This is a genomic window from Lelliottia sp. (assembly GCF_045627565.1).
Lineage (GTDB): Bacteria > Pseudomonadota > Gammaproteobacteria > Enterobacterales > Enterobacteriaceae > Enterobacter.
The window spans coordinates 57,672-115,342 of the sequence record NZ_JAZQNX010000005.1 but is presented as its reverse complement, the minus strand read 5'-3'; the positions used below and the strand labels follow the sequence as shown (position 1 = coordinate 115,342).

The window sequence follows — 57,671 nt, the reverse complement described above, 5'->3', positions numbered from 1 at the left end:
GCTCCGGATTTATCTCGTCAAATTGGTGGACCTGATGGTGATGGCTTGCGCCGTCATCATCGCCGCGAATCAGCTGCAGGGTGCGAAAACCTGCCTGTTCAGCTGCGTCCAGCTCTTCATGAATATCCGAGAGGAACAGGATCTGCGAAGGCGATACGCCGATTTGCGCCGCAATGTTCTGATAAGACTGAACGTCGCGCTTGGCACCGACGCGGGTATCAAAGTAGCCGCTGAACAGATGAGTAATATCACCTTCATCGCTGTAGCCAAATAACAGTTTCTGCGCGGCAACAGACCCCGAGGAATAAACATAGAGATCAATGCCTTGTGCTTTCCATTTTTCAAGCGCAGGCAACACGTCCGGATAAAGTTGACCGGTAAAATCGCCGTTTACGTACCCGTCCTGCCAGATAATTCCCTGTAACGCCTTTAATGCCGTGGATTTACGATCTTCATCCATAAAGGTAAACAATGCGTCGACCAGCTCGCCAATAGTGGCGTGTGGTGCCGCGATTTCATCACGCAGGTTGTCCAGAATGGATTTCACCGGCTCGGCGTATTGCTGGGCGGTGACAAACGCCGCCAGTCGCTCACGCGCGTAGGGAAACAACACATTATGCACAAAACGAATATCGCTGGTGGTGCCTTCAATATCCGTCACAATCGCGCGAATCATATTTTCTCCAGTTGTCGTAAACGCATTTCGCATTCAAATAAGAATTCTAAACCTTCCAGATGACGGCGGGCTTCTGCCACATCGCCTCCCCAGCAGGTTAAGCCATGACCGCGCAGAAGAAAACCATAATTAAAGGGGCGTTCTTGCGCGTAATGGGCGATTCGCGATGCGAGCGCATCAATATCCTGATCATTATCGAAAACCGGGATGGTCACCGTGTCCAGATGCGTGCTTTGTCCGGTGAGGGATTTTTGCATTTCAAACCCGCTGATACGCAGCTCTGTCTCTTTCACCAGGCGCGAGAGCACGGTGGCGTTGACGGTGTGAACGTGTAGCACCGCGTTGGCCTCGGGGAACAGGCGATAAATCAGCGTGTGTAACCCGGTTTCCGCCGAGGGTTTACGGCCAGACGGCGCGCGGTTGCTGGCGATGTCCACTTGCAGGAAATCGTCAATCGTCAGGCTGCCTTTGTCTTTGCCCGATTCGCTGAGCCAACAAAAGGCGTCGTTCTGGCGAATAGACATATTTCCGCCGGTCGCGGGTGCCCAGCCTTTTGCGCCGATCCAGCGGCAGGCGTCGACCAGGTGTGTGAGTTGCAGGTTGTCTGTCATTTTCCTTTTCCCTCTGTCGGTCAGGAATATTGATATGATTTAGACGTCTAAGCGTCTTGATTGCCAAAGACTAACATCGTGTTATAGTGTCAGCAACATAAGTATTACACGCAGGCATGACACAATGAGCAATAACCCGTTGATTCCGCAAAGCAAACTTCCCAACCTTGGCACCACAATCTTCACGCAAATGAGTGCGTTGGCGCAGCAGCACAACGCCATTAACTTGTCGCAGGGATTTCCGGATTTTGACGGGCCAAAATATTTGCAGGAACGCCTGGCGTACCACGTAGCACAGGGTGCTAACCAGTATGCACCCATGACGGGCGCACAACCGCTGCGCGAAGCCATTGCCGATAAAACGCAGGAACTGTACGGCTACAAACCGGACGCCAGCAGCGACGTGACCGTCACGGCGGGAGCGACAGAAGCGTTATACGCGGCGATTACGGCATTGGTGAGAGCGGGCGATGAGGTGATTTGCTTTGACCCGAGCTACGACAGCTATGCGCCAGCGATTGAATTATCGGGCGGTGTGGTAAAACGCATTGCGCTCCAGCCGCCGCATTTTCGCCCGGACTGGCAGGCATTTGCGGCGTTACTCAGCGACAAAACCCGGCTGGTGATTCTGAATACGCCGCACAATCCGTCGGCCACGGTCTGGCGAAAAGCCGATTTTGCCGCGCTGTGGGAGGCGATCGCTGAACGCGAAATTTATGTTCTGAGCGATGAAGTGTACGAACATATTTGTTTTGCCGAAGAGGGGCACGCCAGCGTATTGGCGCATCCGCTGCTGCGCGAGCGTGCGATTGCCGTGTCGTCCTTCGGCAAAACCTATCACATGACCGGCTGGAAAGTGGGGTATTGCGTTGCGCCCGCCGCCATCAGCGCGGAACTGCGCAAAGTGCACCAGTATTTGACGTTTGCGGTAAATACTCCGGCGCAGCTGGCGCTGGCGGATATGCTCCGCGCCGAGCCGGAACATTATCGTGAGTTGCCAGAATTTTATCGCGCGCGTCGTGACCTCTTTGTGAACGCGTTAGGTGCTAGTCGTCTGGAGATTTTGCCGTGCGAGGGGACCTACTTTTTGCTGGCGGATTACAGCGCCATTTCCGAGCTGGACGATGTGAGTTTCTGCCAGTGGCTCACCAAAGAGGCAGGCGTGGCTGCTATTCCGTTATCGGTATTTTGCGCCGATCCGTTTCCCCATAAACTGATTCGTCTCTGTTTTGCGAAGCAGGAATCGACGCTGTTAGCTGCGGCAGAGCGTCTGAATACGCTCTGACTATTTAACGGTCCAGACTTCTGAATAACGATATTCGGTCATTCCTATCACAGCCATAGGCACGAATGCCGCTGCTGCGCATTGCCCAACGCCTGCGTGGGTGGTGTAATCACATCGCTGTAACGGATCGGCTAAGGTCCTGTAGAGCGCAACGCATCGCCAGTTCATCTGGCACTGAATCGACCTGCGGGACGTTCAGGTAACAGGGCCGCCCATTGAGGCGGCCTTTTTACGTTTTGCAGACCGAAAAGCAACGTTCAGGCAAGTCATGGTCGGGTTGTAAGGTATCGCTGATTGATTTGATACGGCAAACGCATTGGCCCCATCAGATGAAGTTCGTTACCTTAGCTCTCAACGAAAACACGGAGGAAGTACAGATGTCCTTGATTAACACCAAAATTAAACCATTCAAAAACCAGGCGTTCAAAAACGGCGAATTCATCGAAGTGACCGAGAAAGACACCGAAGGCCGCTGGAGCGTGTTCTTCTTCTATCCGGCTGACTTCACCTTCGTTTGCCCGACCGAACTGGGCGACGTAGCAGATCATTACGACGAACTGCAGAAGCTGGGCGTGGACGTTTACTCTGTTTCCACTGACACCCACTTCACCCACAAAGCGTGGCACGGCAGCTCCGACACCATCGCGAAAATCAAATACGCGATGATCGGCGACCCGACTGGCGCCCTGACCCGTAACTTCGACAACATGCGTGAAGATGAAGGCCTGGCAGATCGTGCAACCTTCGTTGTTGACCCGCAGGGCATCATCCAGGCAATCGAAGTTACCGCTGAAGGTATCGGCCGTGATGCCTCTGACCTGCTGCGTAAAGTGAAAGCAGCTCAGTACGTTGCGTCTCACCCAGGCGAAGTGTGCCCGGCGAAATGGAAAGAGGGTGATGCGACCTTGGCTCCGTCTCTCGACTTGGTCGGCAAAATCTAATTTCCCGTCGTCTTTCGCGCCATAGCGGCGTTGGCGTTACCTGTTCACCCCGGTCACTGACCTGTGTCAGCTCCCGGGGATTCTCAGGCTAGCCGCCTTGCTCTGGTGCGAAATACTTAGGGAAATACATTTTCTTCGTTTTTTGCGCCATAGCGGCGTTGGCGTCACCTGTTCACCCCGGTCACTGACCTGTGTCAGCTCCCGGGGATTCTCAGGCTAGCCGCTTTGCTCTGGCGCGAAATACTTAGGGAAATACATTTTTCGGGTGCAAAATTTTGCACCCGATTTTCAAATTTCATTACGCAATCTCATTTAAGCCGCATCGCGGCGGTCGCCAATAAGAGGCGGCTTAAATGAGGAAGCGTAAAGCAGGAGATTAACGATGCTCGACACCAACATGAAAACCCAGCTCAAGGCCTACCTTGAGAAACTGACCAAACCTGTTGAGTTGATTGCCACGCTGGATGACAGCGCCAGATCGGCAGAAATCAAGGAACTGCTGGCGGAAATCGCCGAACTGTCACCAAAAGTGACCTTTAAAGAAGACAACAGCCTGGCGGTGCGTAAGCCGTCATTCCTGATTACCAATCCAGGTTCTGACCAGGGCCCGCGCTTTGCTGGTTCTCCGTTGGGGCACGAATTTACATCGCTGGTGCTGGCGCTGCTGTGGACCGGTGGTCATCCATCGAAAGAAGCGCAGACGTTGCTGGAGCAAATCCGCGATATCGACGGCGATTTCGAGTTTGAAACGTACTACTCGCTCTCATGCCACAACTGCCCGGACGTCGTGCAGGCACTGAACCTGATGGCCGTGCTGAACCCGCGTATTAAGCACACCGCGATTGACGGCGGCGTGTTCCAGAATGAAATCACCGAACGTAATGTGATGGGCGTTCCGGCGGTGTTCGTGAACGGGAAAGAGTTTGGTCAGGGTCGTATGACGCTGACCGAAATCGTGGCCAAAATTGATACCGGTGCGGAAAAACGCGCGGCGGAAGAGCTCAACAAGCGTGATGTTTACGACGTGCTGATTGTCGGTTCCGGTCCAGCGGGTGCTGCGGCAGCGGTTTATTCTGCGCGTAAAGGTATTCGTACCGGGCTGATGGGCGAGCGCTTTGGCGGCCAGGTTCTGGATACCGTGGATATCGAAAACTACATTTCCGTACCAAAAACCGAAGGCCAAAAGCTGGCGGGCGCACTGAAAGCGCACGTCGATGATTATGATGTCGATGTGATCGACAGCCAAAGCGCCAGCAAACTGGTTCCGGCTGTGACAGAAGGCGGTTTGCATCAGATTGAAACGGCTTCCGGTGCGGTGCTAAAGGCGCGCAGCGTGATCATCGCGACGGGTGCGAAATGGCGCAACATGAACGTGCCGGGCGAAGATCAGTATCGCACCAAAGGCGTCACCTACTGTCCGCACTGCGACGGCCCGCTGTTTAAAGGCAAACGCGTGGCGGTGATCGGCGGCGGTAACTCCGGTGTGGAAGCGGCCATTGATCTGGCGGGACTCGTTGAGCACGTCACGCTGCTGGAATTTGCCCCTGAAATGAAAGCGGACCAGGTATTGCAGGATAAAGTCCGCAGCCTGAAAAACGTCGATATCGTCCTGAATGCTCAGACCACGGAAGTGAAAGGCGATGGCAGTAAAGTGACCGGTCTGGAATACCGTGACCGCGTGAGCGGTGATGTGCACAACGTGGCGCTGTCAGGCATTTTCGTGCAGATCGGTTTGCTGCCTAACACCACCTGGCTGGAAGGGGCGATTGAGCGCAACCGCATGGGCGAAATCATGATTGATGCCAAATGCGAAACCAGCGTGAAAGGCGTCTTTGCAGCGGGCGACTGTACGACCGTGCCGTACAAACAGATTATTATCGCGACGGGCGAAGGGGCGAAAGCGTCACTCAGCGCGTTTGATTACCTGATTCGCACCAAAACAGCATAATAAAAGAAAGTAAGGCTTCACCTGCAAAAATAAAAACCCCGCGTAAGCGGGGTTTTTTATGTGCGTTATCTGACGACCAGCACCGGAATATGCGTGTGGCGGATGACGCTGGAGGCATTCGAACCCAGCAGGTGGGTGGAGATAGAAGGATTGCGCGAACCGATCACCACCACGTCGGCGTTGAGTTCATTCGCCATTTCGTTCACCGCGTCGCGAACGCTGCCAAACCGCACATGGGTTCTAATCCGCGCGGGATCGATGCTGAAATGCCCCACCATGGTTTGCAGGCGGGTTTCTGCTTCGCGTTGCAGATGCTCCTCAAAGCGGCGCACGTCAGCGGCGAAGCGATGCAAACTCAGGCTGGCAGAGCCTGGCAAGACGTGTAAAAGATGAATGATGCCGTCCTGCTGCGCCAGGAATTCTGCGTGGCGCACGGCTTTGTCGCTCAGCTCCATTTCAAAAACATCAACCGGCATAATGATTGTCTGATACATACCCGTTTCTCCTTGTTTATAAACGCTGAAAACATTCAAGCATAAAATATTATCTGTTTCTGATATCTGTCAGGCAGTTTTTCACGTTTTGGCGTTTATTGACTTAACTTTGCGGAGAAATGAGAGGAAGGCGGTCTACCAATGGCGTTCAAGATACAGCACGGCCGTGACGATAATCGCCAAAAAAATGAAATATACCAGCATTATGCCCAATATCTCATTCATGACCGTCCCCGCGGCACTGAAACGGATTAAGCCTGGATTAAGGGGATTTTGCGCGCTGTAGGACAAATGGGTGATTTTGCGGAAAGAGGATGCAGACGCATCCTCTGGGCAAAGCGGTTAACGCTTATTCAGATGGGATTAACGCAGGTAATCGCCGGCAGCTTCTGGCTGGTAGAGCAGTTCCAGCACTTCAAGGTGTGCAGAGGCGCCACCTGGCAGTTCCCAGTGAATGGTATCACCCGTGCGCAGGCCAAGGAGCGCGGCGCCGACGGGGGCCAGAACAGAGAGCTGGGTGCTGCTGTCGGTCATCTGCGCAGGATAAACCAGCGTGCGGGTGTGCTCTTCACCGGATGTGAGATCGCGGAATCTCACTTGGCTGTTCATGGTGACGACGTCATGCGGCATCGACTCGGCTGTACACATCTGCGCGCGGTCCAGTTCATCGTTCAGCGCATCGGCAATGGGCAGCGACGCGAACGCGGGTTTCTCCAGCAGACGGTCGATACGTTCTGCATCAAGTTCATTGATAATGATGGTGGGTCTGGACATTTATTACTCCATGTCTTTAGTGCTGCGTGTTGCGCAGAAACCAATCCAAAAGAAAACCCTCGCCGTATGGCAGCGAGGGTTTTATCTCTCCTGATGATACTGGCTGAACACCGAAGTTTGAAGTGATGAATGTCACATTCATCACGCAGATGAATTTTTGGCGAAAAACGTGATCGTTCTCAGATTTGCAGTATGCTTTTTAAGCGCCCTTTTACGGGCGACGATCTGCACACGGTGTTCCATTCAGGAGATCTCATGAGCGATTACGACAAACTTACCTTGAAAGACGGCAGTTATTTGCATTTCAAAGACTGGGGCAGCGGGCAGCCCATTGTCTTTAGTCATGGGTGGCCGTTAACGGCTGATGCCTTTGAAGATCAAATGTTGTATCTGGGGTCGAAAGGATTTCGCGTGATCGCACACGATCGGCGTGGGCACGGGCGTTCTGCCCAGACCTGGGACGGGAACCATATGGATCAGTATGCTGACGATCTGGCGGAACTGACCGCGCATCTGAATCTTCAGGATGCGGTGCATGTGGGCCATTCCACCGGGGGCGGCGAAGTGGCGCGCTATATTGGTCGGCACGGAACCGAACGTGTCGCAAAAGCCGTGCTGATTAGCGCGGTGACGCCGATTATGATCAAAACCGATTTCAACCCCAATGGGGTGCCGAAAGAGGTGTTTGATGGTATTCGGGAAGGCGTGGTTAACGACCGCGCAGCGTTCTTTTATGAACTGACTGCGGCCTTTTATGGCTATAACCGCACGGGCGCGAAAGAGTCTAATGCGGTTCGTGAAAGCTTTGTCGAGCAAGGGCTTCAGGGATCGATTAAAGGGTTATATGACTGCATCAAAGCATTTTCGGAAACCGACCTGCGGGAAGATCTGAAAAAGATGACCATCCCGACGCTTGTGATCCATGGCGATGACGATCAAATCGTGCCGTTTGAAACCTGCGGAAAAGTGGCAGCGGAGATCCTGCCGGATTCCCAGCTCAAGGTGTACGAGGGCGGTTCGCACGGGATTTGCACCACGCATAAACACCAGATCAATGAAGACTTACTGAAATTTATTCAGTCATAATTTTTAACGGATTGCGCTACGCTGATTGTCCTGAATCAGGGGAATGAGCGAAGCGTAATTCGTGCCTGTTAAATTTCACGCAGAGAGTGCCATGTATTTCTATCAACCATCTCAGGGACACGGCCTGCCACACGATCCCTTAAATGCCATTGTCGGCCCCCGTCCTATCGGCTGGATTTCAAGCCAGGACAGTGAAGGGCGACTCAATCTTGCCCCGTACAGCTTTTTTAATTGCTTCAACTATCGGCCGCCGATCATTGGTTTTTCCAGCAATGGCTGGAAAGACAGCGTGCAAAATATCGTTCAGACCGGTGAGTTCGTCTGGAATCTGGCCACGGTTGAACTGGCGCAGGCGATGAATGAAACCTCCGCCACGCTCCCGCATGAGGAAGACGAATTTTCCTTTTCCGGCTTAACGCCCGTCGCCAGCCAGCGGGTGAAAGCGCCGCGCGTGGCGGAAAGCCCGGTGAACTTTGAATGTTGTTTGTCGCAGTGTATTCAGCTTACTGGCGCAGACGGTACGCCGATTGAAACCTGGCTGGTGCTGGGCGAAGTCGTCGGGGTTCATATCCGCGAAACGCTGCTGGAGGAGGGAATTTATCAGACCGCCAAAGCGAATCCGATTCTGCGCGCGGGTGGCCCAACCGCGTATTACTCGATAAGCGAAGCGCAGCGGTTTGACCTGGTGCGCCCGGATGCACGCAGCAGAGGCTGATTTTTTAACCCGGCACAGCGCTTGGGCCGGGTCAATTATCAGTAACCGACTTTATCGATGATGAACTGTTTGCCGCAGTTGCCGGGATGCGGTTGCTCGGCAAACGACGCGGCAGACAGCGGAGCGTTAATGGTCGCGGCGTTAAGGGAAACTTGTATCTCAGTCAGATAAGCGGGATTGCCGCTGCAGGTCAACTTAACGGCTTTGACTGACGCGTTGCCCCAGCTTTTCGCGATGGCGCGATCAACGGTTTTACGGCTGACCGTTTTGCCGTAGTTATCTGCCAGCACTTTGCCCAACTCGCTGGCTTTCACTTCCTGATTCATGCGCACCATGGTGCCAAAATAGGCATCCGGGTCAAAACCAAAGCACACGCCGTGCTTGGCGTATTCGTAGCGTTCCAGACAAGAGTTTCCGCCCGCGCCGGGCATCACGCCACTCAGTTTTGCCGCAGATTCCAACGACAGGCCGGTTTCGGCGGCTGCACATTTGCGGTTACCTCTGGCCTCGGGCATGTTAGGAAGAGGGCGTGTGGCGCAGCCGAAGCGCATCCAGCGGCGGTCGTCTACGCCGCGTGCAGAGATGGATTTTGGCAGGCTCGGCCAGAGGCCGTGAACCGTCAGGAAATCGGTTTTGGTTTTGCTCTCTTTTTGCAGACGACACTCATCAGGCTCGTTGCGATCGCGCTCGTGCATGCTCTGGCAAAATCCTGTTTGCCAAGACAGGGCAAGAACATAGCGATTAAAATCGGCGTACTGGGTGGCCTGAAGCGGGGCTGATTCTACGGAGAACGCGCACAGTGCGAGGGCCGCCGCACTGAATCGACTAACGATATCCTTCCTGAACATGTGAATTCCTGACGATTTAACGCAAATTAATTCCAGGAACTTATTAAAGCACAAAAAGCGCCCGTAGGCGCTTTTGAGAAGTGTGACGCTCAGCCTGCGATCGTGGCGGGAACCAGAATTTCGGTCGCGACAATCACAATCACCAGCCCCACAAGAACAGGGACGGAGGTGCGTTTCACGACTTCGAACGGGGAGATTTTCGCCATTCCCGCGACTGCCACAACCACCCCTGAAACCGGTGAAATAGTACGGCCCAGGTTAGACGCCTGCAGCATTGGGATAGAAAGGTACGCCGGGTTGATGCCGGAAGAGTGCGCCAGTTTTGGAATCATCTCCACGAACGCATAGAACGGGGCGTTACCGGACCCGGTGGTCATCGCCGCCAGCATGGTGAGGATCACCAGCACCAGCATCAGAATGATGCTTGCGGAACCGAACGAGGTGGCGATAGAGATCAGGCTCTGAATAAAGCCGATGGTGCTCAGACCTTGGGCGAATACGCCCGCCGCAACCAGCAGCATCACCACGCTGGCAAAGGCATCCGCCATGCCGCGATACGCCACTTCCAGACCGGAATAGACCTTTTGCGTGTTAAACCCGCGCACGAATTCCAGTACTGCGGCCAGCAACATACAGATCACCAGAATGGTAATGATGTGCAGCTGCGGGCCCCATTTGCCGTCAAAAATCAGTACGCCCACAATAGGGGTGAACGGCAGGATGGCGTAAAACGACGGGGCGGTGGTGGTGATTTCGCTGACATCCAGCATCTCGTGGCTGATGTTTTCTTTTTTATCGAGATACTTCTGCCAGAAATAGTGAGCAACTGCCATGCCGATAATCGCGGCAATGGAGATCGGCAGCGTGGTTTTAAAGGCGAAATCAATCAGCGGCATTTCCGCGGCTTTAGCGGCCAGGACCACGTCACCTGATGTTGGGGAGAGAATAATGGCAGCGGGAGAGGCACAAATGGCCGCAGCGGCACCACGGCTAATCCCGACGTTCACCATAACCGGGAACAGGGTGGCCATCAGCAATACGCCCAGACCGGTCGCCGACGACACCGCCAGAGACATCAGGCAGGCAACGAAATAAGCGGCAATCATCAGGATGTACGGGGAATTAATATATTGCAGCGGTTTGGAGGCTAGCTTCACCACCATATCGTTGGCGCCAATATGTGTCATATAGGCCGCGAAACCACACAGCATCATAATCATCATGCCGAGATCGCCACCGCGGCTCATCAGCAGGATTTTAATATATTCCACAATATCCGTAGCGGAATAACCGGTGCTCTCTGCGCTGGCGGGTAATACTTTATGGCCCATTAGCGCGCTAACAATCAGCAGTATCAAGCCACCGACAAAGAGAACTCCGGTCGCGGAATAGCCTTTAATGATGTAGCGGGCGACGCCAACAATGACGACAACTCCCATGAGGAGTTCGAGAAAGGTAAGCATGGTTTCCCCTGTTATTGCGCTCCCCAGAGAGCACGGAAAATCAAAAAAATGAAGGGTGAGAATGTGCCGAATTAATGGTCAGTCATTGATGACTAAAATCAATAAAACGACTACTAAAGGAGTAATCAGCGATATTTTGCCATTAGTGTGTCATTTATGTCATCACAGTATTGACCGAATCAATCATTAACGTATGTCATCGGATTGATAATATATTGTTGAGGTTATTCGGTGCTTTTGCCGCGCAACTGATTAAGAACGTAAAATTGATTAAAATAACTTTAATTTCTGCGAAAGCTGTTCCTATACTCGCATTCCTTTTATGACCCGACGACGCAAATATGCACGCCAGCTGGACCTATCGCCTGCGCTTTCTTAAAAAACATCTTCTGATGTTTTTGTGCGCGTTTGGCTGGCTGGTGATCCAGAGTCAGGTGGCAATTGCTTCGCATGATTGTTCGCTGGATCCGCGCGGTGCTACCGCCACAATCCAGCATATGGACATGACGGCAGAACCGCTTTCCCACGATGTCGTCAGTGCCTCCCCACTGTGTGAAAAACATTGCGTGCCGGATCAGGGACAAAAAGATCCTGCGCAGCCGCATCTGGTGGCCTTACCCGCCGTCATGACGCTCGCCATTACCACGCCACAATGCAGCGAAATAGCGCATTCTGCGTGGTCACTCACCCCTCCCGCTGTGGGGCCACCGGCAACGATCCGTTTTTGCCGGTTCCGGGAGTAGAAACCTGTTCATTCGTTGAATTGATTTTTTAATTTACGTTTAACAGGAGTTTTATCATGCGAGCTTTATTTATTTCCGCGCTGATGGGCGCGTTGTTTTCCCTTTCTTCTTTTTCCGTTCAGGCAACTGAACCGTCTGTCGCCGCACAGCGCTGGCAGGGGCAGGGCCGTGTACTGGAAATCTCACCACCCAAAATCATCCTTGAGCATCAAGCCATTCCTGAACTGAAATGGCCCGCGATGACCATGCCTTTCACCCTCGCGAAAACCGCTGAGACGTCCTTAGTGAAGCCCGGCGATCGCGTCACCTTCACGCTTGAGCGGGCGGGCGATGGCTTTCAGATAATCTCTCTGACGCCACTGCACTAAGCGAGGACACCATGAAAAAAATGACACTGAGCATCTGGCTCGGTGGGGTGCTGCTCGGCTTGTTAAGCTCCGCCGCTCAGGCGGAGCCATGGACGCTGGCGCAAACCCTTTCCGTGGCCCAGCGCTATTCAGCCGAACTTTCCGCCAGCCGCAATGAAGCGCAGGCGCTGGATGCGATGGCGGAATCCGCCACCCAACTTCCCGATCCCAAACTGAAGTTCGGCATCGAAAATGTGCCGGTTCAGGGCAGTAACGACCAGCGCTTTACCCGCGAAGGCATGACCATGCAGCGGGTTGGCATCATGCAGAGTTACGTGAGTGCCGAAAAGCGCGAGCGTAAATCGCAGACCTTGCAGGCGCAGGCCCGCGGTGTGGTAGCGAAGTCAGAGACCATCCGCGCCGCGCTTCAGCGAGACACCGCGCAGGCGTGGCTCGATTTAGCGCTTGCTCAGCAGGCGCTGACAATCGCTCACCAACGCGTGAGCGAAACAGAGCGCCAGCAGGGCGTGCAGAAGGCGAGCGTGGCGGCAGGCAGCACCACGCCTGATAGCGTGTTGTCGCTCCAGATGACGCTTAGCGCGATGCGCGACAGCGTGACGCTGGCGAACCGGGATGTGCAACTGGCGCAAAGCCGTCTGTTTCAGTTGACCGGCAAGGCGATAACCGAGGTACAAGGCCCGCTGCCACGCTATCAGCGGTTACCGGCGGATGAAAAAACGCTGGCCGACGCGATAGTCCGACATCCCGAAGTCGAGGCGGCGCAGCGCGAATCAGAAACGGCGAAAGCCCGCTCGGCGCAGTCGGCCGTTGCAGCGATTCCTGACGTGGATGTGGAAGTGTTCTATTCCCATCGCGCTGAAGGGTACGACGATATGGCTGGGGTGATGTTTACGGTCGATCTGCCGCTGTTTCAGTCGCGCCGACAGGATAAAGAGTATGCCGCTGAGGTGTCGCGCTCGATGCAGGCGGTGGATCAGTTGACGCTGATTCAACGCGAACATCTGGCGCAGGTGCAGTCGCTGGTGGCGCAGTATCAGGCCGCGCAAACGCTGTGGCAACGCCAGCGCGATGACATTTTACCGTTGCAGTACGCGCGGCTGAATGTGCTCGCCGCGCAGTATCGCTCCGGGCAGTCGGCGCTGCCCGCATTGCTTGAGGCGCGTCGCAGCGTGCTGGATACCGAACTGACCGTAAATCAGACCGAGCGCGAAATGGCGCGTACCTGGGCCGCGATTCAATGGCTGACCCCACAGGAAATCACACAATGAAAACAACAACGTTAACCGCTGTGGCGCTCGCCGTACTGCTGGCTGCTGGCGGGGGATATTTCCTTGGACAGCGCCAGTCGCATGCCGCACCTGAAGTTATGAAAACGGCGGGACGCAACGTGCTCTACTGGTACGATCCGATGATGCCCGGACAGCGTTTTGATAAGCCGGGCAAATCACCGTTTATGGACATGGAGTTGGTGGCGCGTTATGCCGACGAAGAGAAAGCAGCGACGGGCGTGGGAGTGAGCGCTCAACAGCAGCAAAACCTCGGGATGAAGACCGCCAAAGTGCAGATGCGTCAGCTTACGCAGCCGTTTACGGCCTTTGCGACCGTGACGATCAACGAGCGGATGCTGACCACGATCCCTGCGCCTACCGCGGGCGTGATTTCAAAACTGTACGTGCGCGCCGAGCAACAGCAGGTCAAGGCCGGTGAGGCGCTGGCAGAGATCTGGGTTCCGCAGTGGACGACCGCGCAGCAGGAATATCTGGCCGTCCGTCAGCTTGGCGATGCGATGTTAACCCGCGCCGCACGCGATAGGCTGGCGCTCCAGTTTATGCCAGAAGAGACGATCCGCGCGCTGGAGCGCAGTGGAAAACCGCAAACCCGATTAACCCTGCGGTCGGAACAAGCTGGGTATGTGACAAAGCTGAACGTCCGGGAGGGCGCGCAGGTGGTGGCCACCGCACCGGTGTTTGATATGGCGTCGCTGGACAGCGTATGGCTGGTGGTCGATTACCCGCAAAATCAGGCACAAGCGCTCACGGTGGGCAGCGAAATGATTGCGACGTCGGAAAGCTTTCCGGGCCAGCGCTTTCACGGCACCGTCAGCGAGCTGCTGCCGCAGATGGATACCGCCACGCGAACCCTCAAGGCACGCGTTGTGATGGACAATCCGAAACACACGCTTAAGCCGGGGATGTTCCTTAACGTCGTTCGCGCAGGGCAAAAACAGGGGGCATCGGTGCTGGCGGTACCGGAGGAGTCGGTGATCAATAGCGGGGCATCGCAGCGTGTGCTGCTGGCAACCGGCGAAGGCTTTTTCCATCCGGTGAACGTTACTACGGGTGTGAGCGCCGATGGCTGGACGGAGATTCTCACAGGGGTGCAGGCGGGCGACACTGTGGTGACGTCGGGGCAATTCCTGATCGACTCTGAAGCCAGTCTGCGTAGCGCATTGCCGGAGGTGACGAAATGATCGCTGCCGTGATTCGCGCGTCGTTACGTAACCGTCTGCTGGTTATTCTGGCGGCCTGTGTGATGGCGGGCTGGGGCTGGTGGGCGGTGCAACGCGCACCGCTGGATGCGTTGCCCGACCTGTCGGATGTGCAGGTTATCGTCAAAGCCAGTTATCCGGGTAAAGCGCCGCAGGTGATTGAGGATCAGGTGACCTGGCTGCTGACGACGTCAATGCTGTCAGTGCCCGGCGCTAAAACTGTGCGCGGTTTTTCGATGTTTGGCGATGCCTATGTGTATGTGTTGTTTGAAGATGGCACCGATCTCTACTGGGCGCGCTCACGGGTGCTGGAGTATTTAAGCCAGGTGCAGTCGCAGTTACCGGCGGGAGTAAAAGCCTCTCTGGGACCGGATGCGACGGGCGTGGGCTGGATCTACGAGTACGCGCTCGTCGATCGCACGGGTAAGCACAGCCTGGCCGATTTACGCGCACTTCAGGACTGGACGCTCAAGTTTGAGCTGAAAACGGTACCGAATGTGTCGGAAGTGGCGAGCATCGGCGGGATGGTGCGTCAGTATCAGATTGTGGTCGCCCCCGAGAAAATGCGCGCGCTCAATATCACCCACGGGCAGATTGTGAGCGCGGTACAGGCGGCAAACAAGGAGAGCGGCGGCGCGTTACTGGAGAGCGGCGAAGCGGAATACATGGTGCGTACCACCGGTTATCTGCGCACGCTGGATGATTTCAGGTACGTGGTGATCGCCGTGCGCGACGGGATCCCTGTATTGCTAAAAGACGTGGCGACGGTCGGCCAGGGGCCGGAGATCCGTCGGGGGGTGGCGGAGCTGAACGGCGAGGGCGAAGTCGCGGGCGGCGTGGTGGTGATGCGTTACGGCCAGAACGCGCTTGAAACGCTTCATGCTGTGAAAGAGAAGCTCAGCGCGCTGCAAAAAACGCTGCCAGAAGGGGTTGAGATTGTTCCAGTGTACGACCGATCGAAGCTGATTGAGGAATCGGTCAAAACGCTGACGCACAAACTGCTGGAGGAGTTCTCCGTCGTCGTTCTGGTGTGTGTGCTATTCCTGTTTCACTTCCGTTCCGCGCTGGTGGCGATTGTTTCGCTGCCGCTGGGGATTTTGGGCGCGTTTGTGGTGATGCACTATCAGGGTATCAACGCCAATATTATGTCGCTGGGCGGGATTGCCATTGCCATCGGGGCGATGGTGGATGCCGCGATCGTGATGATCGAGAACATGCACAAAGTGCTGGAGCAGTGGCGGCACGATCATCCTGATGAAGAACCGGCATCGGCGGACTACTGGCGTATGGCGGAGCGTGCCGCGGTGGAAGTGGGACCTGCGCTGTTTTGCAGCCTGCTGATCATTACGCTGTCGTTTATTCCGGTATTTTCCCTTGAGGCGCAGGAAGGGCGCATGTTTTCGCCGCTGGCCTTTACCAAAACCTGGGCGATGGCCATGGCCGCGGGGCTGGGCATCACCCTCATTCCGGTGCTGATGGGCTATTTTATTCGCGGCAAAATTCCTGACGAAAAAGCCAACCCGATTAACCGCTTTTTGATTCGGATTTATGAACCGCTGCTCGATAAAGTTCTGGCGTTTCCCAAAACGACGCTGGCGCTGGCATTGCTGCTTTTACTGGTGACGCTGTGGCCGCTGAGTCGTCTTGGCAGTGAGTTTATGCCCCCGCTGGACGAAGGCGATCTGCTGTATATGCCGTCTACGCTGCCGGGAATTTCGGCGCGCGAAGCCAGCCGTTTGCTGCAACAAACGGATCGGTTAATTAAAAGCGTGCCGGAAGTGGCGAGCGTGTTTGGTAAGGCTGGACGGGCGGACACCGCGACCGATCCCGCGCCGCTCACGATGCTGGAAACAACGATCCACTTTATCCCGCGTGACCAATGGCGACCGGGCATGACGCCCGCGAAATTGGTCGAAGAACTGGACAAAATCGTCTCAATACCAGGTATCGCGAACGTGTGGGTGCCGCCGATTCGCAATCGCCTTGATATGCTGGCGACGGGCATCAAAAGCCCGGTGGGGATTAAGGTGAACGGCAGCAATATTGCCGATATTGAACGTGTCGCCGCTCAGATTGAGCAGATTGTGAAACAGGTGCCGGGGGTGACGTCTGCGCTGGCCGAGCGGCTGGCGGGTGGGCGCTACGTGGATATCCGTATCGACAGGCAAAAAGCCGCACGGTATGGCGTGTCGGTTGACGAGTTGCAGGGGATGGTCTCCGCCTTGGTTGGCGGTGACAATATCGGTGAAGTGCTTCAGGGCCGAGAACGTTATCCCATCAATGTGCGCTACCCCCGTGACGTTCGTGATAGCGTTGAAAAGCTCCGAATGTTACCCGTTATCACCACGAATGGGAGCCAGATTGCACTGGGTGAACTGGCGGATATCGTCGTCACCGAAGGCCCGCCAATGCTGAAAAGTGAGAATGCGCGGCTCTCGAACTGGATTTATGTGGATCTGCGCGGACGAGATTTGAAGTCGGCGGTGACCGAAATGCAGCAGCGGGTTGCGGAGAAGATCGCACTTCCACAGGGGGTATCGCTGTCATGGTCCGGACAATTTGAATATCTGGAGCGTGCCACAGAGAAATTGAAAATCGTTCTCCCAATAACCTTAATGATTATCTTTATTCTTTTGTGGCTGACCTTTAAACGCATTTCTGATGTCTTATTAATAATGGGGACATTACCCTTTGCGCTTATCGGCGGGGTGTGGTTGCTTTGGCTGCTGGGATATAATCTTTCCGTTGCGGGTGCCGTCGGATTTATAGCGCTTGCCGGTGTTGCTGCTGAGTTTGGCGTTATTATGGTGCTGTATCTCAATCAGGCGCTTGATAAATATCGTCAGCGAGATCCTGAGGGTGGAAACAGGATGATAATGCGTGCGATCCATGAAGGCGCAGTCCTTCGCGTGCGGCCAAAAGTGATGACCGTCGCGACGATTATGGCGGGCTTACTGCCGATTATGTGGGGCGGAGGCAGCGGTTCCGAGGTCATGCAGCGCATCGCCGCGCCGATGATAGGGGGAATGGTCACCGCGCCTTTGTTGTCGATGTTAGTTATTCCCGCACTGTATAAATTGTTGCATAAACGTTAGGTGGCGTAAGCGCCTTGCTTATTTCAAGGCGCATCGTCACGTTCTGTAGGATTATTCCCGTTTTGTAACTTAATAATTCGGACTTTCACCGATGTCGTTATGGTTTCATTCAATTAAAGTTTGTTAAAATTGTGCCGAATGCTAAAAATGGTAATTGTATTGTGACGGTAAAAAATAATATTTATTTGTTTGTGTTGTTTATTTTTGCACAGCTTACGCTTTCAACATCGGCAGTCGCGGATGAGACAACATCGCAAAAAGGGTGGTTCTCGACGTTCACCGACAACGTGACGCAGACATGGAATGAGCCAGAGCATTACGATCTGTATGTGCCGGCTATAACGTGGCATGCGCGTTTTGCGTACGACAAAGAGAAAACGGACCGTTACAACGAGCGCCCATGGGGTGCGGGTTTTGGTCAGTCACGCTGGGATGACGAAGGCAACTGGCACGGTTTGTATCTGATGGCGTTTAAAGATTCCTATAACAAATGGGAACCTATCGGCGGCTATGGTTGGGAGAAAACCTGGCGTCCGCTGGCAGATGATAATTTCCATTTGGGTCTGGGGTACACGGCAGGCTTTACGGCGCGTGATAACTGGAAATACATCCCCATTCCGGTGTTGTTACCGCTGGCGTCAATCGGCTACGGTCCGGCGACCTTCCAGATGACCTACATTCCTGGAACTTATAACAACGGAAACGTGTACTTCGCCTGGATGCGCTTCCAGTTTTAACTGAAAATTGTCCACAAATTAGTGTAAAAACAGACCTGTTTTGCGTGGGTTAAGGACAAATCGCCAGTCGATAAAATTAACGCGACTTTTGTCACTTTTTAACAAAGAACCTCTGGACAAAACGCGCCACAATTGTTGTACTGATACTCGACACAGCATTTGTGTCCATTTTTCATGCAAAGGTAATTTTGATGTCTAAGATTAAAGGTAACGTTAAGTGGTTTAATGAGTCCAAAGGATTCGGTTTCATTACTCCGGAAGATGGCAGCAAAGATGTGTTCGTTCACTTCTCTGCAATCCAGACTAATGGTTTCAAAACCCTGGCTGAAGGCCAGCGCGTTGAGTTCGAAATCACTAACGGTGCCAAAGGTCCTTCTGCTGCTAACGTAACTGCTCTGTAATTCAGACAGGTCAGCAAGAACTTCAAAACCCGCTCAATGAGCGGGTTTTTTTTGGCGTATCATCAGCTAAATAAATATAATCTTAGAAAACTGGCGACGATCAACACGCTCAGTAATACCATTCCCGCGCTCATCAAATTTTCTTTCATGCCATCACCCTCAATCAATATTGCGACAAGTGTGACAGAGAAAAATTAAGCCAACATTAATGCGATTGTGTTTAGTGCGCGCTTGCGGCGGAAAATAACCAAAATGCGAGCGCCGTCATCGCAAACGAACCCAGCATATTGACGGCAATGTTTGCCAGCGCCCAGTTTATGCGACCATCCTGCAACAAAAAAACCACTTCGGCAGAGAAGGTTGAAAAGGTCGTCAGGCCTCCGCAGAATCCGGTGGTGATCAGCAGCTTCCACATCGGGTCGATATGGGTCATTCGATTAAACCAGGCCAGCCCCATTCCAATGATAAAGGCGCCTATCAGGTTTGCCGTAAGCGTCCCCAATGGAATGGCCTGATGCATAGGGTTAAAGCGCATGCTGAGAAACCATCGCGCTACGCTACCTGTCCCACCACCAATAAAAACCGCTAAAAGGAGTTGTAACACGGTCAGTTCCTGCTATTTGATGTAGTAAGGGCCAAGTGTAGCGCTAATTAACTTAGGGGATAAATATGATTGTTGCAGTTGGGCAGTTCGCTGTAACGGCAGACTGGCATGAAAATGCGCGTCTCTGTGTCGCATTGATGGCGCAGTCGGCAAGCCAGGGCGCTGCATTGCTGGTGCTGCCTGAAGCCCTTTTGGCGCGTGATGATAACGATCCTGATCTCTCCGTTAAGTCTGCGCAGCGGCTGGACGGTGCTTTTTTGACGCTGTTGCTGGCGGAGAGCAAAAGTAACAGACTCACCACGATTTTAACGGTCCACGTTCCGACGACTCAGGGCAGAGCTGAGAACACGCTTGTCGTTTTGCGTGAAGGGAAAATCATTGCGCACTATGCAAAAATCCATCTCTATGATGCGTTCAATATTCAGGAATCCCGACTGGTTGACCCCGGGAATCAAATGCCGCCGCTGATTGAGATCGACGGCATCCGATTTGGATTGATGACTTGCTACGATTTACGTTTCCCGGAGATGGCGTTGAATCTTGCCCTGGCAGGGGCTGACGCATTGGTTCTGCCTGCGGCATGGGTGAAAGGCCCGCTTAAAGAGCATCATTGGGCAACATTGCTCACCGCGCGGGCGCTGGATACAACCTGCTATGTGGTGGCGTCTGGAGAGTGCGGCAATAAGAACATCGGGCAAAGCCGTGTGGTTGATCCGCTCGGGGTGACTATCGCGGCGGCAGGCGAGGCACCCGCGCTTGTGATGGCGGAGATTGACCGCGAGCGAATCGCACTCGCGCGTCGACAATTACCGGTGCTACGCAACAGACGGTTTGCGCCACCGCAATTATTATGACGTTTTTTTCATCAGTGCTTGATTCACCTTGTTACAGATTGCTATTGTGTCCGCGCGTCGAATGTCCGTTAATTAGATCAGGTTTTTTGGCGCAGTATGCAGCCTGTTTTCAGTGAAAGAAGGTATCTATGGGTGAGATTAGTATTACCAAACTGCTGGTGGTCGCGGCGCTGGTTGTTCTGCTGTTTGGTACCAAGAAGTTACGTACGCTGGGCGGAGACCTGGGTACGGCCATTAAAGGCTTCAAAAAAGCGATGAATGATGACGATGCTAATGCGAAGAAAACCGCAGATGGCGACGTTACGGCGGAAAAGCTCTCGCACAAAGAGTAATGGCAAAATCTTTCCAGGCATTCGGAAAGAAAAAAACCGGCTTAAAAGCCGGTTTTTTTATGGGTGAAGTGTAATAACTTGTTACTTTACTTCTTCGCCTTTCGCCTGCATATCAGCATGGTAAGACGAGCGAACAAACGGGCCGCAGGCTGCGTGGGTAAAGCCCATCGCCATCGCTTCGGCTTTCATCTCATCAAACTCATCAGGGCTAACATAACGCTGAACCGGCAAGTGGTGGCGGCTTGGCTGCAGATATTGGCCCAGGGTCAGCATGGTTACGCCATGGCGACGCAGGTCGCGCATGACTTCGATAATTTCAGCGTTGGTTTCGCCCAAGCCGACCATCAGACCTGATTTGGTCGGAATATGCGGATGTGCTTCTTTAAAGCGCTCCAGCAGCTTCAAGGACCAGTTGTAGTCAGCGCCTGGTCGTACCTGACGATAAACGCGTGGAACGTTTTCCAGGTTGTGGTTAAACACATCTGGTGGCGTCGCGGTGAGAATCTCCAGCGCACGATCCATACGACCACGGAAATCAGGGACCAACGTTTCAATCTTGATGCTTGGACTTTTCTCGCGAATGGCACTGATACAATCTGCAAAGTGCTGCGCGCCACCATCACGGAGATCGTCACGGTCAACGGAGGTAATCACCACGTAGCGAAGCGCCATGTCAGCAATGGTCTGAGCCAGCTTTAGCGGTTCGTTGGCGTCGGGCGCGACTGGACGACCATGCGCCACATCGCAGAACGGGCAGCGACGGGTGCAGATAGCTCCCAGGATCATGAAGGTGGCGGTACCGTGGTTGAAACATTCCGCAAGGTTAGGGCAAGAGGCTTCTTCACATACAGAATGAAGGCCATTCTTACGCATCGCCGCTTTGATACCCTGAATGCGTGAAGAGTCAGCCGGAAGTTTGATTTTCATCCATTCCGGTTTTCTTAACAGCGCTTCGCGCTCCGTAACCACGTTTTTAACCGGGATAAGGGCCATTTTATCGGCGTCGCGGTACTTAACACCGCGTTCCATCACAATGGGTTTACTCATAGCGTGCGTGTTCCAGTTGCGAAATCGAGGGAAAGCGTTTCAATTCAAGGGAATGTTGTATTTATCAACTATTTTTGAACGAACGACAGGCAGTATATCATTGATACGGACGATAAAGCAGCCTGTGAGGTCGCCAAATTGTAAAATAGTTGTTGTTTTGTGCCTTTGCCCCTATTGGGGCAGGCCGTGTGTTGGGCGGATCCTCAAAAAGCCTGGCGGACAATGTTGATAACATTTTCCAGCACCGGATCGCGAAGGCTGAGCTTGTTGTAATGCAGTGAGATCTCGATGGATTCTGCATTTAGAGGCGCGAAAGGAATTTGCTCGAGCGGCCAACAGTGGCGCAGCAGATTGTACAGTCGCGCAGGCATGATGGTAATCAAATCGCTGCTCCCAATCAGCGCGGCAATCGTGAACATATTGTAACTGCTAAAGCTAATCTGGCGATCCGGGAACAGATCGTTAATACGCTGGCGAAGATGGTTTAGATTATGCCCATCATTCATGAATAAAGCGTATTCATAGTCGCGCAAATTGTCCATGGTCGCGGTCTGGCTTAGCGCAGGATGATTTTTGCGGCAAACCAGCAGCAATCCATCGGCATAAAGGACACTGTGAGCCAGGGCGCGCGAGCCGAAAGAGTTGCTGTCGATGATCAGGTCCGTCTGGAACTGAGCAAGCTGCGTTTCGGTGTCATTAACCTGAATATTTCGCAGCAATAATTGCGGCGCTTCACGTTTGACTGCCTGATAAATCGTGGGCAAGACCAGCGCACCTACCGAAGGGGAGGTGCCAATGGTAATGGTCCGTTGCTTATCATAACTTCCGGTCAGATCCAGTGCGCCGAGAATCGACTCCAGCCCCTGGCTAATGTACTCATGCAGGTGAGTGGCATACGCAGTGGGCGTGACTCCCTGACCTTTACGTATAAAAAGAGGGTCAGGAAAAATAGCACGCAATTTTTGGATGGACTGACTAATTGCCGACGGGGTGAGATTAAGAATTTTCGCAGCATTAACGATACCCTTATGGACATATACTGCCTCAAAGATCGTTAATAAATTGAGGTCAATATTGCGTAAAGTCCGAAAAACTTGCGGCTTGTCTTGTCCGCCGGGATCAATCAGTCGTTTAGCTGGTAAATTATTATAATCCACGCTGTCACTCCGTATTCATTCACAATATGAATGATAGTTGAATTTATATATTATGCTTGTAGTGATTTTTAAAGTGTTTTGCGGATTCCACTTGTTTATCAAAATCAATCAGTTGCAGAATTACCGATCAAATGATGACCATTTATTCAGTAAATATTCATTTACTGAATAAAAAATGATGAAATTAGTTCCACTCGTTCAAGCGCTTCGAAAATATAGAATCTGCGGATTATTGTAAAGCTGAAAAGCGGCAAATACGCGATGGCCGACTAAATAAAGAGGCCATCATGTATTATATATTAAGCGGGAATATATTCGTGCGGTGGATTGTTTAGCAGCGCTAAAAGTTTACTCACCAGGAGGGGGCCAATAATACCCGGTGTGGCGGTTTCTACCCACTGACACATTTGGGTCATTTCCATTCCGGCATAACCGCAAGGATTGATGCGCAGGAAGGGGGAGAGATCCATGTTGATATTAAGCGCAAGCCCATGAAATGAGGACCCTTTTCTGATTCGCAAACCCAACGAGCAGATCTTCATCTCACCGACATACACCCCCGGCGCATTGGCACGCGGATGAGCGTCAATACCATACTCAGCCAACGTATCAACCACGGTTTGTTCCAGCAATGTGACCAATTCGCGGACACCCAGCTTACGACGCTTCAGATTCAGGAGAACGTACATGACCTGCTGACCAGGTCCGTGATAGGTCACTTGCCCGCCGCGATCACTTTGGATAACAGGAATGTCACCTGGAACCAATATGTGCTCTGCTTTTCCAGCCTGGCCTTGAGTGAAAACGGGATGATGCTCTACCAGCCAGATTTCGTCTGGCGTGTGGTCATTGCGAGAATCGGTGAAATCATGCATGGCCTGAGAGACAGGCTCATAGGGTTGCAGCCCGAGATAGCGGACAAGAATTTTATCCTGATACAAAACAGCAACTCCGGGGATGTAGCGACAAAAGGGTGTGGGGAGTATATCACAGAGGCTAAAGTGGGTTACCCGGCAAAGCGGGTAACCACGGGGATTACAGCACCATACGTACGATGTCGATATTACCAAGCTCTTCGTACAGCGTCTCAACCTGCTCAATATGCGTGGCAGTAATGGTAATTGAAACGGAATGGTAGTTGCCTTTGCTGCTCGGTTTTACCGTCGGAGAGTAGTCACCTGGCGCATGGCGCTGTACCACTTCAACCACCTGGTCAACCAGCTCCGGCAATGCCTGACCCATTACTTTGTAAGTAAATGAGGTTGGGAATTCAAGCAGTTCGTTAAGTTTGGTTTTCATGTCAGCTCCGGCAGTACATCAAAAATAATAACTCCCACAACGGGTGGGAGTTATCTGGATACCTAGTATATGGGGATGGAAATCACACTTTCAAGTGTTCAATTATTAGCCAAACCAGTGATGGAACATCAATTTAATGTAATCAATGATTTTACCGAAGAAATTGCCTTCAGGAATTTCGTCAAGAACAACCAGAGGGCGCTGATCGATGGTTTTCCCATCCAGCTGGAAGTTGATGGTACCTACAACCTGGTTCTTCTTCAGTGGCGCGTGGAGTTCACTGGTGTTGAGCACGTAGCTGGCTTTCAGGTCTTTCATACGGCCACGAGGGATCGTCAGGTAAAGATCTTTATCAACACCCAGCGATGCGCGGTCGTTGTCGCCAAACCACACTGGCTCAGAGGCAAACTCTTTACCGGCTTTCAGTGGGTTCACGGTTTCGAAGAAACGGAAGCCCCAGGTCAGCAGTTTTTTGCTTTCGGTTTCGCGGCCTTTAAAGGTGCGCCCCCCCATCACGGCGGAGATCAAACGCATCTGACCTTCGGTTGCGGACGCCACCAGGTTGTAACCGGCTTTATCGGTATGGCCTGTTTTGATGCCGTCAACCTTCAGGCTGTTATCCCACAGTAAGCCGTTACGGTTGGTCTGACGGATACCGTTAAAGGTAAATTCTTTTTCTTTATAGATGGTGTATTCGTTGGGAACGTCGCGGATAAGTGCCTGACCAATCAGCGCCATGTCACGCGCAGAACTGTACTGACCTTCAGCATCAAGGCCGTGAACGGTCTGGAAGTGGCTGTTTTTCAGACCCAGCGCGGAAACGTAGCTGTTCATCAAGCCAACGAACGCATCCTGGCTGCCCGCCGCAAAATCGGCCATCGCAACACAGGCATCGTTACCTGATTGGAGGTTGATACCACGGATTAGCTGCGATACGGGAACCTGCATGCCTGGTTTCAGGAACATCAGGGAAGAGCCTTTGAACACCGGGTTACCGGTAGCCCATGCATCGTTACCCACGGTAACCAGATCAGTCTCTTTGAACTTGCCCGCTTTCATGGCCTGACCGATGACATAGCTGGTCATCATCTTGGTGAGGCTAGCCGGGTCACGGCGTGAATCCGCGTTCATTTCAGCCAGCACTTTGCCAGAGTTGTAGTCGATCAGGATGTAAGATTCCGCGTCAATTTGCGGAACGCCAGGGATCATGGTTTTGATATTCAGGTCATCAGCGTGAGCAACTGACAGCGTTGCTGCGCAAAGGGCCGTGGTCAGCGCCATGCGCTGCAAAAAACGAGCGGAGAAAGTGGTCTTCATGGTCAGAACAACGACATCCGTGATGGAATTAAAAAAAGTGCCTTACTATAGCAAAAGCTATACAGGCAGGCATCCGACTTTCAGCACGAGTTTGTGAACGTTGGTTACACAAGCTGACAATTCGGATACCGCCGATTAATTAGTTTGCAACAGCGATAAACGACTGTAGTTGCGCTTCGCTTTGCAGACGTTGCTGTAACGCGCTGGCCTGTGACTTGCTGGCGAATGGGCCCATCTGGATACGCCAGACGGCGCCGTTTTGCACCACACGACCCGGAACGTCGAACTGCTGCGTCAGACGTTGTTGATACTGCTGCGCACGTGCCTGATCGCTCACAGCGCCGACCTGAACCACAAATCCACCTGCGGTAGAGGCTGCGGCTGGGGTAGCCGTATTCTGTGCAGCGACCGGAGCCACGACGGGAGCAGGTTGCGCGGCAGGTGTTGCAACGACGGGTGCTGGCGTGGGTTCACTCCCTTCCAGTACACCAGAAGCGAGCGTGGTCGGTGCCCCCAGGAAACCGCTGCTGTTTACAGGGGCGCCAGTCGTATCGTCACTTTTCAGCGTATCGTTGCTGATCGCGCGCACGTCGCCCTGAGGCTGCATCGGCTCAGGAGCCGAAGAAGCGCTACCCATACCCCCGCTTAAATCCGGGCGTGACGGCAGAGCATACGTCTGTTTGGCGACGGTGGTACACACCGTGCCTGGGCCGGAGAGCGTCCCGTCCTGCGCGACAATAATAGGATCGATACGCACTTTGGTATTGTTCGAGGTATTTAGACGGTCAGCCGCCGCGCGCGACAGCGAAATCACGCGGTCAGTGCCGTACGGTCCGCGGTCGTTAATACGCACCACAATCATGCGACCGTTGGCGAGGTTAGTGACGCGAACATAACTTGGGATAGGTAAGGTCGCATGCGCAGCGGTGATTTGCATGGGATCAAACGCTTCACCGGATGCAGTCTGGTTGCTGCCAGGCTCTGCGTCATAAATCGCCGCAAAGCCGGCCTGGCTGAAACGGGACGGATCCTGAACGATTTTATAACGCTTACCGTCGCGCTCGTAATCCTGATTTGCAGTCGCATTCAGCGGCTCGTAAACCGGATCGGCACCGCTGATTTCAACCACCGGAGCGTTACAAACCGCAGGCTGCGGCGGCGCTATGGTCGCCTGCTGTTGACCATCATCACTTGAACAGGCAGCAAGTAAACTTGCTGCGATGCAGACACCCAGCCACTGCTTGCGCATTGCAATCCCCTTATTTTTATACGCTCTTGGACAACATTTTTCTGTGGGTATGGATAGACATGACTATCCCGAACCCAGCCATCAAGACGATCAGTGCCGAGCCTCCGTAGCTTACCAGCGGGAGCGGCACGCCAACGACGGGCAGAATTCCACTCACCATACCAATATTTACGAAGACATATACGAACAGAATCAACATCAACCCACCGGCCATGACGCGCCCGAATGTGGTTTGCGCATGTGCGGCAATCCACAGGCCACGCATAATCAGCAGCAGGTATAACCCCAGTAAAATCAAAATGCCCACCAGGCCCAACTCTTCAGCCAGAACGGCGAAGATAAAGTCCGTGTGACGCTCCGGCAAGAATTCAAGCTGCGACTGAGTACCGTGTAGCCAGCCTTTACCCCGCAATCCACCGGAACCAATGGCAATCTTTGACTGAATAATATGATAGCCCGCGCCGAGCGGATCGGTTTCCGGATCAAGCAACATCATGACACGCTGTCGCTGATAATCGTGCATCAGGAAGAACCACAGTATCGGTATAAAGGCGGCGATCAACACCACCGCGATCCCAATCAACCGCCAGCTCAACCCGGATAAGAACAGGACGAACAGGCCAGATAATGCGACGAGAATTGATGTCCCCAGGTCTGGCTGCGCTGCCACAAGGAGCGTTGGCAAGAAAATCAGCACCAGCGCGATAGCGGTATTTTTCAGCGAGGGCGGGCAGACGTCGCGGTTGATAAAGCGGGCCACCATCAGCGGTACGGCGATTTTGGCAATTTCAGACGGCTGGAAACGCACAATCCCCAGGTCCAGCCAGCGCTGTGCCCCTTTTGAAATCGCCCCGAACGCATCGACAGCGATCAGCAGAATGATACAGACAAAGTATAGATAGGGCGCCCAGCCTTCGTAAACGCGCGGCGGAATTTGCGCCATTACTACCATGATCACCAGGCCCATCGCGATCTGGCCGATTTTGCGCTCCATCATGCCGATATCCTGACCGCTGGCGCTCCAGATTACCAGGGCGCTATACGTCAGCAATGCCAGCAGGATCAGCAGCATCGCCGGGTCGATGTGGATTTTGTCCCACAGCGATTTTCTGTTCGGATTATCCGTCATGATTATTGGTCCTCCGCTGCGGTGGCGGCTGGGGTTTCAGCAGGTAGCTCGGTGTTGTTATCGCCCAGCATAATATGGTCGAGGATTTGGCGCATGATTGTCCCGACTGCCGGGCCAGCACCGCCGTTCTCGAGAATCATCGCTACCGCAACCTGCGGATTATCATAAGGCGCAAATGCCGTCATGAGCTTATGGTCACGCAGACGTTCAGCGATTTTGTGCGCGTTATACGTTTCATTCGCCTTCAGGCCAAAGACCTGCGCGGTACCTGATTTCGCCGCCACTTTGTACGGTGCGCCTGCGAAGTATTTATGTGCGGTGCCGTTCGGACGATTCGCCACGCCATACATGCCGTCTTTGGCAATTTCCCAGAAACCGGAATGAATATCGCCCACAGGGGCTTCATGCGGTTGCGACCACGGCACTTGCTTCCCGTCTTCGATAGTGCTCATCAGCAGGTGCGGTACTTTCACCACGCCATCGTTAATGAGGATCATCATCGCTTTGCTCATCTGAATGGGCGTAGCGGTCCAGTAACCCTGGCCGATGCCGACCGGAATGGTGTCGCCTTGATACCACGGTTTTTTAAAGCGTTTGAGCTTCCACTCACGTGTCGGCATGTTCCCTGAGCGCTCTTCCGCCAGGTCAATGCCGGTGTAATGACCGTAACCAAATTTGCTCATCCACGCGGAGAGGCGATCGATGCCCAAATCATAGGCCACCTGGTAGAAGAAGGTATCCGCCGACTCTTCCAGCGATTTGGTGATATTGAGATGACCGTGACCCCATTTTTTCCAGTCACGATAACGTTTTTCAGAACCAGGCAACTGCCACCAGCCAGGGTCAAACAGGCTGGTATTGCGGTTGATCACGCCCGCACTCAACGCCGAGACGGCGACGTAAGGCTTAACGGTGGACGCTGGCGGGTAGACGCCTTGCGTTGCACGGTTAATCAGTGGGGTATTCGGATCGTTTAACAAGCCGGAATATTCTTTGCTTGAGATGCCATCAACAAACAGATTGGGATCGTAGCTTGGCATCGAAACCAGAGCCAGAATTCCCCCGCTACGCGGGTCGGTCACGACCACGGCCGCACGGCTGCCGGCCAGTAGCGTTTCAATGTACTGCTGGAGCTTGAGATCGAGCGTCAGGTAGACGTCGTGGCCTGCTTGTGGAGGCACTTCTTTGAGCTGACGGATAACGCGACCGCGGTTGTTAACTTCAACCTCTTCATAGCCCGTCTGCCCGTGCAGCACGTCTTCATAATAGCGTTCGATGCCGAGCTTGCCGATATCGTGGGTTGCGGCGTAGTTTGCCAGCTTGCCGTCTTTATCCAGGCGCTCAACGTCTTTATCGTTAATCTTAGAAACGTAGCCAATGACGTGCGTCAGCGCGGAGCCGTAAGGATAATAGCGACGCTTATAGCCCTTAACCTCAACACCCGGGAAGCGATACTGGTTCACCGCAAAGCGGGCGACCTGGACTTCCGTCAAATTGGTCTTCACCGGAATCGAAGTAAAACGGTGGGAACGTGCGCGCTCTTTCTTGAAGGTGGCGATGTCATCATCGGTGAGGTCGACCACCCCTTTCAGCGCATCCAGCGCGTCCTGCACATTATCCACTTTCTCCGGCATCATCTCGATTTGGTAGATGGTACGGTTTAACGCCAGCGGCGTGCCGTTACGGTCGTAGATAATGCCGCGGCTAGGCGCGATAGGCACCAGCTTAATGCGGTTTTCGTTGGAACGCGTTTGATAGTCGGTAAAGCGGACGATTTGCAGATTATAGAGGTTGGCGATCAGCACACCAGTCAGCAGCAAAATCCCGATAAAGGCGACCAAAGCCCGGCGCACAAACAGCGCGGACTCAGCCGAATAGTCGCGAAAAGAATTCTGTAGTTTCATCCGCTGCTTAATTTGCCCTGGTCAATCATTACTCACGGTGATAAGGGTGGTTGGTAGTAATGCTCCACGCGCGGTAGAGACTTTCCGCCACCAAAACCCGGACAAGCGGGTGGGGCAGCGTAAGCGCGGAGAGGGACCAACTTTGTTCTGCGGCCGCTTTACAGGCTGAGGATAATCCTTCTGGCCCGCCAATCAGCAGGCTGACGTCACGGCCATCCAGCTTCCAGCGCTCCAGTTCTTGCGCCAGCTGCGGCGTATCCCAGGGTTTGCCTGGGATATCAAGGGTCACGATGCGGTTCTTGCCAGCGGCAGCCAGCATCAACTCACCCTCTTTATCGAGAATACGCTTGATATCTGCGTTTTTACCGCGTTTTCCTGCTGGAATTTCCACCAGTTCGAACGGCATGTCTTTAGGAAAACGACGCAGATATTCAGTAAAACCCGTCTGTACCCAGTCTGGCATTTTTGTGCCGACGGCTACCAGTTGCAACTTCACGCATCAACCCCAGAGTTTTTCCAGCTCATACAGACGACGGCTTTCGTCCTGCATGACATGGACAATCACATCGCCGAGGTCAACAACAACCCAGTCAGCAATGGCTTCGCCTTCCACACCCAGTGGCATAAGCCCTGCAGCGCGAGATTCCTGAACAACGTGGTCAGCAATAGAGGCAACGTGGCGAGTGGAAGTACCGGTGCAAATAATCATGCAGTCGGTGATACTGGAACGACCGTGAACGTCGATAGCGATGATGTCCTGACCTTTCAGGTCATCAATTTTGTCTATAACAAAATCCTGGAGTTCTTTACCCTGCAAGTTTTCCCCCTGGGTGAATGAAGTTGAGCAATGAGTGAGTAGCCTGGCAGTATACCTGAACTGACGGCTGTGTCGGGACAAATGTCACCAGACGGAATTTTTAAGGCGGGTATCATCCCATCCTCGGCCTGACAATGCATCGCCATTTTTGTAAAACAATTTCTGTAAAGCTATGACTGGCAGAAGTCAGGCTGCGGAGGATATCAGCCTGGAAGGGGCTGTCAATGGCACGGCCTCGAATTAGCCGATTTTTCGCGCTTAGCCTGATGCATCTGTGCTTTTCTGATACAAACCATGCTGGCGGATGTAGTCAAGCACTGGCGTGGGCAGCAATTCATCGCAGGGAAGTGCATTTTGCAGCCGTTCACGTATCAACGTAGCAGAGATATCAAACCATGGCGTTTCGGCCAGATAAATCTTACCGGCTGGCAAATTATGCAAATCGTCCGCATTGTGCGTCAGATGCGCTTCAAGCCATGACTGATACTGCTCGTCTTTCATCGTGAGCGGATAGCCTGGACGGCGGCAAACGATGAGATGGCTGTTTTGCAGAATGGTTTCATACTGATGCCAGGTGGGGAAGTTCAGCAATGAATCCTGGCCGATGATGAATCCTAATGGCCGGGTTGGGCCTTGTTCCGCGCGCCACTCCATCAGAGTTTGCGAAGTGTACGAAGGCGTATCGCGGCGTAGTTCCCGCTCGTCTAACTGAAAAAGAGGTTTATCCGCGATGGCAAGTTCCAGCATGTGCTTACGCTGTTCACTTGTGGCTTCGGGTTGAGGACGATGCGGCGGAACATTATTCGGCATGATTGTCACGCGCTGCAGGCCAATCAGATTCGCCAGTATTTCAACCGGTTTCAAATGCCCATAATGGACAGGATCGAACGTACCGCCAAAAAGTGCCTGTAAAGAGTTCATCTCAACCATCAATAAACACGTCTGCCAGCGCCTTATGACACAGCAGCAGCGAGAGGCTTTCCAGTTCGGCCCAAACCGACTGACCATAATCCTGTTTCAGCGTCAGCTCCGCGCGCGTCAGAAGTTGTACTGCCTGACGAAGCTGTTCGTGGCTCAGTCGGTTGACCGCTTCGGTGGTCATCGCCCGACGGTTTTGCCAGACACGATGTTTATCAAAAAGCGCGCGTAGCGGGGTGTTAGCCGACTGGCGTTTTAAGGTGTTAAGCAGTAACAATTCGCGCTGGATAGTGCGCAGCAATATGACCGGCTCGCTGCCTTCCAGACGCAGCTGCTGCAAAATGTGCAGCGCGCGTTTACTTTTCGCCGCTAGCAGGGCATCGACCCAATGGAACGGGGTAAAGTGCGCCGCATCGTTCACCGCCTGTTCAACACGAGGTAAGGTGAGTTTGCCATCTGGCCACAGGAGCGACAGCCGATCCAGCGCTTGTGCGAGTGCCAGCAGGTTTCCCTCATAGCAATAACAAAGCAGCTGATTCGCGGCGTCATCCAACTGGAGATTCAGTTGTTTTGCCCGAACCGCAACCCATTTTGGCAGTTGCGCCTGTTCAGGCGTCTGGCAGGTGACTTGAACGGAATAGGTCGCCAACTGGGTAAACCAGGCGGCATTTTCCTGCGCTTTGGTGAGCTTATTGCCGCGAACAATCAACAATAAATCAGGGTGCAGCAGGCTCACCAGCGTCGCGAGCTGCTCGTGAATGGCCGCATTAGGACCATTTTCCGGGAGCTGGATCTGGAGCGTCTGGCGGGATGCAAAAAGGCTCATCGCCTGACAAAGCGAAAAGATCGTCTGCCAGTCGGTGCTGTTATCAAGCTGGAAAGTGTGGTGTTCGTCAAAGCCCTGAGAAACAGCCGCCTGACGCACAGCGTCCTGACTTTCCTGGAGCAAAAGCGGATCATTTCCGAGTAACAGATACGCCGCGCGCAGCCCTTCGTTGAGCTGCGCGCGGAGTTGTTCAGGATACAACCGTAGCATTAGTTACCCAGCGTTCCGGTAACTTGCGGCGTGGTATCCAGTGGAACGGCATGTTCCGTGTCGGTGTCTTTTGACGCGACCTGGATGCTTGGCAGTTTGCGGATCAGCTGTTCCGCAGCCTTGTCGTACATTTCGTTAATGATAATTTGCTGCTCAGCGTCTTTTGCCAGCGCAGTTTGTGGGTTATCAAAGAACGAACGATAGACCTTGGTACTGATCGGGTAAATGTCGCGACCCGGAATCAGCACGGCAGCACTCACCGACATCACCATCTGGTATTCCGCTGTACGGCCATCCTGGAAGATGGACGCGGTATCTTTGCTCAGTGAAGAGCTTAATACACGGAATGATGGAATATCCTGGCGCAGCGTTCCCTTCTCAATCAGCTCAACGCCATTGAGACGCAGCTGGTTACGAATCGCACGGCTCAGTGGACCATTTGGGTCCCCCGAATCGAAGATCATCGTTTTCATTTGTTCAGGCACTGCAGTAGTGTTACGCAGATGCCAGCCACAACCTGCGGTGACAAGCACCGTCAGGGATAAGAGTAATGTTGCCAGTTGTCGCACGTTTCCTCCCGCGCTTAGCCAACGACCAGATTCAGCAGTTTACCGGGTACGTAGATCACTTTACGCACGGTAACGCCCTCAAGGTATTTCGCAACCAGATGTTCCTGGCCTGCGCGTTCACGAACCTGTTCTTCAGTTGCATCGACTGCAACGGTAATTTTACCACGCACTTTACCGTTAACCTGAACCACCACCAGCGTGGTGTTTTCAACCATCGCTGACTCATCAGCAACAGGCCACGGTGCGTTATCGATATCGCCTTCGCCTTTCAGTTCCTGCCACAAGGTAAAGCACGCATGTGGTGTGAACGGGTTCAGCATACGAACGACGGCCAACAGCGCTTCACGCATCAAGGCACGATCCTGCTCGCCTTCCTGCGGTGCTCTCGCCAGCTTGTTCATCAGTTCCATAATAGCCGCAATTGCGGTATTGAAGGTCTGACGACGACCAATATCATCGGTTACTTTTGCGATAGTTTTGTGAACATCGCGACGCAGTGCCTGCTGATCTTCGCTCAGTGCACCGACGTTCAGGTCTGGCGCTTCGCCCTGAGACGTATGCTCGTAGACCAGTTTCCAGACGCGTTTCAGGAAGCGGTTCGCGCCTTCTACGCCAGATTCCTGCCATTCCAGCGTCATATCTGCCGGGGACGCAAACATCATGAACAGACGCACGGTATCTGCACCGTAACGTTCAACCATGACCTGCGGGTCGATGCCGTTGTTTTTGGACTTGGACATCTTGCTCATGCCGGTATAAACCAGCTCATTGCCCGCCGCGTCTTTCGCTTTCACGATACGGCCTTTCTCGTCACGCTCAACGATCGCATCAACCGGGGAGACCCAGTTACGCTCACCGTTCACGCCGACATAGTAGAACGCATCCGCGAGAACCATGCCCTGACACAGCAGCTGTTTTGCTGGTTCGTCAGAGTTAACCAGACCCGCATCACGCATCAACTTGTGGAAGAAGCGGAAGTAGAGCAGGTGCATGATGGCGTGTTCAATACCCCCGATGTAAATATCCACTGGCAGCCAGTAGTTCGCTGCTTTGGAATCCAGCATACCTTCCTGATACTGCGGGCAAGTGTAGCGCGCGTAGTACCAGGATGACTCCATAAAGGTGTCGAACGTATCTGTCTCACGCAGCGCGGGCTGACCGTTAACGGTGGTTTTCGCCCACTCAGGATCGGCTTTAATCGGGCTGCTGATACCGTCCATGACCACATCTTCTGGCAAAATCACCGGCAGTTGGTCTTCTGGCGTTGGCAGCACGGTGCCATCTTCCAGGGTGACCATTGGGATCGGTGCGCCCCAGTAACGCTGACGGGAAACCCCCCAGTCGCGCAGACGATAGTTCACTTTACGCTCACCGACGCCCTTGGTAATAAGTGCATCGGCAATGGAATCAAATGCGGCTTTAAAGGTCAGGCCATCAAATTTTCCTGAATTGTAAGTTTGACCGTCTTTTTCCAGGTACGGCTTATTTAATTCAGCAGCAAGCAATCCAAGAAACTCAACGCGTTGATCGTGAGTTAATGGCTCAAAATCATTAGGATTCTTTGCAGAACCAAGCCCAAATTCAAGTGCATGCTCATAGGCATTTTGTTCTGGAGATTTGATTACGCGCTTAATAGGAAGATCGTATTTGGTCGCAAATTCGTAATCGCGCTGATCGTGGCCCGGAACGGCCATGACTGCACCCGTGCCGTATTCCATCAGCACAAAGTTGGCCGCCCAAACGGGAACCGCTTCACCGGTCAGCGGGTGAATCGCGTTAAACCCGGTCGCAACGCCTTTTTTCTCCATCGTCGCCATATCGGCTTCAGCCACTTTGGTATTGCGGCATTCATCGATGAATGCGGCCAGCGCTGGATTGTTCGCAGCAGCCTGCTGTGCCAACGGATGACCCGCGGCAACGGCCAGGTAAGTCGCACCCATGAAGGTGTCAGGACGCGTGGTATACACCGTGAGCTTCTGATCGCTGTTTTCAACGTTGAAGGTGATTTCTACGCCTTCAGAACGGCCAATCCAGTTGCGCTGCATGGTTTTAACGGTGTCTGGCCAGTGATCCAGATTGTCCAGGTCGCGCAGCAGTTCGTCAGCGTAAGCGGTGATTTTTATGAACCACTGTGGGATCTCTTTGCGCTCAACTTTGGTATCGCAGCGCCAGCAGCAGCCGTCAATAACCTGTTCGTTCGCGAGAACGGTCTGGTCGTTCGGACACCAGTTCACTGCAGAGGTTTTCTTGTACACCAGGCCTTTTTTGTACAGCTCAGTGAAGAATTTTTGCTCCCAGCGATAATATTCTGGGGTGCAGGTCGCCAGCTCGCGGCTCCAGTCATAACCGAAGCCCAGCATTTTGAGCTGGTTTTTCATGTAAGCGATGTTGTCGTAAGTCCACGGCGCAGGGGCCGTGTTGTTTTTCACGGCCGCGCCTTCAGCTGGAAGACCAAACGCATCCCAGCCAATTGGTTGCAGGACGTTTTTACCGAGCATACGCTGGTAGCGCGCGATCACATCACCGATGGTGTAGTTACGCACGTGGCCCATATGTAGTCGACCAGAAGGATAGGGAAGCATCGACAGGCAGTAATACTTCTCTTTGCTCTCGTCTTCAGTGACTTCGAAAGTACGCTTCTCGTCCCAGTGTTGCTGGACTTTTGTTTCTATCTCTTCCGGGCGGTATTGCTCTTGCATGGCAGCCAGTGGTCCTGTTCTCAATACAGCTACAAACGTAGCCAATGGATGGGGAATTTCAGATCCGCCTAGCATAGCCCAAACGTCCGCCTCAAAACAGCCTTTCCCAAAAAACGCGCTTGCAGGAATTTACGCAGAGTGTGGATGACCTGACACAGCGCTTCGCAAATAAGGTCTATCATTAGAGACAGTTACTTACCCGGGAGGCGAAATGATGAACAAGGTTGCTCAATATTACCGCGAACTGGTAGCCACACTGACGGAACGGCTGCGCAACGGAGAACGCGATATCGACGCGCTGGTGGAACAGGCTCGTGCGCGGGTCGTGCAAACGGGTGAATTAACGCGTACCGAAGTCGAAGAGGTGACGCGGGCCGTGCGGCGCGATCTTGAAGAGTTCGCGAGAAGTTACGAAGAGAGTCAGAATGAAATCACTGACAGCGTATTTATGCGCGTCATTAAAGAAAGTCTGTGGCAGGAGCTGGCGGATATTACCGATAAAACCCAGCTGGAATGGCGCGAAGTTTTCCAGGATCTAAATCATCACGGCGTATATCACAGCGGCGAAGTGGTGGGGTTGGGGAATCTGGTGTGCGAAAACTGTCACTTCCATCTGGCGGTGTACACCCCCGACGTGCTGCCACGCTGCCCGAAATGTGGCCACGATCAATTCCAGAGACGGCCGTTTGAGCCGTAGGTAAAAGCAAAACGGCAACTTAGTTGCCGTTTTTTGATGTTTGCTCCCTCTCTTTGTGGGAGAGGGCTGCGGTGAGGGCATCATCGTATACTAAACTGTGCAAGCCGCTCCGCCAGTAAATCCACAAAGCCCTGTCTGTCGATATCGACCATCAGCGTTGTATTCGGTTTGTTACCGGTCAGCGAATAATAATCCACCACCGTCATCCCTTGCGTGTATTTCCCCTGCGTTTCCACACCGACCCAACGATCAACAGTGGTAAACAGTTCTGGTTTTAACAGCCAGGCAATCGTGCACGGATCGTGTAAGGGCGCGCCATGGAATCCCCATTTTTCCGCTTTATGGTATTCCATAAAGAAGTCGAGCAATTCTGCCACGGTGATAGCAACGGGGTTGCCAATCGCGCGGAAACGCTCAACGTCGGCTGACATAATTTGCGCGCGATGGGTGACGTCCAGGCCTGCCATCACAATCGGTAAGCCGGACTGGAACACGATCTCAGCCGCTTCGGGATCGACAAAAATGTTGAATTCGGCGGCAGGCGTCCAGTTTCCTGGCCCCATTGATCCCCCCATGATCACAATACGCGCGATCTTACGGTGCAGCTCTGGGTGACTATTGAGCAGCAGCGCCACGTTCGTTTGCGGGCCGGTTGCCACCAGCGTGACAGGCTCATCGCTTTCGCGCAGCACCTTGGCCATCAGCTCAACCGCCGTACAAGCCTGGGATTTGAAAGTCGGTTCTGGCAGTGCAGGGCCATCAAGGCCGGTCTCTCCATGGACGTTGTCAGCAATAATCAAGTCGCGCATCAGGGGCTTGCGCGCGCCACCCGCCACCGGGATATCGGTACGGTTAAGCAACGTCAACATGCGCAATACGTTACGCAGCGTTTTGTCGGGCGTTTGATTTCCAGCGGAAGAGGTAACGGCTTTGAGTGCTAACTCCGGTGACGCGAGGGCAAGAACAAGTGCGATAGCGTCATCATGACCCGGATCGCAATCGAGAATAATAGGCAGTGCCATAGCGTTCTGTTCTCCATTCTGAGCGTGAGTTTGTGACAAGGTTAACGCCGCGATGTGAAACAGACGAGAAAAAGAGAGGCAAAGCGTGAAGTCGTGCGCAATCCAAAGATTGCGCACGGTATTGATTAATGCAGGATTTTTGCGAGGAAGTCTTTAGCGCGATCGGATTGCGGATTGGCAAAGAAATCTTCTTTCGGAGAATCTTCGACGATCTTGCCTTCATCCATAAAGATCACTCGATTCGCCACTTTACGGGCAAAGCCCATTTCGTGGGTCACCACCATCATGGTCATGCCTTCGTGAGCCAGCTCAACCATGACGTCCAGCACTTCGTTAATCATCTCTGGATCGAGTGCGGAAGTGGGTTCATCGAACAGCATGGCAATCGGATCCATACACAGCGCGCGGGCGATAGCCACGCGTTGCTGCTGGCCGCCGGAAAGCTGCGCCGGGAACTTATTCGCATGGGCAGACAACCCGACACGTTCCAGAAGCTTTAACCCTTTTTCACGCGCGGCTGTTTTGTCGCGCTTGAGCACTTTAATCTGCGCCAGCGTCAGGTTCTCAATGATCGACAGATGCGGGAACAGCTCAAAGTGCTGGAACACCATGCCGACATGCGAACGCAACTTGGCGAGGTCCGTGCTTTTGGCGTTCACTTTAGTGCCATCGACCGTAATCTCACCCTGCTGAACAGGTTCAAGACCGTTAACGGTTTTGATAAGCGTAGATTTACCGGAACCTGACGGCCCGCAAACCACCACCACTTCGCCTTTTTTCACTTCCGTTGAGCAGTCGGTCAGCACCTGAAAGTGCCCATACCATTTTGAAACATTTTTCAGGGAAATCATTGCACTGTCCTTTTCTTCAGCCAGCTGACCAATAGCGATGCACTTAAACTAATTGCAAAATAAACCGCACCTGCGAACAGGATCATCTCCACCTGCGTACCGTCACGCTCACCGATTGTGGAGGCTGTACGGAAGAAGTCCGCGAGGCTCAGCACATACACCAGCGACGTATCCTGAAAGAGGACTATGCCCTGCGTGAGCAGCAGTGGAACCATGGCGCGAAACGCCTGCGGCAGAATAATGAGCTTCATTGACTGCCAGTGAGTCATCCCCAGCGCAAGCGCTGCGCTGGATTGCCCACGCGAAATGCTCTGAATACCTGCGCGAATAATTTCGGAATAATAAGCCGCCTCAAACATCGAGAAAGCGACCATCGCAGAGATCAGGCGGATATCCGCTTTCGGCGAAAGCCCAAGTACGTTTTGCAACAGACCCGGTACGATCAGATAAAACCACAGCAGCACCATTACCAGTGGAATGGAGCGGAAAACGTTGACATAAGCCGTGGCGAACCAGGCGAACGGTTTAAAGCTCGACAGGCGCATGACCGCCAGAATTGTGCCCCAGACAATACCGATAACGATGGCGATGACGGTGATTTTTAAGGTAATCAACAGCCCGTCCAACAGATACGGCATCGATGGGACGATGGAACTCCAGTCAAACTCGTACATTATTTGCCCCCCAGATTGCCCGGTAGGCGAGTTTTACGTTCAACCAGGTTCATCACCAGCATGATGACAGTATTAATCAGCACGTAGGCGAGCGTGATTGCGGTGAAGGATTCCCACGCGTGTGCGGAGTAATCCAAAAGCTTGCCCGCTTGCGCGGCCATATCGACCAGACCGATGGTCGAGGCGATGGCGGAGTTCTTCACCAGGTTCATCATCTCTGAGGTCATGGGTGGCACGATCACGCGATAGGCGTTTGGCAGCAGCACGTAGCGGTAGGCTTGTGGCAGCGTCAGCCCCATCGCCAGCGCGGCATTTTTTTGCCCGCGCGGCAGAGACTGGATGCCCGAACGAACCTGCTCACAGACGCGCGCCGCGGTGAACAATCCAAGGCAGAGCATGGAGGAGACGAAGAACTGAATGTTAGGGTCCAGTTCCGACTTAAACCACATCCCGAGATTTTCAGGTAGCAGTTCAGGAACGACCAGATACCACGTAAAGAACTGCACGATTAACGGAACGTTACGGAACAGTTCAACGTAAAGTGTGCCAAGAGAAGAGAGAAAGCGGTTAGGTACGGTACGCAAAATACCGAACAGTGAGCCGACAAGGAAGGCGATAATCCAGGCCGTTATAGAGAGCGCAACGGTGACCTGAAAGCCGCTCCACAGCCAGCCAAGATAGGTTGTGTTGCCGAACGGGGCTTGTTGCAGAAAAATGCCCCAGTTCCAGTCTATTGACATAATCAACTCCAGAAAAAAAAGGGTAGCAGCGCTACCCTCGAAGATTGGTGAGAAGCTCAATTTTCGCGCTGAGTGGGGAACGACCACTCAGCGTATAGTCTGTCCGCGCTTCCCGACAATCGAGAGGGCAGGAGATCCCGCCCCTATGGTTCTAATTAGTTAAGTGCTTTGTCGTTTGGTTCTTTGAACAGGGCTTTCATGTCGCTAGACAGCTCAAAGTTCATGTTGAGATTTTTTGGTGGAATCGGGTTCTTGAACCACTTATCGAACCATTTTTCCGCTTCGCCAGACGTCTGCGTCTTCGCGATGGTGTCATCGATCAGCTTTTTGAAGTCCGCATCGTCTTTACGCAGCATGCAGCCGTAAGCTTCTTTGGACTGCGCTGTGCCAACGATTTCCCAGTTGTCTGGTTTCTTCGCTTTCGCACGTTCGCCAGCCAGCAGAGCATCATCCATCATGAAGGCTACCGCACGACCGCTTTCAAGCGTACGGAAGGAGTCACCGTGGTCTTTCGCGCTGATGATGCGCATGTCCATTTTCTTCTCTTCATTCAGCTTGTGCAGCAGAACTTCAGAAGTGGTACCCGAGGTCACAACAACCGCTTTGCCTTTCAGGTCTGCGAAGTCTTTGATGTCGCCGCCTTTTTTGGTCAGCAGACGTGTACCCACCACGAAAATGGTGTCGGAGAAGGCCGCTTGTTTTTGACGCTCAAGGTTGTTCGTTGTTGAACCACATTCAAAATCGAAGGTGCCGTTTTGCAGTAGCGGAATACGGTTTTGTGAGGTAATTGGAATCAGCTTCACCTCAAGATCGGGCTTGTTCAGCTTTTTCTTGACGGCTTCAACGATTGCGTTGGAGTAATCCTGAGAGTAACCCACGACTTTTTGCGTGTTGTCGTAGTATGAGAACGGGACGGAAGATTCACGGTGGCCGACCACGATCACGCCATTTTTGGCAATCTTGTCGAGAGTGCTCCCGGCAGCCGGGGCGTCTTCAGCGTGAACGACGCTTGCGGACATTCCCATCACCAGCATTGCTGTGGCCAGTTTACGTAATTGCATACCCAACTCCTTTTATTATCTGCGCCAGAGACGCATCGATACCCATTGTGATGTTGTTATATCTCGCGCTATGCGAGTGCAGTGTTATGCAAGCTTGTTAACATTTAGTCTGGCTTAATGTAAAGATTTTGCTGCGTTATTGTTTATTTTTGCGAAGCGCGCCGCACCATTCAAAGGCAAAAATCTCTCGTTGCACCGTTTCGGTGCTACCGCTGAACTGCGATGGTGCGACTGAGTTGCACGTTAAGCCAAACGACTGAATATGTGATTTAACAAAGCAATAGATGTGCCAGAAATGGCAGATAAGGCAGGATTTGTTTGCCCGGCACACTACGCGTGGCCGGGTTATAGGAAGGGCTTAACGACGACGCTGACGTAAACTCATGAGCAGCGCGCCAAAACCAAACAGCGCAGTCAGGATCCACAGTGGCCAGTTCCCGGTACGAGCGTACGGCGTCATGCCAGTGGTCGGCGTGACTTTCGTGGTTAATACCGCACGGGTAAACTGTGGGATCATTGCCTGGATTTCGCCCTGCGGACCAATCACCGCGGTGATGCCGTTATTGGTGCTGCGCAGTAGCGGTCGGGCCAGTTCCAGCGAACGCATACGCGCCATCTGGAAGTGTTGCCATGGGCCAATCGACTTACCAAACCAGGCATCATTCGAAATGGTCAGCAGATAATCGGTGTTCGGGCGGAAGTTGTCGCGGACCTGTTCGCCAAGAATGATTTCGTAGCAAATGGCAGGAGTCAGCGCTAACCCATGCGCATGCAGTTGTGGCTGAACGTAGGGGCCGCGGCTAAACGACGACATCGGCAAATCGAAGAACGGCGCCAACGGTCGCAGAATCGATTCCAGAGGGACAAATTCGCCAAACGGAACCAGATGGTTTTTATTGTAGCGGTTGGTCGACTCGTAGCTGTACGGATTGTCTTTCCCGAGCGTAATGATGGTGTTGTAGGTGTCGTAACGGTTTTGCTTGTTCAGCCGCGCGTCGACAATCCCGGTGATCAGGGTGCTATTACGGGCACGTAGCAGATCGTCCATCATGCTCAGAAAACGTTGCTGATTGATTTCCAGATCCGGAATCGCCGATTCAGGCCAGATAATCAGCTGCGATTTTCCCATCTCTTTTTGCGTTGCATCGAGATAGATTTTCAGCGTGTTAATCAGCTGGTTCTCGTCCCACTTCAGGGACTGAGGGATATTGCCCTGCACCATAGACACCTGGGTGGCGCGTTCAGACTCCAGCGTAAACCACTGGATATAACGCAGCGGGAAGGGCAGTGCGAACAGCACAACCGCAACAACCAGCGGTTTCAAGTTACGTTTAATCAGCGCCAGAACGAGCAGGCCGCTGACCACCATCAGCAGAAAGTTGATCGCCTCAACGCCCATGACAGGTGCCAGCCCTTTCAATGGACCGTCAATCTGGCTGTAACCGAACTGGAGCCACGGGAATCCGGTTAAGACCCATCCGCGCAGGAATTCGGTAATTTGCCAGACCACAGGCGCAGCGATGGCGACACGAATCCAGGTCGTTTTAGGCCACAGGCGAGAGAGAATGCCTGCAAATAAACCGGTATACAGTGAAAGATAAGCGGCCAGCAGTACCACAAGGAACACGTTAACCGGCCCCGGCATTCCGCCAAACTGCGCGATACTGACGTACACCCAGTTAATGCCTGAACCGAACAGGCCAAGCCCCCAGAAGTAGCCGATTGCGGCGGCCTGTACCGGGCGGCGGTTAAGCGTTAATCCTTGCAAACCCATCAGCGAAATAAGGGCTGCGGGCCAGATGTCGTAAGGAGAAAAAGCCAGCGTTCCGCTGGCTCCGAGTAACAGCGCCAGCAGCAAACGTACGCGCTGGCGTTCAAATAATGGGGCAAATGCCATTTACATTAGTCTTCCAGTTTTGGTACCGGGGAGTCGTCCGGCATTCTGACGTGAACCTGTATAATACGGCGACTGTCGGCCATGGCGACCTTAAACTGGTAACCGTCGATTTCAACGGATTCGCCACGCGCAGGAAGATGACCAAATGCCTGCATCACCAGACCACCGATAGTATCGACTTCTTCATCGCTGAAGTGGGTGCCGAAAGTTTCGTTGAACTCTTCAATAGAGGCCAGCGCGCGCACGGTCCAGGTATGACGACTTAGCTGACGGAATTCGATATCGTCTTCTTCGTCATATTCGTCTTCAATCTCGCCGACAATCAGTTCGAGAATGTCTTCAATCGTAACAAGGCCAGAAACGCCGCCAAATTCATCGATAACAATCGCCATGTGGTAGCGTTGGGAGCGGAACTCTTTCAGCATGCGGTCAACACGCTTACTTTCCGGAACCACCACCGCCTGGCGTAACACTTTTTCCATGCTGAAGGCTTCGGAATCGCTGCGCATAAACGGCAGCAGATCTTTCGCCATCAGAATCCCTTCGATGTGATCTTTGTCTTCGCTGATGACCGGGAAACGCGAGTGGGCGGATTCGATAATGACATCGAGGCACTCGTCCAACGTTTGGTTGCGTTTCAGGGTAATCATCTGCGAGCGGGGGATCATGATATCGCGAACGCGCTGGTCGGCGATGTCCATGACCCCTTCGAGCATTTCGCGCGTATCTTCGTCGATAAGATCGTTCTGCCCGGAATCACGAATCAGCTCCAGAAGTTCATCACGGTTTTTCGGTTCACCGTGGAAAAGCTGGCTCAGAATGAGGGAGAAAAATCCCTTCTTACTGGTTGTCGTGTCGCTACTGTGTGAATTGTCGTCGCTCATGGCGTTTGTTAAGGGTTCTCTCGTCAGTGTAAAGCGCACCGCCGCAGGAAATATCCCTTTGCGGCGGCATGATTTGTCAGTTCAGCTATTGAAGCTTAACTGACTATTCTTTCTCGGCAATGTACGGATCCTCATAGCCCAGAGCAAGCATTATCTCTGTCTCAAGGGATTCCATCTCTTCCGCTTCTTCGTCTTCAATATGATCGTAGCCAAGCAGATGTAGGCTACCGTGAATGACCATATGCGCCCAGTGCGCGTCGAGCGGTTTTTGCTGTTCTTTGGCTTCCTGTTCAACTACCTGGCGGCAGATGATCAAATCGCCCAGCAGCGGCAACTCAATACCTGGAGGCGCTTCAAACGGGAACGAGAGCACGTTGGTTGGCTTATCTTTCCCGCGATAGTTCAGGTTGAGCTCGTGGCTTTCTGCTTCATCCACCACACGAATCGTCACTTCTGACTCTTCCTGGAACTGGGGAATCACCGCATCCAGCCATTTCTGGAACTGACTCTCTTCCGGCAAACCGGAATTGTCTTCACATGCCAGCTGTAAATCGAGGATCACCTGACTCATTTATTCTCTTGCTCCTGGGATTCGCGTTTGCGTTCCGCTGCCTGTTCTTCTTTACGTTTTTGCTCTGCTTCTTCCCACGCCTCATAGGCGTTAACGATGCGCGCTACCACCGGATGGCGGACCACGTCTTCGCTGTTGAAGAAGTTAAAGCTGATTTCGTCTACATCCGCCAGCACTTCGATGGCGTGGCGCAGACCGGATTTCGTGCTGCGCGGCAGGTCGATCTGGGTAATATCGCCGGTAATCACTGCTTTCGAGTTGAAGCCAATACGCGTCAGGAACATCTTCATCTGTTCGATGGTGGTGTTCTGGCTTTCATCAAGAATAATAAACGCATCATTCAGCGTACGGCCGCGCATATAAGCCAGCGGGGCAACTTCGATGACGTTTCGTTCAATCAGCTTTTCGACTTTTTCAAAACCCAGCATTTCGAACAGGGCGTCATACAGCGGGCGGAGATACGGATCGACTTTCTGGCTCAAATCGCCGGGCAGGAAGCCCAGTTTTTCACCCGCTTCAACCGCAGGGCGGGTCAGCAGAATTCGACGAATGTCCTGGCGTTCCAGCGCATCCACCGCGGCCGCAACGGCCAGATAGGTTTTACCCGTACCCGCAGGGCCGACGCCAAACGTGATGTCATGATCAAGAATGTTGGCGATGTACTGCGCCTGATTTGGCGTGCGTGGCTTGATGACGCCGCGCTTGGTTTTGATGTTAATCACTTTGCCGTATTCAGGAACGCTGTCCGCGCTCTGTTCCAGCACGCGTGCTTCTTTAATCGCGAGGTGAATTTTTTCTGGCTCAATATCCTGCGTCTCTCCGCGCATCGGGGCGGTATCGACATACAGGCTGCGCAGGATATCTGCCGCGGCGTTGACGCAGATGGTGCGTCCGGTGAGTTTGAAGTGATTATCGCGACGATTGATTTCAATACCCAGACGTCGCTCCAGTTGTTTGATGTTGTCATCAAACGGCCCGCACAGGCTCAGCAGGCGAGCGTTGTCTGCTGGCTCAAGGGTCATTTCACGCGTTTCTGTATTCAAACTGTTCCTCTTAATGTGTGTATTGCCGGACTGCGAAATGCAAATCCGGCCTACAGACGAGTCGTCATAACGAAATTATTCACGCCACAGATTAAAGGCGCAAGCTTATGCTTGCATATTGGGGACGCAGAAGGGAATTACAAGGCCTGCCAGACGGGCAGGCCTGAACGCATCACGGCTGATAAACCACCGCGCCTGAATCATTTTCTTTGCGCGTACGGGCAATGACGGAGGCAGGCGTTTCCGCCACGCGCAGTCCCATCTGATCTTCTGTACGGACCACTTTGCCACGCATGGAGTTGGTGAGCACTTCCAGAATTTCAATGTCGACAAACTTGCCGATCATGTCCGGTGTACCTTCAAAGTTAACCACGCGGTTGTTCTCGGTGCGGCCTGAAAGCTGCATGACGCTTTTGCGCGACGTACCTTCCACCAGAATACGTTGGGTCGTGCCAAGCATGCGACGACTCCAGGCCGTAACCTGCTGGTTAATGCGCTCCTGCAAAATGTACAAGCGCTGTTTCTTCTCTTCTTCCGGCACATCGTCAACCATATCGGCAGCAGGTGTTCCCGGACGCGCGGAGAAGATAAAGCTAAAGCTGACGTCGAAATTGATTTCCCCGATAAGCTTCATGGTGCGCTCAAAATCATCGGTCGTTTCGCCAGGGAAGCCGACGATAAAATCGGAGCTTATCTGAATATCCGGGCGCGCTTCACGCAGTTTACGGATGATAGCTTTATACTCCAGCACGGTATGGGTGCGACCCATCAGGTTCAGCACGCGGTCAGACCCGCACTGGACCGGAAGGTGCAAGAAACTTACCAGCTCTGGGGTATCGCGATAAACGTCGATGATGTCATCCGTGAATTCGATCGGATGGCTGGTGGTAAAGCGCACGCGATCGATACCGTCGATAGCGGCAACCAGACGCAGCAGTTCGGCAAAAGTACCGATGCTGCCATCGTAGTTTTCGCCGCGCCAGGCGTTAACGTTCTGTCCTAGCAGGTTAACTTCACGTACGCCTTGCGCCGCAAGCTGGGCGACTTCAAACAGGATGTCATCGCACGGACGGCTGACTTCTTCGCCGCGGGTGTACGGTACCACGCAGTAGGTGCAGTATTTATTGCAGCCTTCCATGATAGAGACGAACGCGCTCGGCCCGTCGGCACGGGGCTCAGGCAGGCGGTCGAATTTTTCGATTTCCGGGAAGCTGACATCGACAACCGGGCTGCGGTCGCCGCGCACCGAGTTGATCATTTCCGGCAGGCGATGCAAGGTTTGCGGGCCAAATACGATATCAACATAAGGGGAGCGGGTGCGAATCAGTTTGCCTTCTTGGGATGCCACGCAACCGCCGACACCGATGATCAGATCCGGATTTTTCTTTTTGAGAAGTTTCCAGCGGCCTAACAGATGGAAGACTTTTTCCTGCGCTTTTTCACGAATTGAGCAGGTGTTAAGCAGCAGCACATCGGCTTCTTCTGCGAGTTCGGTCAGTTCATACCCGTGGGTCGCATTCAGCAGATCGGCCATCTTCGATGAATCGTATTCGTTCATCTGACAGCCCCAGGTTTTTATATGGAGTTTTTTAGTCATCGACTTGCTCAGGCTCAGGATTGCAAGCCGCGTATTGTAATGCTTTGGTGGGGTTGTGACCAGTATGAAGGTTGGCAGCCGCAAGGGCGTAAAAATCCGGTAAACTGAAGGGATTCTCTTAAAAGGATTATTGACCATGACACTCCAACAAACCGAAATCGCCGTCGTCGGCGGCGGGATGGTCGGCGGCGCACTGGCGCTCGGGCTGGCACAGCAGGGATTTCAGGTAACGGTCATCGAACAGGCCGCGCCACCTGCGTTTGATAATACGCAGCAACCCGATGTGCGCATCTCCGCGATCAGTGCGGCATCGGTGGATCTTCTGCGTGGGCTAGGGATATGGGATGCAATTCTGGCGATGCGCGCCCATCCGTATCGTCGTCTCGAAACCTGGGAGTGGGAAAATGCCCATGTCACGTTTGACGCTTCCGATCTGAAGTTACCGTTGCTGGGTTACATGGTGGAAAATAATGTTCTGCAACTGGCGCTCTGGCAGGCGCTCGAGGCGCATCCCAGCGTGACGTTGCGCGTCCCGGCTTCGCTGAAAGCACTTCATCATCACGACGGTGGGTATTTGCTTGAACTGGACAACGGCGATGAGCTGGCGGTGAAGCTGGTCGTTGGGGCGGACGGCGCGAATTCGCAGGTTCGTCAGATGGCGGGGATTGGTATTCATGCCTGGCAGTATCAGCAGTCTTGTATGCTGATTACGGTTAAATGCGAGAACGATCCAGGTGACAGCACCTGGCAGCATTTTACGCCAAACGGTCCGCATGCCTTTTTGCCGCTTTTTGAACACTGGGCGTCGCTGGTGTGGTACGACACGCCTGCGCGAATTCGTCAGCTTCAGGGGCTGTCGATGGAGCAGTTACAGCGCGAAATCGAGCATCACTTCCCGGCACGGCTCGGTAAGGTGACTCCGGTTGCGGCGGGCGGTTTCCCGTTAACGCGTCGGCATGCGCTGCAATATGCCCAGGAAGGGCTGGCGCTGGTGGGCGATGCGGCCCATACCATTCATCCGCTTGCAGGGCAGGGCGTGAATCTCGGTTATCGTGATGTCGAGGCTTTGCTGGATGTATTACACAGTGCGCGAGGACACGCAGAGCCCTGGGCGAGTGCTGCGGTGCTTAAGCGCTACCAGACGCGGCGTATGGCGGATAATTTCCTGATGCAGTCGGGGATGGATCTGTTTTACGCGGGATTCAGCAACGATTTAGGACCAGTACGTATTCTGCGTAATATAGGCTTAATGGCAGCGGAACGTGCCGGTGGTCTTAAGCGTCAGGCTTTGAAGTACGCCCTGGGTCTTTAATCTTTGTACCGACAATCCCCTCATCCCTTCGGGGAGAGGGCTTGGCGCTGACGATACGACAAAAACAAAAAAGCCCGCAGAGCGGGCTTTTTTGTAACTTATTGGCTGGGGTGCAGGGATTCGAACCCCGGAATGCTGGTATCAGAAACCAGTGCCTTACCGCTTGGCGACACCCCAATTGCGTTAAACAAAAGGGTCAACGACTTTTTAAAATTGGCTGGGGTACGAGGATTCGAACCTCGGAATGCTGGTATCAGAAACCAGAGCCTTACCGCTTGGCGATACCCCAACAATTTTTTCTGGGTGACCGAAGTAAATCGATACGTCCCTAATTTGGTGGCTACGACGGGATTCGAACCTGTGACCCCATCATTATGAGTGATGTGCTCTAACCAACTGAGCTACGTAGCCAAACTGCATTCTTCGATGGCTGGGGTACCTGGATTCGAACCAGGGAATGCCGGTATCAAAAACCGGTGCCTTACCGCTTGGCGATACCCCAATAACCACGGAGAACCGCAAATCGAAGAAAAATGGCTGGGGTACCTGGATTCGAACCAGGGAATGCCGGTATCAAAAACCGGTGCCTTACCGCTTGGCGATACCCCATCCGTGCAACGCTAACTGAGAATGGTGCGGGAGGCGAGACTTGAACTCGCACACCTTGCGGCGCCAGAACCTAAATCTGGTGCGTCTACCAATTTCGCCACTCCCGCAAAAAAAGATGGTGGCTACGACGGGATTCGAACCTGTGACCCCATCATTATGAGTGATGTGCTCTAACCAACTGAGCTACGTAGCCATCTTTTTTCACGCTACCTTATCGGCGTTGCGGGGCGCATTATGCGTATAGACCCTTGCAGCGTCAACACCTTTTTCAACGAAAATGGCCAGAATGTGAGTGTTTGGTTAGGTTGCGAACAGCGTGACCGAATATTCGGCAATTATTGGTTATTAATCGATTTTATTTAACGAAACACGAGCAATAAAAAAGGCCCCGAAGGGCCTGTTGTCAATCATTTGGATCATTTGTAAGCAGACTGGTGCACGCCTACAGCTCGACCTGATGGATCGTTCATGGATTTGAACGATTCGTCCCATTCGATGGCTTTTGCAGAAGAGCAGGCCACAGACGGACCGCCTGGCACGCATTCTGCTGCACTTGGCACCGGGAACAGTTCTTCGAAAATCTCACGGTACAAATAAGCTTCTTTTGAGCCTGGCGTGTTATACGGGAAGCGGAAGCTCGCGGTTTCCAGTTGCTTATCTGAAACCTGCTTCGCCGCCACCTCTTTCAGGGTGTCGATCCAGCTGTAACCCACGCCGTCTGAGAACTGCTCTTTCTGACGCCATGCAACGCTTGCTGGCAAATAGGATTCAAAACATTCGCGCAGAACGTGCTTTTCCATTTTTCCGTTGCCACACATTTTATCCTGCGGGTTGATCCGCATCGCCACGTCGAGGAAATTCTTGTCCAGGAACGGTACACGGGCTTCCACTCCCCATGCGGACATCGCTTTGTTGGCGCGAGCGCAGTCAAACATATGCAATGCCTGCAGTTTGCGCACGGTTTCTTCATGCAGTTCTTTAGCATTTGGCGCTTTATGGAAGTACAAGTAACCGCCAAACACTTCGTCAGAACCTTCGCCTGACAGGACCATTTTAATGCCCATCGCTTTGATTTTACGGGACATCAAATACATCGGCGTTGAGGCGCGAATGGTTGTCACATCATAGGTTTCAATGTGATAAATCACGTCGCGAATCGCATCCAGGCCTTCCTGCACGGTGAAGTGGATTTCATGGTGCACGGTGCCCAAATGGTTGGCGACTTCCTGCGCGGCTTTCAGATCCGGCGCACCTTCAAGGCCAACGGCAAAAGAGTGCAGCTGTGGCCACCAGGCTTCAGAGCGTTCTTGATCTTCAACGCGACGCGCTGCAAATTTTTTTGTGATTGCCGAGATAACGGAAGAATCCAGACCGCCAGACAGCAGCACGCCGTAAGGAACGTCTGACATCAAATGGCTTTTCACTGCATCTTCCAGCGCTTGCGCCAGCTCGGCTTTGTCGGTCACGTTGTCCTTAACGGCATCGTAATCGAACCAGTCACGCTGGTAGTAAGAGCGGATTTCACCGTCTTTACTCCACAGGAAACTGCCCGCCGGGAATTCTTTGATGGTGCGGCAAACCGGCACCAGGGCTTTCATTTCGGAGGCAACATAGAAGTTGCCGTGTTCGTCGTGGCCCATATACAGCGGGATAATACCGATATGGTCACGGGCAATCAGGTAGGCGTCTTTTTCGCTGTCGTACAATGCGAAGGCGAACATCCCCTGTAAATCGTCGAGGAATTCCGGTCCTTTTTCCTGGTACAACGCCAGAATAACTTCACAGTCGGAACCGGTCTGGAATGCGTAGCGATCGCCATATTCTGCACGCAGCGCCTGATGGTTATAGATTTCACCGTTAACAGCCAGCGCGTGCGTTTTTTTATCGTTATACAGTGGCTGTGCGCCTGCGTTGACGTCAACAATTGACAAACGTTCGTGAGCCAGAATCGCTTTATCGCTGGCATAAACGCCGGACCAGTCCGGACCGCGATGGCGCATCAGGCGAGACAACTCAAGTGCCTTTTTACGCAGTTCGACTGCATCAGTTTTAATATCCAGTACGCCAAAAATTGAACACATAACCTTCTCCGTTAACCCTGTTGCATTGTGATGTTGCTTGCTTATGAAAATGCCGCAAAAAGGGGGGCGCGCGCAAGGCTTTTGCTGAGTAAAACGTAAAAAGTGCAATAGTGATTGCTGAATGTTGAAAAACGAACACTTAGCAGGTGGTTTTATTGATGATAATTCAGTTTTGGAGGGTTTTTGTTAGATGGGGTTGCGTTTGGGAGCCTTAAAAATGAAAAACCACGCTCTGAGGCGTGGTTTATTTTCAGATAACGTCAATTTCTTCGACGGAAGGGTAGATCCAACTTGGCCGGAACGGCATGGCGTCAATGTCATCTATGGTCGACACACCGGAAAGCACGAGGATGGTTTCAAGTCCGGCCTGGAATCCAGCCAGAATATCGGTGCGAAGGTTATCACCCACGATCACCGTGTGCTCGGAATGGGCCTGCATTTTGTTCAGCGCCGCGCGGATAATCCACGGGCTAGGCTTCCCGACAACGAAAGGCTTGCGTCCTGAAATTTTCTCGATACCCGCGCAGAGTGCGCCACAGGCGGGGTAAAAACCGCGGCCATGGGTATCTGGATTGGTAGCGATAAAACGCGCGCCGTTGGCGACAAAGTAAGACGCTTTATGCATCATTTCCCAGTTATACGAACGTGTTTCACCCACAATCACAAAATCTGGATTCACATCAGTGATGGTAAATCCCGCTTTATACAGTTCGTGGATTAATGCGCCTTCACCCACGACGTAGGCTTTTTTGCCTTCCTGACGTTTCAGAAAGTCAGCGGTAGCCATCGCTGAGGTATAGAACACGCTGTCCGGCACATTCACACCCGCGGTGGCAAAGCGGTTTGCCAGATCCTGCCCAGTTTGTGACGGATAATTCGTGAGCAGTACCAGCGGCATCCCTTTTTCCATGATGCGGTTCAGAAACTCAGCTGCACCGGGCACAGCAACGTTATCGTGCATCAGCACGCCGTCAATATCACAAATCACATTCTGAATGGTCATGGACTACCTGGCATCTCGAAAAAAGAAGGGGTCACTATAAAGGGTGCTTAGCTTTCCAGCAAACGCTGGAGCAGCAGACCGTTAAGCATCGCGCGTTTGACCAGCGCAAACGCGCCAATCGCCGAGCGGTGATCGAGCGTTGAGCGCACGACGGGTAAATTCTGGCGAAAGGCTTTCAGCGCCTGAGCATTAATGCAGCCTTCAATCGCCGGAAGCAGGACTTTTTCTGCTTCTGTAATTTCGCCTGCGATCACCACTTTTTGGGGGTTAAACAGGTTGATGGCGATAGCAATGGTTTTACCCAAATGGCGGCCCACCTGTTCTATAACTTCACATGCCAGCGCATCGCCCTTGTTGGCGGCTTTGCAAATGGTATGGATCTTACAATCTTCGAGCGTGATACGGCTCTGGTAACCCTGTTCAAGTAAATGACGGACGCGGTGTTCAATAGCCGCGTTAGCCGCCACCGTTTCCAGACAGCCGAAATTGCCGCAATGGCAGCGCTCACCGAGCGGATCGACCTGGATATGACCAATCTCACCGACGTTGCCGTTACGGCCAATGAAAATGCGCCCATTAGAGATAATTCCCGCGCCGGTTCCCCGATGTACCCGCACCAGAATGGAATCTTCACAGTCCTGACTCGCACCAAAATAGTGCTCAGCCAGCGCCAGACTGCGGATGTCATGGCCGACGTAACAGGTGACGTTGAAACGTTTTTCGAGCGCGCCCACCAGACCCCAGTTTTCAACCTGAATGTGCGGCATATAGCGAATCACGCCGGTTTCCGGATCCACGAGGCCCGGCAGAATGACAGAGATAGCGATCAGCTCGCGGATTTTGCGCTGACTGTTTTCAATAAATTGTGCGATAGTATTGAGCAGTGCATGCTCAAGCGTTTCCTGAGTGCGTTCTGGAAGCGGATAGTGCTCTTCAGCAATCACTTTGCTACTCAAATCGTACAGAGTCAGCGTGGTGTCGTGACGGCCCAGGCGCACGCCGATGGCGTGGAAATTGCGGGTTTCGGTAATAATAGAGATGGCGCGTCGGCCTCCGGTGGAGGCCTGCTGATCGACTTCTTTGATCAATCCGCGCTCAATAAGCTGACGGGTGATTTTTGTCACGCTGGCGGGAGCAAGCTGGCTTTGTTCAGCAATCTGTATGCGCGAGATTGGACCGTGCTGGTCAATCAGGCGATAAACTGCCGCACTGTTAAGTTGTTTAACGAGGTCAACGTTACCGATTTGAGCTTGTCCGCCAGATGTCATACTTTTACTTACTCAGTGACGACCTCGTTACCATTAACGATGGTCTTAGTAATTTTATAATCGTGCGTGAAGGCGGTCAGGTTGGCAACCATGCCCGGCGCAATGCCGCCCAGCTTTTTGTCTACACCGATAGCGCGAGCCGGATAGAGCGTTGCCATACGCAGTACTTCGTCCAGTGCAATGCCGCAATGTTCAACCAGGTTGCGTACCCCTTCGATCATTGTCAGCGCAGAGCCGCTCAGCGTACCGTTCTCATCCACACACAATCCATTACGGTAGTATATTGTTTTACCAGCAAAAATGAACTGTTCAATGTTTGCCCCTGCTGGCGCGGTCGCGTCAGTCACCAGGCACAGCTTATCGCCCTTAAGGCGTTTGGCATTGCGGATATTGGTGTAATCCACGTGTAGACCGTCGGCGATAATGCCGCAGTACACGTCCGGCTCATCCAGAATCGCGCCTACCAGGCCTGGTTCGCGGCCCGTAATATACGGCATCGCGTTGTACAGATGGGTGGCAAAGGTAATCCCTGCGCGGAAGCCAGTTTTGGCCTCTTTCAGCGTGGCATTTGAGTGTCCTGCCGATACCACAATGCCTGCCGCCGCCAGTTTGCTGATCACGTCGGGGCCGGTCATTTCGGGGGCGAGTGTCACTTTGGTGATCACATCTGCGTTCGCGCACATGAAATCGACCAGCTCGGCATCGGGTTTACGCACGAAGCTCGGGTTGTGCGTTCCTTTTTTGACGATGTTCAGCCACGGTCCTTCCAGATGCAGGCCCAATGCCTGATTCGGATGTTTTGCCAGGTATTCACGCATCACGCGGATACCTTGTTTCATCAGATCATCGCTGGTGGTGATAAGCGTCGGCAGATAGCTGGTGCAGCCCGATTTCTCATTGGCGTGTTGCATGATCTCCAGCGTGTCGACCGTAACGGCCTCCGAGGTATCATTAAACTGCACGCCGCCGCAGCCGTTGAGCTGAACGTCAATAAAACCGGGGGAGAGTATTGCTCCATTGAGTGAGCGCTGTTCGATCCCTGGCGGTAAGGCAGCCAGTGGGCAGACACGTTCAATCAGGCCATTAGCGATAACAATCGCATGGTCATCCAGAATTTCATGGCCGGTATAAATCCGACCGTGGGTTAAAGCGTACATAACGACCCCCGGTTAAAAAATGCGACCGTCTCTATATTATGAAGAGACGGTAATTCAATTACAGACCTTTGATGTTTTCAGCTTCTAACTCGTTGAAGTATTTCAGCGTTTTCACTTTCAGTTCCATCGTGGATGGCTCATCGCACACGACGACGGCTTTAGGATGCAGCTGCAGGCAGCTGATGGTCCACATGTGATTCACGTTGCCTTCGACGGCAGCCTGAAGCGCTTGTGCCTTCACGTTGCCCAGCACCAGAATCATCACTTCTTCCGCATCCAGCAGCGTACCCACGCCGACAGTCAGTGCATATTTAGGCACTTGACTAACATCGCCGTCGAAGAAGCGAGAGTTTGCCACGCGAGTGTCATGCGTCAGCGTTTTAATACGGGTGCGAGATGCCAGAGACGACGCAGGTTCGTTAAACGCAATGTGCCCGTCGTTGCCTACGCCACCCATAAACAGGTTAATTTTGCCGTATGAGCGGATTTTTTCTTCGTACTGACGGCATTCTGCGTCAATATCAGGCGCGTTCCCATTAAGCAGGTTAATATTTTCAGCTGGGATATCAACATGATCAAAGAAATTACGGTGCATGAAGCTGTGATAGCTTTCCGGATGTTCTTTCGCCAGGCCGACATATTCGTCCATATTGAAAGTCACCACATGTTTGAAGCTAACCTGGCCCGCTTTATGCATTTCGACTAATGCTTTATACGCCGTCAGCGGAGTGCCGCCGGTTGGAAGACCCAGAACGAAAGGACGATCGGCAGTCGGTTTAAACGCATTGATGCGGTTAACGATATGGCGAGCGGCCCATTTACCGACTTGTTCAGCTGTTGCCAGGGGAATCAGTCTCATTGTTCACCTCTAAGTTAAAGTAAAAAAGTGGGCGGATGGCGCACCTGGAGCTTTAATAAGCGTAACCTGGATAACGTCAAGCAGGGGCAATCCGTCTTGATTTTTTGAATGATAAAATAAGTTTTGCCTGTTAGCCAGTGGAAGGGAGGGTTAATAACGATATTTGGTGACAAAACTCACAAAAAGTACGCATTTAATTTGCGATACGAATTAATTTTTCACACACTCAGAATGCCAGTGATTCATCAACTGTATAGATAAGTTAGTGACACAATAAAAAACAGCTGAGAACGTGCCTTAAACGGGGTCTCAAGGGGGAAGAAAGTGAGTATTCTAGGTTATTTACAAAAGGTTGGCCGCGCACTGATGGTGCCGGTTGCCACGCTGCCAGCGGCAGCAATTCTGATGGGTGTTGGTTACTGGATTGACCCGGTTAGCTGGGGGGGAGACAACGCATTAGCGGCGCTCTTCATTAAATCGGGTGCCGCCATCATCGACAACATGTCCGTTTTGTTTGCGATTGGTGTCGCGTACGGCATGTCCAAAGATAAAGACGGTGCTGCGGCGCTGACCGGTTTTGTGGGCTTCCTCGTGTTGACCACACTTTGCTCACCAGCAGCGGTGGCGATGATCCAGAAGATCCCAGCAGACCAGGTGCCTGCTGCGTTCAGTAAGATCAGCAACCAGTTCGTGGGTATTCTGGTGGGTATTATCTCCGCAGAACTGTACAACCGCTTCAGCAGCGTAGAGTTGCCAAAAGCGCTCTCCTTCTTCAGCGGCCGTCGTCTGGTGCCGATTCTGACCTCTTTCGTGATGATTTTTGTTGCTTTCATCATGATGTACATCTGGCCGCTGATCTTTGACGGTCTGGTGAACTTTGGTGAACACATCCAGAAACTGGGTTCTGCCGGTGCGGGCGTGTATGCGTTCTTCAACCGTTTGCTGATTCCAGTCGGTCTGCATCACGCGCTGAACTCCGTATTCTGGTTTGACGTCGCGGGTATTAACGATATCCCTAACTTCCTGGGTGGCGCACAGTCCATCGAATCAGGTAAAGCGGTCGTCGGTATTACGGGTCGTTACCAGGCGGGCTTCTTCCCGATCATGATGTTCGGTCTGCCGGGTGCGGCGCTGGCCATCTACCACTGCGCGCGTCCAGAGAATAAAGCGAAAGTTCTGGGTATCATGATGGCGGGTGCATTTGCAGCCTTCTTCACCGGTATCACCGAGCCGCTGGAATTCTCCTTCATGTTCGTTGCGCCGGTGTTGTACTTCATCCACGCCGTGCTGACCGGTATCTCTGTGTTCATCGCCGCGTCGATGCACTGGATTGCAGGTTTCGGCTTCAGTGCGGGTCTGGTGGATATGGTGCTGTCCTCCCGTAACCCGTTGGCGACACACTGGTGGATGCTGATCCCGCAGGGCCTGGTGTTCTTCGCGATCTACTACGTGGTGTTCCGCTTCACGATCACTAAATTCAACCTGATGACTCCGGGTCGTGAACTGGCTGTTGCCGGTAGCGAGGCGGATGGTCAGGACGTGAATGTGAGCGCTAACGCAGACCAGGACGTAGACGGTCTGGCGCGTCAGTACATCGCCGCTGTGGGCGGTTCTGATAACCTGACGGGTATTGATGCATGCATCACTCGTCTGCGTCTGAACGTGAAAGACTCTTCTCTGGTTAACGAAGCGCTGGCAAAACGCCTGGGTGCGTCAGGTGTGATTCGTCTGAACAAAACCAGCGTGCAGATTATTGTGGGCTTCGTTGCAGAAAAAATCGCTAACGCAATGAAAACCACCGGTCCGGTAGCCGCATCAGAATCCGCTTCTGCTCCGGTTGCAGCGCCAACCGCCGCAAAACCACAGGCGGTGCCTAACGCAACAACTATTGCAGCGTTGGTTTCGCCAGTGACCGGCGAAGTCGTCGCGATTGAACAGGTTCCTGACGAAGCCTTTGCCAGCAAAGCGGTGGGTGACGGTGTGGCAGTGGTACCAACGGAAAAACTCGTGGTATCACCGGCAGCCGGCACTATCGTTAAAATCTTCAACACCAACCATGCGTTCTGCCTGGAAACCGAAAAGGGTGCCGAAATCGTTGTCCACATGGGCATTGATACGGTCACTCTGGGGGGTAAAGGCTTTACGCGTCTGGTTGAAGAGGGCGCAGAAGTGGTTGCGGGTGAACCGATTCTGGAAATGGATCTGGACTATCTGAACGCCCATGCGCGCTCGATGATAAGCCCGGTTGTCTGTAGCAATATCGACGACTTTAGCGGCCTGGTCATTCAGGCAAAAGGTCAGGTTATTGCAGGCCAGACCCCGCTGTATGAAATTAAAGGCAAGTAATCGCTCCTGAGTAGAGTTCATGCCTTAAGCGGCGGGGGTTATCCTCCGCCGCTTTTTTTTGCATCAATCGCCCCCATTATTTTCCTCCTGGACGTATTAAGGGTTGTCACTACGTCCGGCTTATAAGATCATACGCCGCTATACGTTATTTACGCCTTTGAGGAATCCACGATGAGTGAGGCTGAAGCCCGCCCGAGTAACTTTATTCGTCAGATCATCGATGAAGATCTGGCCAGTGGTAAGCACACCACAGTGCATACCCGTTTTCCGCCGGAGCCTAATGGCTACCTGCACATTGGCCATGCGAAATCCATCTGCCTGAACTTTGGCATTGCGCAAGACTATCAGGGTCAATGCAACCTGCGTTTCGATGACACCAACCCAGTAAAAGAAGA

55 protein-coding genes and 7 tRNA genes (2 of these 62 cut by a window edge) are annotated in these 57,671 nt (G+C 53.1%); 18 read left to right on the top strand and 44 right to left on the bottom strand.

Going from position 1 to position 57,671, the window contains the following annotated elements:
• Together mtnC and ACKI5T_RS03055 are read right to left on the bottom strand one after the other, a co-directional pair.
• A protein-coding gene (gene mtnC / locus ACKI5T_RS03060) for an acireductone synthase (protein WP_012016543.1) crosses the window boundary here: on the bottom strand, positions 1-676 show its 5' portion. 14 nt of this gene lie to the left of the window's left edge; only the first 676 of its 690 coding nucleotides appear in the window; the start codon lies at positions 674-676; its stop codon lies beyond the left edge, outside the window.
• Positions 673-1,287: a methylthioribulose 1-phosphate dehydratase gene (locus ACKI5T_RS03055; RefSeq protein ID WP_407435434.1), complete on the bottom strand. Its 615-nt coding sequence runs from the start codon at positions 1,285-1,287 to the stop codon at positions 673-675. Before ACKI5T_RS03055 ends, mtnC begins: the two co-directional genes overlap by 4 nt.
• Positions 1,288-1,411: 124 nt before the next feature.
• Between ACKI5T_RS03055 and ACKI5T_RS03050 the strand changes: the two genes are divergently transcribed.
• The 3 genes from ACKI5T_RS03050 to ahpF all read left to right on the top strand — a co-directional run bounded on the left by ACKI5T_RS03050 (position 1,412) and on the right by ahpF (position 5,461).
• Positions 1,412-2,572 carry a pyridoxal phosphate-dependent aminotransferase gene (locus ACKI5T_RS03050; protein ID WP_407435432.1) on the top strand — a complete coding sequence of 387 codons (1,161 nt, stop codon included), beginning with the start codon at positions 1,412-1,414 and terminating at the stop codon, positions 2,570-2,572.
• Positions 2,573-2,949: 377 nt separating this feature from the next.
• Positions 2,950-3,513: an alkyl hydroperoxide reductase subunit C gene (ahpC, locus tag ACKI5T_RS03045; protein WP_012016546.1), complete on the top strand. Its 564-nt coding sequence runs from the start codon at positions 2,950-2,952 to the stop codon at positions 3,511-3,513.
• Positions 3,514-3,895: 382 nt separating this feature from the next.
• Positions 3,896-5,461: an alkyl hydroperoxide reductase subunit F gene (gene ahpF, locus ACKI5T_RS03040; protein ID WP_012016547.1), complete on the top strand. Its 1,566-nt coding sequence runs from the start codon at positions 3,896-3,898 to the stop codon at positions 5,459-5,461.
• A 65-nt stretch (positions 5,462-5,526) separates the two neighbouring features.
• Here the strand turns inward: ahpF and uspG are convergent, their stop codons facing one another.
• From uspG to rnk, 3 genes are all read right to left on the bottom strand, one after another.
• Entirely contained in the window at positions 5,527-5,955 is a 429-nt protein-coding gene (gene uspG / locus ACKI5T_RS03035) for a universal stress protein UspG (RefSeq protein ID WP_235135071.1), read from the bottom strand.
• A gap of 135 nt (positions 5,956-6,090) precedes the next feature.
• A complete protein-coding gene (yldA, locus tag ACKI5T_RS03030; protein WP_407435429.1) occupies positions 6,091-6,180 on the bottom strand; it encodes a small membrane protein YldA in 90 nt (29 codons plus the stop codon).
• Positions 6,181-6,318: 138 nt separating this feature from the next.
• Positions 6,319-6,729 carry a nucleoside diphosphate kinase regulator gene (rnk, locus tag ACKI5T_RS03025; RefSeq protein ID WP_012016549.1) on the bottom strand — a complete coding sequence of 137 codons (411 nt, stop codon included), beginning with the start codon at positions 6,727-6,729 and terminating at the stop codon, positions 6,319-6,321.
• A gap of 255 nt (positions 6,730-6,984) precedes the next feature.
• On the opposite strand from rnk, the gene ACKI5T_RS03020 reads away from it, so the two are divergent.
• Entirely contained in the window at positions 6,985-7,815 is an 831-nt protein-coding gene (locus ACKI5T_RS03020) for an alpha/beta fold hydrolase (RefSeq protein ID WP_407435427.1), read from the top strand.
• A gap of 91 nt (positions 7,816-7,906) precedes the next feature.
• Positions 7,907-8,530 carry a flavin reductase family protein gene (locus ACKI5T_RS03015; RefSeq protein WP_407435425.1) on the top strand — a complete coding sequence of 208 codons (624 nt, stop codon included), beginning with the start codon at positions 7,907-7,909 and terminating at the stop codon, positions 8,528-8,530.
• A gap of 38 nt (positions 8,531-8,568) precedes the next feature.
• Here the strand turns inward: ACKI5T_RS03015 and rna are convergent, their stop codons facing one another.
• Both rna and dcuC read right to left on the bottom strand, forming a co-directional pair.
• The gene (gene rna, locus ACKI5T_RS03010) at positions 8,569-9,378 is read right to left on the bottom strand and encodes a ribonuclease I (RefSeq protein ID WP_407435423.1); all 810 of its coding nucleotides are present in this window, start codon (positions 9,376-9,378) and stop codon (positions 8,569-8,571) included.
• Between the two features lie 89 nt (positions 9,379-9,467).
• Entirely contained in the window at positions 9,468-10,841 is a 1,374-nt protein-coding gene (dcuC, locus tag ACKI5T_RS03005) for an anaerobic C4-dicarboxylate transporter DcuC (RefSeq protein ID WP_012016553.1), read from the bottom strand.
• A 341-nt stretch (positions 10,842-11,182) separates the two neighbouring features.
• On the opposite strand from dcuC, the gene ACKI5T_RS03000 reads away from it, so the two are divergent.
• The 7 genes from ACKI5T_RS03000 (at position 11,183) to cspE (ending at position 18,673) form a co-directional block, all read left to right on the top strand.
• Positions 11,183-11,584 (top strand): hypothetical protein, encoded by a 402-nt coding sequence (locus ACKI5T_RS03000; protein ID WP_407435420.1) that lies wholly within the window; start codon positions 11,183-11,185, stop codon positions 11,582-11,584.
• A gap of 56 nt (positions 11,585-11,640) precedes the next feature.
• Complete coding sequence (locus tag ACKI5T_RS02995) at positions 11,641-11,952, top strand: copper-binding protein (RefSeq protein WP_407435418.1); 312 nt, start codon at positions 11,641-11,643, stop codon at positions 11,950-11,952.
• Positions 11,953-11,963: 11 nt separating this feature from the next.
• Positions 11,964-13,220, top strand: a complete 1,257-nt coding sequence (locus tag ACKI5T_RS02990) for a TolC family protein (protein ID WP_407435416.1) — start codon at positions 11,964-11,966, stop codon at positions 13,218-13,220.
• Positions 13,217-14,422: an efflux RND transporter periplasmic adaptor subunit gene (locus tag ACKI5T_RS02985; RefSeq protein WP_407435414.1), complete on the top strand. Its 1,206-nt coding sequence runs from the start codon at positions 13,217-13,219 to the stop codon at positions 14,420-14,422. The genes ACKI5T_RS02990 and ACKI5T_RS02985 overlap by 4 nt, the downstream gene beginning before the upstream one ends.
• The gene (locus tag ACKI5T_RS02980; RefSeq protein ID WP_407435412.1) at positions 14,419-17,535 is read left to right on the top strand and encodes an efflux RND transporter permease subunit; all 3,117 of its coding nucleotides are present in this window, start codon (positions 14,419-14,421) and stop codon (positions 17,533-17,535) included. Before ACKI5T_RS02985 ends, ACKI5T_RS02980 begins: the two co-directional genes overlap by 4 nt.
• 161 nt (positions 17,536-17,696) lie before the next feature.
• Entirely contained in the window at positions 17,697-18,272 is a 576-nt protein-coding gene (gene pagP, locus ACKI5T_RS02975; RefSeq protein ID WP_407435410.1) for a lipid IV(A) palmitoyltransferase PagP, read from the top strand.
• A gap of 191 nt (positions 18,273-18,463) precedes the next feature.
• Positions 18,464-18,673 (top strand): transcription antiterminator/RNA stability regulator CspE, encoded by a 210-nt coding sequence (gene cspE, locus ACKI5T_RS02970; RefSeq protein WP_000034826.1) that lies wholly within the window; start codon positions 18,464-18,466, stop codon positions 18,671-18,673.
• 220 nt (positions 18,674-18,893) lie between these two features.
• Here the strand turns inward: cspE and crcB are convergent, their stop codons facing one another.
• Positions 18,894-19,277: a fluoride efflux transporter CrcB gene (gene crcB / locus ACKI5T_RS02965; protein ID WP_235135079.1), complete on the bottom strand. Its 384-nt coding sequence runs from the start codon at positions 19,275-19,277 to the stop codon at positions 18,894-18,896.
• Positions 19,278-19,342: 65 nt separating this feature from the next.
• Here crcB and ACKI5T_RS02960 point away from each other — a divergent pair, with 65 nt between their 5' ends.
• Positions 19,343-20,131, top strand: a complete 789-nt coding sequence (locus ACKI5T_RS02960) for a deaminated glutathione amidase (RefSeq protein WP_407435404.1) — start codon at positions 19,343-19,345, stop codon at positions 20,129-20,131.
• Positions 20,132-20,259: 128 nt separating this feature from the next.
• Positions 20,260-20,463, top strand: coding sequence for a twin-arginine translocase subunit TatE (gene tatE, locus ACKI5T_RS02955; RefSeq protein ID WP_012016562.1), 204 nt, complete (start codon positions 20,260-20,262; stop codon positions 20,461-20,463).
• Positions 20,464-20,544: 81 nt separating this feature from the next.
• Here tatE and lipA read toward each other — a convergent pair whose 3' ends face one another.
• From lipA to leuS, 14 genes are all read right to left on the bottom strand, one after another.
• Positions 20,545-21,510: a lipoyl synthase gene (gene lipA, locus ACKI5T_RS02950; RefSeq protein ID WP_012016563.1), complete on the bottom strand. Its 966-nt coding sequence runs from the start codon at positions 21,508-21,510 to the stop codon at positions 20,545-20,547.
• Between the two features lie 203 nt (positions 21,511-21,713).
• A complete protein-coding gene (locus ACKI5T_RS02945; protein ID WP_407435401.1) occupies positions 21,714-22,667 on the bottom strand; it encodes a YbeF family transcriptional regulator in 954 nt (317 codons plus the stop codon).
• Positions 22,668-22,966: 299 nt separating this feature from the next.
• The gene (lipB, locus tag ACKI5T_RS02940) at positions 22,967-23,608 is read right to left on the bottom strand and encodes a lipoyl(octanoyl) transferase LipB (protein WP_407435399.1); all 642 of its coding nucleotides are present in this window, start codon (positions 23,606-23,608) and stop codon (positions 22,967-22,969) included.
• 94 nt (positions 23,609-23,702) lie between these two features.
• On the bottom strand, positions 23,703-23,966 hold the full coding sequence (gene ybeD, locus ACKI5T_RS02935) for a DUF493 family protein YbeD (RefSeq protein WP_012016566.1): 264 nt from the start codon (positions 23,964-23,966) through the stop codon (positions 23,703-23,705).
• Positions 23,967-24,071: 105 nt separating this feature from the next.
• Positions 24,072-25,283 carry a D-alanyl-D-alanine carboxypeptidase DacA gene (gene dacA / locus ACKI5T_RS02930; RefSeq protein WP_012016567.1) on the bottom strand — a complete coding sequence of 404 codons (1,212 nt, stop codon included), beginning with the start codon at positions 25,281-25,283 and terminating at the stop codon, positions 24,072-24,074.
• A gap of 139 nt (positions 25,284-25,422) precedes the next feature.
• Entirely contained in the window at positions 25,423-26,532 is a 1,110-nt protein-coding gene (rlpA, locus tag ACKI5T_RS02925) for an endolytic peptidoglycan transglycosylase RlpA (protein WP_407435396.1), read from the bottom strand.
• A 16-nt stretch (positions 26,533-26,548) separates the two neighbouring features.
• Positions 26,549-27,661, bottom strand: coding sequence for a peptidoglycan glycosyltransferase MrdB (gene mrdB / locus ACKI5T_RS02920; protein WP_012016569.1), 1,113 nt, complete (start codon positions 27,659-27,661; stop codon positions 26,549-26,551).
• A 2-nt stretch (positions 27,662-27,663) separates the two neighbouring features.
• Entirely contained in the window at positions 27,664-29,565 is a 1,902-nt protein-coding gene (gene mrdA / locus ACKI5T_RS02915; RefSeq protein ID WP_407435394.1) for a peptidoglycan DD-transpeptidase MrdA, read from the bottom strand.
• 28 nt (positions 29,566-29,593) lie between these two features.
• Positions 29,594-30,061 carry a 23S rRNA (pseudouridine(1915)-N(3))-methyltransferase RlmH gene (rlmH, locus tag ACKI5T_RS02910; RefSeq protein ID WP_012016571.1) on the bottom strand — a complete coding sequence of 156 codons (468 nt, stop codon included), beginning with the start codon at positions 30,059-30,061 and terminating at the stop codon, positions 29,594-29,596.
• Between the two features lie 3 nt (positions 30,062-30,064).
• Positions 30,065-30,382, bottom strand: a complete 318-nt coding sequence (gene rsfS / locus ACKI5T_RS02905) for a ribosome silencing factor (protein WP_012016572.1) — start codon at positions 30,380-30,382, stop codon at positions 30,065-30,067.
• Between the two features lie 258 nt (positions 30,383-30,640).
• Positions 30,641-31,312, bottom strand: a complete 672-nt coding sequence (gene nadD, locus ACKI5T_RS02900) for a nicotinate-nucleotide adenylyltransferase (RefSeq protein WP_407435391.1) — start codon at positions 31,310-31,312, stop codon at positions 30,641-30,643.
• Positions 31,305-32,336, bottom strand: coding sequence for a DNA polymerase III subunit delta (gene holA, locus ACKI5T_RS02895; protein ID WP_407435389.1), 1,032 nt, complete (start codon positions 32,334-32,336; stop codon positions 31,305-31,307). Before holA ends, nadD begins: the two co-directional genes overlap by 8 nt.
• Positions 32,336-32,905, bottom strand: a complete 570-nt coding sequence (gene lptE, locus ACKI5T_RS02890) for an LPS assembly lipoprotein LptE (protein ID WP_059178657.1) — start codon at positions 32,903-32,905, stop codon at positions 32,336-32,338. Before lptE ends, holA begins: the two co-directional genes overlap by 1 nt.
• A 14-nt stretch (positions 32,906-32,919) precedes the next feature.
• Positions 32,920-35,604: a leucine--tRNA ligase gene (leuS, locus tag ACKI5T_RS02885; protein WP_407435387.1), complete on the bottom strand. Its 2,685-nt coding sequence runs from the start codon at positions 35,602-35,604 to the stop codon at positions 32,920-32,922.
• Positions 35,605-35,818: 214 nt separating this feature from the next.
• On the opposite strand from leuS, the gene ACKI5T_RS02880 reads away from it, so the two are divergent.
• Entirely contained in the window at positions 35,819-36,301 is a 483-nt protein-coding gene (locus ACKI5T_RS02880; protein ID WP_059178750.1) for a zinc ribbon-containing protein, read from the top strand.
• Positions 36,302-36,381: 80 nt separating this feature from the next.
• Here the strand turns inward: ACKI5T_RS02880 and rihA are convergent, their stop codons facing one another.
• The 10 genes from rihA to miaB all read right to left on the bottom strand — a co-directional run bounded on the left by rihA (position 36,382) and on the right by miaB (position 46,641).
• Complete coding sequence (gene rihA / locus ACKI5T_RS02875; protein ID WP_407435385.1) at positions 36,382-37,323, bottom strand: pyrimidine-specific ribonucleoside hydrolase RihA; 942 nt, start codon at positions 37,321-37,323, stop codon at positions 36,382-36,384.
• 125 nt (positions 37,324-37,448) lie between these two features.
• Positions 37,449-38,174, bottom strand: a complete 726-nt coding sequence (locus tag ACKI5T_RS02870; protein ID WP_407435383.1) for an amino acid ABC transporter ATP-binding protein — start codon at positions 38,172-38,174, stop codon at positions 37,449-37,451.
• Entirely contained in the window at positions 38,171-38,848 is a 678-nt protein-coding gene (gltK, locus tag ACKI5T_RS02865) for a glutamate/aspartate ABC transporter permease GltK (RefSeq protein WP_012016580.1), read from the bottom strand. Before gltK ends, ACKI5T_RS02870 begins: the two co-directional genes overlap by 4 nt.
• A complete protein-coding gene (locus tag ACKI5T_RS02860; protein WP_012016581.1) occupies positions 38,848-39,588 on the bottom strand; it encodes an amino acid ABC transporter permease in 741 nt (246 codons plus the stop codon). The genes gltK and ACKI5T_RS02860 overlap by 1 nt, the downstream gene beginning before the upstream one ends.
• Positions 39,589-39,743: 155 nt before the next feature.
• On the bottom strand, positions 39,744-40,649 hold the full coding sequence (locus ACKI5T_RS02855) for an amino acid ABC transporter substrate-binding protein (RefSeq protein WP_012016582.1): 906 nt from the start codon (positions 40,647-40,649) through the stop codon (positions 39,744-39,746).
• A 358-nt stretch (positions 40,650-41,007) separates the two neighbouring features.
• Positions 41,008-42,546 carry an apolipoprotein N-acyltransferase gene (gene lnt / locus ACKI5T_RS02850; RefSeq protein ID WP_407435381.1) on the bottom strand — a complete coding sequence of 513 codons (1,539 nt, stop codon included), beginning with the start codon at positions 42,544-42,546 and terminating at the stop codon, positions 41,008-41,010.
• Positions 42,547-42,551: 5 nt separating this feature from the next.
• A complete protein-coding gene (corC, locus tag ACKI5T_RS02845) occupies positions 42,552-43,430 on the bottom strand; it encodes a CNNM family magnesium/cobalt transport protein CorC (protein ID WP_012016584.1) in 879 nt (292 codons plus the stop codon).
• A 103-nt stretch (positions 43,431-43,533) separates the two neighbouring features.
• Positions 43,534-44,001: an rRNA maturation RNase YbeY gene (gene ybeY, locus ACKI5T_RS02840; RefSeq protein ID WP_407435378.1), complete on the bottom strand. Its 468-nt coding sequence runs from the start codon at positions 43,999-44,001 to the stop codon at positions 43,534-43,536.
• A complete protein-coding gene (locus ACKI5T_RS02835) occupies positions 43,998-45,044 on the bottom strand; it encodes a PhoH family protein (protein ID WP_407435376.1) in 1,047 nt (348 codons plus the stop codon). Before ACKI5T_RS02835 ends, ybeY begins: the two co-directional genes overlap by 4 nt.
• A gap of 172 nt (positions 45,045-45,216) precedes the next feature.
• Positions 45,217-46,641, bottom strand: a complete 1,425-nt coding sequence (gene miaB / locus ACKI5T_RS02830) for a tRNA (N6-isopentenyl adenosine(37)-C2)-methylthiotransferase MiaB (RefSeq protein ID WP_012016587.1) — start codon at positions 46,639-46,641, stop codon at positions 45,217-45,219.
• A 136-nt stretch (positions 46,642-46,777) separates the two neighbouring features.
• On the opposite strand from miaB, the gene ubiF reads away from it, so the two are divergent.
• The gene (gene ubiF, locus ACKI5T_RS02825; protein WP_407435374.1) at positions 46,778-47,953 is read left to right on the top strand and encodes a 3-demethoxyubiquinol 3-hydroxylase; all 1,176 of its coding nucleotides are present in this window, start codon (positions 46,778-46,780) and stop codon (positions 47,951-47,953) included.
• Positions 47,954-48,055: 102 nt separating this feature from the next.
• Here the strand turns inward: ubiF and ACKI5T_RS02820 are convergent.
• The 12 genes from ACKI5T_RS02820 to nagB form a co-directional block, all read right to left on the bottom strand.
• Positions 48,056-48,130 (bottom strand) — tRNA-Gln (locus ACKI5T_RS02820).
• A gap of 37 nt (positions 48,131-48,167) precedes the next feature.
• Positions 48,168-48,242 (bottom strand) — tRNA-Gln (locus tag ACKI5T_RS02815).
• Between the two features lie 45 nt (positions 48,243-48,287).
• Positions 48,288-48,364: transfer RNA gene (locus tag ACKI5T_RS02810), tRNA-Met, on the bottom strand.
• 16 nt (positions 48,365-48,380) lie between these two features.
• Positions 48,381-48,455: transfer RNA gene (locus ACKI5T_RS02805), tRNA-Gln, on the bottom strand.
• A 32-nt stretch (positions 48,456-48,487) separates the two neighbouring features.
• Positions 48,488-48,562: transfer RNA gene (locus ACKI5T_RS02800), tRNA-Gln, on the bottom strand.
• A 22-nt stretch (positions 48,563-48,584) separates the two neighbouring features.
• Positions 48,585-48,669, bottom strand: a tRNA-Leu gene (locus tag ACKI5T_RS02795).
• A gap of 9 nt (positions 48,670-48,678) precedes the next feature.
• Positions 48,679-48,755: transfer RNA gene (locus ACKI5T_RS02790), tRNA-Met, on the bottom strand.
• Positions 48,756-48,978: 223 nt separating this feature from the next.
• On the bottom strand, positions 48,979-50,643 hold the full coding sequence (asnB, locus tag ACKI5T_RS02785; RefSeq protein WP_012016589.1) for an asparagine synthase B: 1,665 nt from the start codon (positions 50,641-50,643) through the stop codon (positions 48,979-48,981).
• Between the two features lie 250 nt (positions 50,644-50,893).
• Complete coding sequence (gene nagD, locus ACKI5T_RS02780) at positions 50,894-51,646, bottom strand: ribonucleotide monophosphatase NagD (RefSeq protein ID WP_012016590.1); 753 nt, start codon at positions 51,644-51,646, stop codon at positions 50,894-50,896.
• A 47-nt stretch (positions 51,647-51,693) separates the two neighbouring features.
• The gene (locus ACKI5T_RS02775; RefSeq protein ID WP_012016591.1) at positions 51,694-52,914 is read right to left on the bottom strand and encodes an N-acetylglucosamine repressor; all 1,221 of its coding nucleotides are present in this window, start codon (positions 52,912-52,914) and stop codon (positions 51,694-51,696) included.
• 8 nt (positions 52,915-52,922) lie between these two features.
• Positions 52,923-54,071 (bottom strand): N-acetylglucosamine-6-phosphate deacetylase, encoded by a 1,149-nt coding sequence (gene nagA, locus ACKI5T_RS02770; RefSeq protein ID WP_407435371.1) that lies wholly within the window; start codon positions 54,069-54,071, stop codon positions 52,923-52,925.
• A gap of 58 nt (positions 54,072-54,129) precedes the next feature.
• Positions 54,130-54,930: a glucosamine-6-phosphate deaminase gene (nagB, locus tag ACKI5T_RS02765; RefSeq protein WP_012016593.1), complete on the bottom strand. Its 801-nt coding sequence runs from the start codon at positions 54,928-54,930 to the stop codon at positions 54,130-54,132.
• Between the two features lie 324 nt (positions 54,931-55,254).
• Between nagB and nagE the strand changes: the two genes are divergently transcribed.
• Together nagE and glnS are read left to right on the top strand one after the other, a co-directional pair.
• The gene (gene nagE / locus ACKI5T_RS02760; protein ID WP_407435368.1) at positions 55,255-57,276 is read left to right on the top strand and encodes an N-acetylglucosamine-specific PTS transporter subunit IIBC; all 2,022 of its coding nucleotides are present in this window, start codon (positions 55,255-55,257) and stop codon (positions 57,274-57,276) included.
• A 171-nt stretch (positions 57,277-57,447) separates the two neighbouring features.
• On the top strand, positions 57,448-57,671 hold the 5' end (the start) of the coding sequence (gene glnS / locus ACKI5T_RS02755; RefSeq protein WP_407435366.1) for a glutamine--tRNA ligase. The gene runs 1,444 nt beyond the window's last position; only the first 224 of its 1,668 coding nucleotides appear in the window; its start codon is at positions 57,448-57,450; its stop codon lies beyond the right edge, outside the window.

Coding starts and splice junctions, on each gene's coding strand:
- ACKI5T_RS03055 (WP_407435434.1), bottom strand. CDS start 1,287: ATGACAGACAACCTGCAACTCACACACCTGGTCGACGCCTGCCGCTGG.
- ACKI5T_RS03050 (WP_407435432.1), top strand. CDS start 1,412: ATGAGCAATAACCCGTTGATTCCGCAAAGCAAACTTCCCAACCTTGGC.
- ahpC (WP_012016546.1), top strand. CDS start 2,950: ATGTCCTTGATTAACACCAAAATTAAACCATTCAAAAACCAGGCGTTC.
- ahpF (WP_012016547.1), top strand. CDS start 3,896: ATGCTCGACACCAACATGAAAACCCAGCTCAAGGCCTACCTTGAGAAA.
- uspG (WP_235135071.1), bottom strand. CDS start 5,955: ATGTATCAGACAATCATTATGCCGGTTGATGTTTTTGAAATGGAGCTG.
- yldA (WP_407435429.1), bottom strand. CDS start 6,180: ATGAATGAGATATTGGGCATAATGCTGGTATATTTCATTTTTTTGGCG.
- rnk (WP_012016549.1), bottom strand. CDS start 6,729: ATGTCCAGACCCACCATCATTATCAATGAACTTGATGCAGAACGTATC.
- ACKI5T_RS03020 (WP_407435427.1), top strand. CDS start 6,985: ATGAGCGATTACGACAAACTTACCTTGAAAGACGGCAGTTATTTGCAT.
- ACKI5T_RS03015 (WP_407435425.1), top strand. CDS start 7,907: ATGTATTTCTATCAACCATCTCAGGGACACGGCCTGCCACACGATCCC.
- rna (WP_407435423.1), bottom strand. CDS start 9,378: ATGTTCAGGAAGGATATCGTTAGTCGATTCAGTGCGGCGGCCCTCGCA.
- dcuC (WP_012016553.1), bottom strand. CDS start 10,841: ATGCTTACCTTTCTCGAACTCCTCATGGGAGTTGTCGTCATTGTTGGC.
- ACKI5T_RS03000 (WP_407435420.1), top strand. CDS start 11,183: ATGCACGCCAGCTGGACCTATCGCCTGCGCTTTCTTAAAAAACATCTT.
- ACKI5T_RS02995 (WP_407435418.1), top strand. CDS start 11,641: ATGCGAGCTTTATTTATTTCCGCGCTGATGGGCGCGTTGTTTTCCCTT.
- ACKI5T_RS02990 (WP_407435416.1), top strand. CDS start 11,964: ATGAAAAAAATGACACTGAGCATCTGGCTCGGTGGGGTGCTGCTCGGC.
- ACKI5T_RS02985 (WP_407435414.1), top strand. CDS start 13,217: ATGAAAACAACAACGTTAACCGCTGTGGCGCTCGCCGTACTGCTGGCT.
- ACKI5T_RS02980 (WP_407435412.1), top strand. CDS start 14,419: ATGATCGCTGCCGTGATTCGCGCGTCGTTACGTAACCGTCTGCTGGTT.
- cspE (WP_000034826.1), top strand. CDS start 18,464: ATGTCTAAGATTAAAGGTAACGTTAAGTGGTTTAATGAGTCCAAAGGA.
- ACKI5T_RS02960 (WP_407435404.1), top strand. CDS start 19,343: ATGATTGTTGCAGTTGGGCAGTTCGCTGTAACGGCAGACTGGCATGAA.
- tatE (WP_012016562.1), top strand. CDS start 20,260: ATGGGTGAGATTAGTATTACCAAACTGCTGGTGGTCGCGGCGCTGGTT.
- lipA (WP_012016563.1), bottom strand. CDS start 21,510: ATGAGTAAACCCATTGTGATGGAACGCGGTGTTAAGTACCGCGACGCC.
- ybeD (WP_012016566.1), bottom strand. CDS start 23,966: ATGAAAACCAAACTTAACGAACTGCTTGAATTCCCAACCTCATTTACT.
- dacA (WP_012016567.1), bottom strand. CDS start 25,283: ATGAAGACCACTTTCTCCGCTCGTTTTTTGCAGCGCATGGCGCTGACC.
- rlpA (WP_407435396.1), bottom strand. CDS start 26,532: ATGCGCAAGCAGTGGCTGGGTGTCTGCATCGCAGCAAGTTTACTTGCT.
- mrdB (WP_012016569.1), bottom strand. CDS start 27,661: ATGACGGATAATCCGAACAGAAAATCGCTGTGGGACAAAATCCACATC.
- mrdA (WP_407435394.1), bottom strand. CDS start 29,565: ATGAAACTACAGAATTCTTTTCGCGACTATTCGGCTGAGTCCGCGCTG.
- nadD (WP_407435391.1), bottom strand. CDS start 31,312: ATGGTTGAGATGAACTCTTTACAGGCACTTTTTGGCGGTACGTTCGAT.
- holA (WP_407435389.1), bottom strand. CDS start 32,336: ATGCTACGGTTGTATCCTGAACAACTCCGCGCGCAGCTCAACGAAGGG.
- leuS (WP_407435387.1), bottom strand. CDS start 35,604: ATGCAAGAGCAATACCGCCCGGAAGAGATAGAAACAAAAGTCCAGCAA.
- ACKI5T_RS02880 (WP_059178750.1), top strand. CDS start 35,819: ATGAACAAGGTTGCTCAATATTACCGCGAACTGGTAGCCACACTGACG.
- rihA (WP_407435385.1), bottom strand. CDS start 37,323: ATGGCACTGCCTATTATTCTCGATTGCGATCCGGGTCATGATGACGCT.
- ACKI5T_RS02870 (WP_407435383.1), bottom strand. CDS start 38,174: ATGATTTCCCTGAAAAATGTTTCAAAATGGTATGGGCACTTTCAGGTG.
- gltK (WP_012016580.1), bottom strand. CDS start 38,848: ATGTACGAGTTTGACTGGAGTTCCATCGTCCCATCGATGCCGTATCTG.
- ACKI5T_RS02860 (WP_012016581.1), bottom strand. CDS start 39,588: ATGTCAATAGACTGGAACTGGGGCATTTTTCTGCAACAAGCCCCGTTC.
- ACKI5T_RS02855 (WP_012016582.1), bottom strand. CDS start 40,649: ATGCAATTACGTAAACTGGCCACAGCAATGCTGGTGATGGGAATGTCC.
- lnt (WP_407435381.1), bottom strand. CDS start 42,546: ATGGCATTTGCCCCATTATTTGAACGCCAGCGCGTACGTTTGCTGCTG.
- corC (WP_012016584.1), bottom strand. CDS start 43,430: ATGAGCGACGACAATTCACACAGTAGCGACACGACAACCAGTAAGAAG.
- ybeY (WP_407435378.1), bottom strand. CDS start 44,001: ATGAGTCAGGTGATCCTCGATTTACAGCTGGCATGTGAAGACAATTCC.
- miaB (WP_012016587.1), bottom strand. CDS start 46,641: ATGACTAAAAAACTCCATATAAAAACCTGGGGCTGTCAGATGAACGAA.
- ubiF (WP_407435374.1), top strand. CDS start 46,778: ATGACACTCCAACAAACCGAAATCGCCGTCGTCGGCGGCGGGATGGTC.
- asnB (WP_012016589.1), bottom strand. CDS start 50,643: ATGTGTTCAATTTTTGGCGTACTGGATATTAAAACTGATGCAGTCGAA.
- nagD (WP_012016590.1), bottom strand. CDS start 51,646: ATGACCATTCAGAATGTGATTTGTGATATTGACGGCGTGCTGATGCAC.
- ACKI5T_RS02775 (WP_012016591.1), bottom strand. CDS start 52,914: ATGACATCTGGCGGACAAGCTCAAATCGGTAACGTTGACCTCGTTAAA.
- nagA (WP_407435371.1), bottom strand. CDS start 54,071: ATGTACGCTTTAACCCACGGTCGGATTTATACCGGCCATGAAATTCTG.
- nagB (WP_012016593.1), bottom strand. CDS start 54,930: ATGAGACTGATTCCCCTGGCAACAGCTGAACAAGTCGGTAAATGGGCC.